The sequence below is a fragment of the Bacillus sp. SIMBA_074 genome (assembly GCF_046534555.1).
Classification (GTDB): Bacteria; Bacillota; Bacilli; order Bacillales; family Bacillaceae_G; genus Bacillus_A; species Bacillus_A mycoides.
In genome coordinates, this window is the sequence record NZ_JAWRYM010000007.1 from 115,343 (window position 1) to 173,013 (window position 57,671).

General features: G+C 35.5%; 56 protein-coding genes and 1 other annotated feature (2 of these 57 running past the window's edge). Of the genes, 37 read left to right on the forward strand and 19 right to left on the reverse strand.

What is annotated here, in order from left to right; translation table 11 throughout:
- Positions 1-750: the 3' end of an ABC-F family ATP-binding cassette domain-containing protein gene (locus SB773_RS10940; protein ID WP_410589898.1), read on the forward strand. It extends 783 nt beyond the left edge of the window; 750 of the gene's 1,533 nt are visible here — the last part of the coding sequence; its start codon lies beyond the left edge, outside the window; its stop codon occupies positions 748-750.
- 468 nt (positions 751-1,218) lie between these two features.
- Here the strand turns inward: SB773_RS10940 and SB773_RS10945 are convergent, their stop codons facing one another.
- Complete coding sequence (locus SB773_RS10945) at positions 1,219-3,243, reverse strand: glycosyl hydrolase family 18 protein (protein WP_410589900.1); 2,025 nt, start codon at positions 3,241-3,243, stop codon at positions 1,219-1,221.
- A 372-nt stretch (positions 3,244-3,615) separates the two neighbouring features.
- On the opposite strand from SB773_RS10945, the gene SB773_RS10950 reads away from it, so the two are divergent.
- From SB773_RS10950 to SB773_RS10975, 6 genes are all read left to right on the forward strand, one after another.
- Positions 3,616-3,987 (forward strand): DnaJ family domain-containing protein, encoded by a 372-nt coding sequence (locus SB773_RS10950; RefSeq protein WP_131933329.1) that lies wholly within the window; start codon positions 3,616-3,618, stop codon positions 3,985-3,987.
- Positions 3,988-3,997: 10 nt separating this feature from the next.
- Complete coding sequence (locus tag SB773_RS10955; protein WP_048541922.1) at positions 3,998-4,312, forward strand: thioredoxin family protein; 315 nt, start codon at positions 3,998-4,000, stop codon at positions 4,310-4,312.
- Between the two features lie 13 nt (positions 4,313-4,325).
- Complete coding sequence (locus SB773_RS10960; RefSeq protein ID WP_060486913.1) at positions 4,326-4,577, forward strand: hypothetical protein; 252 nt, start codon at positions 4,326-4,328, stop codon at positions 4,575-4,577.
- 247 nt (positions 4,578-4,824) lie between these two features.
- Positions 4,825-5,406, forward strand: a complete 582-nt coding sequence (locus SB773_RS10965) for a TetR/AcrR family transcriptional regulator (RefSeq protein ID WP_002124986.1) — start codon at positions 4,825-4,827, stop codon at positions 5,404-5,406.
- A 66-nt stretch (positions 5,407-5,472) separates the two neighbouring features.
- Positions 5,473-6,690 (forward strand): MFS transporter, encoded by a 1,218-nt coding sequence (locus tag SB773_RS10970; RefSeq protein ID WP_060752195.1) that lies wholly within the window; start codon positions 5,473-5,475, stop codon positions 6,688-6,690.
- Between the two features lie 71 nt (positions 6,691-6,761).
- Entirely contained in the window at positions 6,762-7,013 is a 252-nt protein-coding gene (locus SB773_RS10975) for a helix-turn-helix transcriptional regulator (protein ID WP_113735331.1), read from the forward strand.
- Between the two features lie 75 nt (positions 7,014-7,088).
- Here SB773_RS10975 and SB773_RS10980 read toward each other — a convergent pair whose 3' ends face one another.
- Together SB773_RS10980 and SB773_RS10985 are read right to left on the reverse strand one after the other, a co-directional pair.
- Complete coding sequence (locus SB773_RS10980; protein WP_002010215.1) at positions 7,089-8,372, reverse strand: MFS transporter; 1,284 nt, start codon at positions 8,370-8,372, stop codon at positions 7,089-7,091.
- A 108-nt stretch (positions 8,373-8,480) separates the two neighbouring features.
- Entirely contained in the window at positions 8,481-9,794 is a 1,314-nt protein-coding gene (locus SB773_RS10985; RefSeq protein ID WP_078175997.1) for an alkaline phosphatase family protein, read from the reverse strand.
- Positions 9,795-9,948: 154 nt separating this feature from the next.
- Here SB773_RS10985 and SB773_RS10990 point away from each other — a divergent pair, with 154 nt between their 5' ends.
- Together SB773_RS10990 and proS are read left to right on the forward strand one after the other, a co-directional pair.
- Positions 9,949-10,242 carry a YesK-like family protein gene (locus SB773_RS10990; RefSeq protein ID WP_002124993.1) on the forward strand — a complete coding sequence of 98 codons (294 nt, stop codon included), beginning with the start codon at positions 9,949-9,951 and terminating at the stop codon, positions 10,240-10,242.
- A gap of 93 nt (positions 10,243-10,335) precedes the next feature.
- Positions 10,336-10,543, forward strand: a binding site (T-box leader).
- Between the two features lie 45 nt (positions 10,544-10,588).
- Positions 10,589-12,019, forward strand: a complete 1,431-nt coding sequence (proS, locus tag SB773_RS10995) for a proline--tRNA ligase (protein WP_088294053.1) — start codon at positions 10,589-10,591, stop codon at positions 12,017-12,019.
- Positions 12,020-12,288: 269 nt separating this feature from the next.
- On the opposite strand, the gene SB773_RS11000 is transcribed toward proS, so the two are convergent.
- Positions 12,289-13,458: an LPXTG cell wall anchor domain-containing protein gene (locus tag SB773_RS11000; protein ID WP_410589907.1), complete on the reverse strand. Its 1,170-nt coding sequence runs from the start codon at positions 13,456-13,458 to the stop codon at positions 12,289-12,291.
- A gap of 207 nt (positions 13,459-13,665) precedes the next feature.
- Between SB773_RS11000 and SB773_RS11005 the strand changes: the two genes are divergently transcribed.
- The 7 genes from SB773_RS11005 (at position 13,666) to SB773_RS11035 (ending at position 20,243) form a co-directional block, all read left to right on the forward strand.
- A complete protein-coding gene (locus SB773_RS11005; RefSeq protein ID WP_410589909.1) occupies positions 13,666-14,544 on the forward strand; it encodes an ROK family protein in 879 nt (292 codons plus the stop codon).
- A 128-nt stretch (positions 14,545-14,672) separates the two neighbouring features.
- Positions 14,673-15,269, forward strand: a complete 597-nt coding sequence (locus SB773_RS11010; protein ID WP_002029589.1) for a TerD family protein — start codon at positions 14,673-14,675, stop codon at positions 15,267-15,269.
- 23 nt (positions 15,270-15,292) lie between these two features.
- Entirely contained in the window at positions 15,293-15,877 is a 585-nt protein-coding gene (locus SB773_RS11015; RefSeq protein WP_002029588.1) for a TerD family protein, read from the forward strand.
- A gap of 80 nt (positions 15,878-15,957) precedes the next feature.
- A complete protein-coding gene (locus SB773_RS11020; RefSeq protein WP_002091197.1) occupies positions 15,958-16,536 on the forward strand; it encodes a TerD family protein in 579 nt (192 codons plus the stop codon).
- Positions 16,537-16,608: 72 nt separating this feature from the next.
- Positions 16,609-17,400: a TerC family protein gene (locus SB773_RS11025; protein ID WP_410589912.1), complete on the forward strand. Its 792-nt coding sequence runs from the start codon at positions 16,609-16,611 to the stop codon at positions 17,398-17,400.
- Between the two features lie 110 nt (positions 17,401-17,510).
- Positions 17,511-19,142 (forward strand): YceG family protein, encoded by a 1,632-nt coding sequence (locus SB773_RS11030; protein ID WP_289402971.1) that lies wholly within the window; start codon positions 17,511-17,513, stop codon positions 19,140-19,142.
- A gap of 18 nt (positions 19,143-19,160) precedes the next feature.
- A complete protein-coding gene (locus tag SB773_RS11035; protein WP_002029585.1) occupies positions 19,161-20,243 on the forward strand; it encodes a toxic anion resistance protein in 1,083 nt (360 codons plus the stop codon).
- A 34-nt stretch (positions 20,244-20,277) separates the two neighbouring features.
- Here the strand turns inward: SB773_RS11035 and SB773_RS11040 are convergent, their stop codons facing one another.
- Together SB773_RS11040 and SB773_RS11045 are read right to left on the reverse strand one after the other, a co-directional pair.
- Positions 20,278-22,944, reverse strand: a complete 2,667-nt coding sequence (locus tag SB773_RS11040) for a cation-translocating P-type ATPase (protein WP_410589915.1) — start codon at positions 22,942-22,944, stop codon at positions 20,278-20,280.
- A 191-nt stretch (positions 22,945-23,135) separates the two neighbouring features.
- Entirely contained in the window at positions 23,136-23,360 is a 225-nt protein-coding gene (locus SB773_RS11045) for a DUF1128 domain-containing protein (RefSeq protein ID WP_002010236.1), read from the reverse strand.
- 177 nt (positions 23,361-23,537) lie between these two features.
- Here SB773_RS11045 and SB773_RS11050 point away from each other — a divergent pair, with 177 nt between their 5' ends.
- The 3 genes from SB773_RS11050 to SB773_RS11060 are packed head-to-tail and all read left to right on the forward strand — an operon-like array spanning position 23,538 to position 25,447.
- Positions 23,538-24,002 carry a low molecular weight protein-tyrosine-phosphatase gene (locus SB773_RS11050; RefSeq protein WP_113734843.1) on the forward strand — a complete coding sequence of 155 codons (465 nt, stop codon included), beginning with the start codon at positions 23,538-23,540 and terminating at the stop codon, positions 24,000-24,002.
- 53 nt (positions 24,003-24,055) lie between these two features.
- The gene (locus SB773_RS11055; protein WP_088031671.1) at positions 24,056-24,571 is read left to right on the forward strand and encodes a DUF4075 domain-containing protein; all 516 of its coding nucleotides are present in this window, start codon (positions 24,056-24,058) and stop codon (positions 24,569-24,571) included.
- Between the two features lie 6 nt (positions 24,572-24,577).
- The gene (locus tag SB773_RS11060) at positions 24,578-25,447 is read left to right on the forward strand and encodes a YihY/virulence factor BrkB family protein (protein ID WP_060749399.1); all 870 of its coding nucleotides are present in this window, start codon (positions 24,578-24,580) and stop codon (positions 25,445-25,447) included.
- 182 nt (positions 25,448-25,629) lie between these two features.
- Here the strand turns inward: SB773_RS11060 and SB773_RS11065 are convergent, their stop codons facing one another.
- Positions 25,630-27,555, reverse strand: coding sequence for a heavy metal translocating P-type ATPase (locus tag SB773_RS11065; RefSeq protein WP_410589919.1), 1,926 nt, complete (start codon positions 27,553-27,555; stop codon positions 25,630-25,632).
- Positions 27,556-27,920: 365 nt separating this feature from the next.
- Between SB773_RS11065 and SB773_RS11070 the strand changes: the two genes are divergently transcribed.
- From SB773_RS11070 to lepB, 3 genes are all read left to right on the forward strand, one after another.
- The gene (locus SB773_RS11070) at positions 27,921-28,871 is read left to right on the forward strand and encodes a DMT family transporter (RefSeq protein ID WP_002125011.1); all 951 of its coding nucleotides are present in this window, start codon (positions 27,921-27,923) and stop codon (positions 28,869-28,871) included.
- Positions 28,872-28,994: 123 nt separating this feature from the next.
- Complete coding sequence (locus SB773_RS11075; protein WP_002029577.1) at positions 28,995-29,675, forward strand: lysoplasmalogenase; 681 nt, start codon at positions 28,995-28,997, stop codon at positions 29,673-29,675.
- A 287-nt stretch (positions 29,676-29,962) separates the two neighbouring features.
- Positions 29,963-30,499, forward strand: a complete 537-nt coding sequence (lepB, locus tag SB773_RS11080) for a signal peptidase I (protein WP_002029576.1) — start codon at positions 29,963-29,965, stop codon at positions 30,497-30,499.
- A gap of 213 nt (positions 30,500-30,712) precedes the next feature.
- Here the strand turns inward: lepB and SB773_RS11085 are convergent, their stop codons facing one another.
- On the reverse strand, positions 30,713-33,481 hold the full coding sequence (locus SB773_RS11085; RefSeq protein WP_289402977.1) for a tetratricopeptide repeat protein: 2,769 nt from the start codon (positions 33,479-33,481) through the stop codon (positions 30,713-30,715).
- 476 nt (positions 33,482-33,957) lie between these two features.
- Here SB773_RS11085 and SB773_RS11090 point away from each other — a divergent pair, with 476 nt between their 5' ends.
- Positions 33,958-34,551, forward strand: coding sequence for a DedA family protein (locus SB773_RS11090; RefSeq protein ID WP_002029574.1), 594 nt, complete (start codon positions 33,958-33,960; stop codon positions 34,549-34,551).
- A gap of 14 nt (positions 34,552-34,565) precedes the next feature.
- On the opposite strand, the gene SB773_RS11095 is transcribed toward SB773_RS11090, so the two are convergent.
- The 3 genes from SB773_RS11095 to SB773_RS11105 form a co-directional block, all read right to left on the reverse strand.
- Complete coding sequence (locus SB773_RS11095) at positions 34,566-34,994, reverse strand: EamA family transporter (RefSeq protein ID WP_002029573.1); 429 nt, start codon at positions 34,992-34,994, stop codon at positions 34,566-34,568.
- A gap of 107 nt (positions 34,995-35,101) precedes the next feature.
- Entirely contained in the window at positions 35,102-35,248 is a 147-nt protein-coding gene (locus SB773_RS11100; protein ID WP_000817786.1) for a BH0509 family protein, read from the reverse strand.
- Positions 35,249-35,403: 155 nt separating this feature from the next.
- A complete protein-coding gene (locus SB773_RS11105) occupies positions 35,404-35,820 on the reverse strand; it encodes a pyridoxamine 5'-phosphate oxidase family protein (protein WP_410589923.1) in 417 nt (138 codons plus the stop codon).
- A 179-nt stretch (positions 35,821-35,999) separates the two neighbouring features.
- Here SB773_RS11105 and cax point away from each other — a divergent pair, with 179 nt between their 5' ends.
- Positions 36,000-37,055 carry a calcium/proton exchanger gene (gene cax / locus SB773_RS11110; RefSeq protein ID WP_002125016.1) on the forward strand — a complete coding sequence of 352 codons (1,056 nt, stop codon included), beginning with the start codon at positions 36,000-36,002 and terminating at the stop codon, positions 37,053-37,055.
- A gap of 81 nt (positions 37,056-37,136) precedes the next feature.
- Positions 37,137-37,934: a YfkD famly protein gene (locus tag SB773_RS11115; protein WP_193663515.1), complete on the forward strand. Its 798-nt coding sequence runs from the start codon at positions 37,137-37,139 to the stop codon at positions 37,932-37,934.
- A 192-nt stretch (positions 37,935-38,126) separates the two neighbouring features.
- Here the strand turns inward: SB773_RS11115 and yfkAB are convergent, their stop codons facing one another.
- Positions 38,127-39,254 carry a radical SAM/CxCxxxxC motif protein YfkAB gene (yfkAB, locus tag SB773_RS11120; RefSeq protein WP_002125019.1) on the reverse strand — a complete coding sequence of 376 codons (1,128 nt, stop codon included), beginning with the start codon at positions 39,252-39,254 and terminating at the stop codon, positions 38,127-38,129.
- 213 nt (positions 39,255-39,467) lie between these two features.
- On the opposite strand from yfkAB, the gene SB773_RS11125 reads away from it, so the two are divergent.
- The 6 genes from SB773_RS11125 (at position 39,468) to truA (ending at position 45,423) form a co-directional block, all read left to right on the forward strand.
- Positions 39,468-39,650, forward strand: coding sequence for an SE1561 family protein (locus tag SB773_RS11125; protein ID WP_002010264.1), 183 nt, complete (start codon positions 39,468-39,470; stop codon positions 39,648-39,650).
- 206 nt (positions 39,651-39,856) lie between these two features.
- The gene (fumA, locus tag SB773_RS11130) at positions 39,857-41,380 is read left to right on the forward strand and encodes a class I fumarate hydratase (protein ID WP_410589927.1); all 1,524 of its coding nucleotides are present in this window, start codon (positions 39,857-39,859) and stop codon (positions 41,378-41,380) included.
- 126 nt (positions 41,381-41,506) lie between these two features.
- A complete protein-coding gene (pdaA, locus tag SB773_RS11135) occupies positions 41,507-42,289 on the forward strand; it encodes a delta-lactam-biosynthetic de-N-acetylase (RefSeq protein ID WP_002029593.1) in 783 nt (260 codons plus the stop codon).
- A 59-nt stretch (positions 42,290-42,348) separates the two neighbouring features.
- A complete protein-coding gene (locus tag SB773_RS11140) occupies positions 42,349-43,212 on the forward strand; it encodes a DNA-3-methyladenine glycosylase family protein (protein ID WP_002125025.1) in 864 nt (287 codons plus the stop codon).
- 10 nt (positions 43,213-43,222) lie between these two features.
- On the forward strand, positions 43,223-44,602 hold the full coding sequence (gene rlmD, locus SB773_RS11145) for a 23S rRNA (uracil(1939)-C(5))-methyltransferase RlmD (RefSeq protein ID WP_002029595.1): 1,380 nt from the start codon (positions 43,223-43,225) through the stop codon (positions 44,600-44,602).
- 83 nt (positions 44,603-44,685) lie between these two features.
- Positions 44,686-45,423 (forward strand): tRNA pseudouridine(38-40) synthase TruA, encoded by a 738-nt coding sequence (gene truA / locus SB773_RS11150; RefSeq protein WP_016097028.1) that lies wholly within the window; start codon positions 44,686-44,688, stop codon positions 45,421-45,423.
- A gap of 46 nt (positions 45,424-45,469) precedes the next feature.
- On the opposite strand, the gene SB773_RS11155 is transcribed toward truA, so the two are convergent.
- The 4 genes from SB773_RS11155 to SB773_RS11170 form a co-directional block, all read right to left on the reverse strand.
- Complete coding sequence (locus SB773_RS11155; protein WP_410589931.1) at positions 45,470-45,814, reverse strand: DUF4064 domain-containing protein; 345 nt, start codon at positions 45,812-45,814, stop codon at positions 45,470-45,472.
- Positions 45,815-45,838: 24 nt separating this feature from the next.
- Positions 45,839-46,480, reverse strand: a complete 642-nt coding sequence (locus tag SB773_RS11160) for a hypothetical protein (RefSeq protein WP_410589933.1) — start codon at positions 46,478-46,480, stop codon at positions 45,839-45,841.
- Positions 46,481-46,701: 221 nt separating this feature from the next.
- Positions 46,702-46,899: a hypothetical protein gene (locus SB773_RS11165; protein ID WP_410589935.1), complete on the reverse strand. Its 198-nt coding sequence runs from the start codon at positions 46,897-46,899 to the stop codon at positions 46,702-46,704.
- 81 nt (positions 46,900-46,980) lie between these two features.
- Positions 46,981-48,384: a sigma-54 interaction domain-containing protein gene (locus SB773_RS11170; protein WP_002191842.1), complete on the reverse strand. Its 1,404-nt coding sequence runs from the start codon at positions 48,382-48,384 to the stop codon at positions 46,981-46,983.
- Positions 48,385-48,685: 301 nt separating this feature from the next.
- Between SB773_RS11170 and SB773_RS11175 the strand changes: the two genes are divergently transcribed.
- The 3 genes from SB773_RS11175 to SB773_RS11185 all read left to right on the forward strand — a co-directional run bounded on the left by SB773_RS11175 (position 48,686) and on the right by SB773_RS11185 (position 51,857).
- Positions 48,686-48,940, forward strand: coding sequence for a biotin/lipoyl attachment domain-containing protein (locus SB773_RS11175; RefSeq protein WP_002010281.1), 255 nt, complete (start codon positions 48,686-48,688; stop codon positions 48,938-48,940).
- 106 nt (positions 48,941-49,046) lie between these two features.
- Entirely contained in the window at positions 49,047-50,468 is a 1,422-nt protein-coding gene (locus SB773_RS11180; RefSeq protein WP_002139532.1) for an amino acid permease, read from the forward strand.
- A 114-nt stretch (positions 50,469-50,582) separates the two neighbouring features.
- Positions 50,583-51,857: an acetylornithine deacetylase gene (locus tag SB773_RS11185; protein ID WP_410589936.1), complete on the forward strand. Its 1,275-nt coding sequence runs from the start codon at positions 50,583-50,585 to the stop codon at positions 51,855-51,857.
- A 97-nt stretch (positions 51,858-51,954) separates the two neighbouring features.
- Here SB773_RS11185 and SB773_RS11190 read toward each other — a convergent pair whose 3' ends face one another.
- The gene (locus SB773_RS11190) at positions 51,955-52,608 is read right to left on the reverse strand and encodes a helix-turn-helix domain-containing protein (protein ID WP_060749411.1); all 654 of its coding nucleotides are present in this window, start codon (positions 52,606-52,608) and stop codon (positions 51,955-51,957) included.
- Between the two features lie 137 nt (positions 52,609-52,745).
- Here SB773_RS11190 and ytaF point away from each other — a divergent pair, with 137 nt between their 5' ends.
- Positions 52,746-53,357, forward strand: coding sequence for a sporulation membrane protein YtaF (ytaF, locus tag SB773_RS11195; RefSeq protein ID WP_002191844.1), 612 nt, complete (start codon positions 52,746-52,748; stop codon positions 53,355-53,357).
- A 162-nt stretch (positions 53,358-53,519) separates the two neighbouring features.
- Here ytaF and SB773_RS11200 read toward each other — a convergent pair whose 3' ends face one another.
- Both SB773_RS11200 and glsA read right to left on the reverse strand, forming a co-directional pair.
- Positions 53,520-53,864, reverse strand: coding sequence for a DUF3969 family protein (locus SB773_RS11200; protein WP_002125038.1), 345 nt, complete (start codon positions 53,862-53,864; stop codon positions 53,520-53,522).
- Between the two features lie 174 nt (positions 53,865-54,038).
- On the reverse strand, positions 54,039-54,968 hold the full coding sequence (gene glsA, locus SB773_RS11205) for a glutaminase A (RefSeq protein WP_060749412.1): 930 nt from the start codon (positions 54,966-54,968) through the stop codon (positions 54,039-54,041).
- Between the two features lie 324 nt (positions 54,969-55,292).
- Here glsA and nagE point away from each other — a divergent pair, with 324 nt between their 5' ends.
- Positions 55,293-56,792 (forward strand): N-acetylglucosamine-specific PTS transporter subunit IIBC, encoded by a 1,500-nt coding sequence (gene nagE / locus SB773_RS11210; protein ID WP_410589939.1) that lies wholly within the window; start codon positions 55,293-55,295, stop codon positions 56,790-56,792.
- Positions 56,793-57,055: 263 nt separating this feature from the next.
- On the forward strand, positions 57,056-57,671 hold the 5' end (the start) of the coding sequence (locus tag SB773_RS11215; RefSeq protein ID WP_044444339.1) for a serine hydrolase domain-containing protein. 635 nt of this gene lie beyond the right edge of the window; only the first 616 of its 1,251 coding nucleotides appear in the window; its start codon is at positions 57,056-57,058; the stop codon falls past the right edge of the window.

Below are 57,671 nucleotides of genomic sequence, written 5' to 3' on the forward strand. Positions count from 1 at the left end.
AAACAACAAAAAGAAATTGCACATTTAGAGGGTTTTATTCAAAAAAATAAAATTCGTAAAGCGAAACAAGCGAAAAGTCGTGAAAAAGTATTAGAGAAAATGAAAAAGGTTGAAAAGGTTAACGATGTACCTCGCGCCCGTTTTGATTTTAATGTTTATACTGAGCCAGTGAGTCGTATATTACAGGTAGAGAAACTGAAAATTGGTTATGGTGAACCGTTATTTCCAGAATTGGATTTTCAAGTGAAAAAAGGGGAAAAGATTGCGATTATTGGTCATAATGGGATTGGAAAAACAACAATGTTAAAAACATTACTAGGACAAATAAAACCGTTAGGCGGCTCAGTTTCTGTTGGGGAACGAGTAAAACCCGCTTATTTTGCACAAGAGGAATTTTCCTCAGAAATAACTGCACTAGAAAGAGTATGGGCAGGGAGACCAGATATGACAAGAAAAGAAATCCGACAAGCATTAGCAAAGTGCGGATTGAAAGAAGAACATGTATTAAAACCTATCCAGTTATTAAGTGGAGGAGAACAAACAAAAGTACGATTATGCGAACTTATCGTAACTAAAAGCAATGTTTTAATTTTAGATGAACCAACTAACCATTTGGATACAGAGACTAAGACGGATTTACAGGAAGCGTTAAAACAATATAAAGGTACAGTTTTAATTGTTTCACATGAGCCCTCTTTCTATGAAGCATGGATAACGAAAATATGGAATATCGAAAAATGGAACGTTTAACAATAATCACAAAGAAAAGGCATTAGCTTTTATGAGCTAATGCCTTTTCTTTGTGATTAACATGATTTTCGAGAACTCTCAAATGAGAATTGTATGAAAAAGAACTCTTATAGTGCGCTTATAAGCGCACCATAAGAGTTCTTTTTCTTTGGTTATATTTATAATAATACTAGATGCCTTTCCCTAATAGGCTACTATCTTTTTATATATATATAGATAGTTTGAAATGGAAATGATTCCTATATGTAAAGGATAATGTGATTAGTATGGGAAGACAATAGAACTTAAAGGAAATTCATGTAAAATTCAGATGAACTTCACGCTAACTTCATATTAGAAACTAAATATAATTATAATAGGTTATTATAATATGAATTGTGATTTTTCATAAAATTAAAAGTTTGAATTTAGGATAGAGCACTCAAACCTAAATTCAAACTTTAGTGAAATAATTAATGGAGGTTACGTTTAGTTTTCGTTAATGGATGCATTTACAAGTTCGGCGGGATTGCCTGTTCCTGCCCCTCCGATTGTAACTGATCCACCAGGAGGAATTTCACCATTCCATCCTGCATTCGTAATTACGTAATGATTATTTATTTTACTACTAATTTTAGAATCCCAAACTTGTGTTAAATTGCCGTTATAATCAAATTCTAATTTCCAGTTTTTAATAGGGGGCGTTCCGCTATTTTTAATTATAATTGAGAAGTTGTAACCACTTCCCCAATTTGAAGTGACTGAAAAGGTAGCATTGCCATTTCCACCAGGAGGTGTTGTGTTAGCATCATCTGTTTTTATAAGAATAGAAGTAGGTTGTGATTTGTTACCAGCAGCATCTTTTGCTAATACTGAAAATGTGTATTCTGTATTAGGTTTCAAGTTTTTAATTGTAATGCTATTTGTTGTTGTACTCCATTTCTCTTCTCTGGCAGTAATTTCATATTCAGTAACGCCTACGTTATCAGTAGATGCAGTCCAGTTTAATTGAACTGAGTTTGAATTTTTATTTGTAACAGCAATATTTTTTACGTTTGTTGGTGGTTCAGTATCTTTTTGAGTAATAGGTCCACCAAGTAATTCTTTTACTAGCGTATCAAGTAATTTTGGTCCACTACAACTATATTTTGGACTTGTACGGCAATCCCCGCTTAGTTCCCAAAACATTGCGCCACTTAAACCCTTTGTCTTTATATAGTCTGTTTTATATTTCATAGATTCATTGTCATCATAGCTAATAAAGGTTCCTGTAGTCGCATTATATAAATAAGGTACTTTCGCTACATCGTTCCATCCGCGAACAAAACCATTTTTATTCACATAATTAGCTGCTAAATCACCATAATCGTACACACCTGTGTCACCGGTAGAATAATCATCCCAAGTACCTTTAGAAGCGAGCTTTCCGTCACTACCTGGTTTACAAGGTTGGTATTGCCCATTATTTTCTTTTCCGCAACTTTTCCATCCACGTCCGTAAAAAGGTACACCTAATACGAGTTTATCCGCTGGAACCCCTTCATTTGTATAAATGTCTATCGCACCATCTACGTAAAATTTTGTATCCGCTGCGGGGTCATTTGGATCTTTGTATAGTGCAGCATTATGGTTAGAAGTAGCTTCCCATCCACCGTGGAAATCGTATGTCATAATATTAATCCAATCCAGTATTTGAGAAATCTTCTTTAGCTCTGTATGATCCGCATAACGTTGGCTTGCACCTGACGCGATTGTTAGTAAATATTGTTTACCATCTTCTGCACCAGCTTTCGTTAATGCATTTCGAACATCTTGAAGCAGAAGGGTGAAGTTTTGTTTATCTTCAGGACGATAACTACCACCAGGAATCGTTTCAACACCCGGGTATTCCCAGTCTAAATCAACGCCGTCAAATCCATATTCGCGAAGAAAAGCTACTGTAGATTCAGCGAATACTTTTCTTGTTTTTTCATCAGCGGCCATATCAGAAAAGCGGTTAGACCAAGTCCAGCCACCAACTGAAATAATTGTTTTTAAGTGAGGATACTTAGCTTTTAATCGTTTCAGTTCTCCGAAATTTCCACAGCGGGCATATTTATCACAATCTTCCCAAGTTGTACCCGATCCCGGATAAGATTTTGTGACATCAGCCCATGGTTCACCGAGTACGAGAGTGCCATTAGGGACCTCTTTATTTTGCAGTGGTACACCAGATTCTTTACAGTTCCACGTTTGTTTATTTGGATTATCGGGGTGAGTAGAAGGGTTTCCATGTTTTCCATTCCAGCAAATATCAGCGAAAGCATAGTTTAAATGAGTTAGCTTTGATGCATCAATGTCTGCAACTTGATAATTACGTCCGTAAACGCCCCATGAAGGAAAATACCCAACAATTTTTTGACCTTGCTTTGGTGAATCTGCTAATGCGAAATTTGGAGTAATAAAGTTTGTGAGAAAAAGAGGTAAGAAAAGTAGTAGGGATAGTAATAGCAGCGTGAATTTTTTTGATCTCATAGTCAGTTCTCCTTTCAAAATAAAAGATATATTTAAAGGCATGCGCCAATAAACCAAAGTGAATCTAGACGTATGAAACGTCTAGATAAAAATGATCAGACATCACGAGGTCTATACAAGGGAGCTGGGGGTGATTAAATCGTAGCAAATGTAAGATTTAGTGTAAACGCTTTATTTGATTCGAAAAGATTTTCTCAATATGAAATGGCTCTAATACAGACTACACATGAAAATAAAATATTGATTAGGGAGGAAAAGGCTCCTTGTAATTAAATTTGAGAAAAAATTGTATAAAGGCAATTTGTAATAGCGTAGCAAGATGAGAAAATATCATGTAAAATAATAGTAAAAATATGTAAAGGAGCGAATGGTGTGGATGTCTTTTTGAACATTGCTGAAGAAAAAATTCGACAAGCAATACGGAATGGAGACCTTGATCATATTCCGGGAAAAGGAAAACCACTACAATTAGAAGACCTTTCAATGGTACCTCCAGAACTTAGAATGAGTTATAAAATATTAAAAAATGCAGGTATGATTCCACCAGAAATGGAACTACAAAAAGATATATTAAAAATAGAAGACTTAATTGCGTGCTGTTATGATGAAGCAGAGAGAAAAAAATTACAAGAAGAGTTAACGGCAAAGACGCTGCGTTTTCAGCAAGTAATGGAAAAAAGGAAAATTAAAGATAATTCAGCTTTTCGTATGTATCAGGATAAAGTATTTCGTAAATTACGCTAAGAGGGATAAGATGAATACATTTGAAACGATAGAAGAATTAGCGACATATATTGAAGGACAACAATTAGTACTGCTGTTTATTAAAACGGAAAATTGTGGTGTTTGTGATGTTATGTTAAGAAAAGTAAATGGTCTATTAGAGAATTATGATTACGTAGAGAAAGTAGAAATATTACTACAAGACATGCAAGAGATCGCGGGGCGATATGCAGTATTTACAGGACCAACAGTTTTATTATTTTATAATGGAAAAGAGATCCTTCGTGAATCGCGCTTCATTTCACTTGAAAATTTAGAGAGAACCATTCAATTATTCGAAGATTAAGGGAGGCTTTTATATGGAATTTATTATTGTCATACTATTATTTGTTGTAGTTGGAACGATCGTAACGGCAGTTCGATCAAACAAAAAGAAGGTAAATCTTACGAAACAAAATAACATTCATAATTCATCTAACAGTTCGTCACCATTATTTTTCTTTGCTGGATCTGATAATGATAGCTCACATGGAGGTTCACATGATTGTGGAGGATCTTTTGGTGGAGATAGCGGAGGCAGCTGCGATGGTGGCGGAGGTGGCGGTGATTGATGGAAATGCGCCTTATATAGGCATATTTCTTTTTAAACAAACGTTTGATTAAATATTTTTAACATGCTAGGGGAAATGAAAAGGGAACCGTATTTCTTACTAAATGAGGATTTAAATTTGGAATAATACATATGATTCGAATGTGGTTTGAAAGTACGTTTTCTTAAATAAGGAGTATAGCCTCTTGCGATAGAGGTTTTTTATTTGTTATTATTAGACTGAACGGTCGGTTTAAAGAGGTGTGAATATGAGAAGAAGCGCAGAAGAGATAAAGAAAGAAATTGCCTATAAAGCAGAAAGTCTGTTTTCACAGAAGGGCTATGCAGCTACATCTATGGAAGAGATTTGTGAAATTACAGAGAGAAGTAAAGGAAGCATTTATTATCACTTTAAAAGTAAAGAAGAATTATTTTTATTTGTAGTGAAACAGCATACGTATGATTGGCTTGAAAAATGGAATGAAAAAGAGAAGTTGTATAGTACTAGTACTGAAAAACTATATGGTCTCGCGGAATATTATGTAGAGGACATACAGCAACCCATTTCAAATGCAATAGAGGAATTCTCTATGAGCCAAGTTGTAAGTAAAGAAATTCTGGATGAACTGTTAGCTTTAACTAGAGAATCATATGTTATGGTTGAGAAATTAATTGAAGCAGGTATACAGTCTGGAGAGTTTCAAGAAGATGATACGCGTGATCTTATGTATATTGTGAATGGATTATTATCGGGGCTTGGAGTACTTTACTACGAGTTAGATTATAAAGAGCTGAAACGTATTTATAAAAAGGCAATAGATGTATTGTTAAAAGGAATGGCAGCTGAATAATAGGTCAGTTGCTTTTCTTACAAAATAAATTAGACCGAACGGTCGGTTTATGAAAGGGGAATGAAAATGAACGCTTTATTTAAAAACCGAGCATTTATGCTCGTTATGGCATCTGATATTTTACAACAATTTGCAATTTGGATCAGAAATATGGCTCTTTTGTATTTCATAATGGAGCGAACGAATAATGATCCAGTTTCAGTTTCTTTGTTATCGGTTATGGAATATGCACCTATTTTTATTTTCTCGTTTATCGGTGGGGCGCTAGCTGATCGCTGGAATCCGAAAAGAACGATGGTTGCTGGAGATGTATTAAGCGTACTATCTATTATAGGAATTGTCTTGTTGCTAAAGCTGGATTATTGGCAGGCTATATTTTTTGCAACACTCATTTCCGCGATTGTAGGTCAGTTTTCTCAGCCATCATCTTCGCGTATATTTAAACGCTATGTAAAAGAAGAACAGGTAGCAAATGCGATTGCATTTAATCAAACATTACAGTCGCTATTTATGATTTTTGGACCAGTGGTAGGATCGCTTGTGTACACACAACTTGGTTTATTTACGTCACTATATAGCTTAATTATTTTATTTTTGTTATCTGCTATCGCTCTTTCATTTTTACCAAAATGGGTGGAACAAGAGCAAGTGGCGAGAGGTTCATTAAAAAATGATATAAAAGAAGGTTGGAAATACGTTCTTCATACGAAAAATTTACGTATGATTACGATCACTTTCACCATTATGGGATTAGCAGTTGGACTAACAAATCCATTAGAGGTGTTTCTTGTAATAGAACGGCTTGGAATGGAAAAAGAAGCAGTTCAATATTTAGCCGCAGCTGATGGAATAGGTATGTTAATCGGTGGTATTGTTGCTGCAGTTTTCGCTTCAAAAGTGAATCCGAAAAAGATGTTTGTATTCGGTATGAGCATATTAGCGATGTCATTTTTAGTAGAAGGGCTATCTACATCATTTTGGATTACTAGTTTCATGAGGTTTGGAACAGGTATTTGTTTAGCTTGTGTTAATATCGTTGTCGGTACGCTTATGATTCAGCTTGTACCAGAAAACATGATTGGAAGAGTAAATGGAACAATTTTACCATTATTTATGGGTGCTATGTTAATCGGAACATCGCTAGCTGGAGGATTGAAGGAGATGACCTCACTAGTTACTGTATTTTGTATAGCAATGGCACTTATTTTATTTGCGATAGGTCCGGTTTTACGTATGCAAATAAAGAAAGAAGATATTGTGAATCGAGAGGAAATGACGAATTGATTAGTTTCGAAATAGCTATTGTAAGGGAGCAGAATTGCTCCCTTTTCTTGTGGTAATCTTTTGACAATGACATGCCCCAACTATATACTGATGATGTAAAAATGACTTTACAGGTTAGGAGAAACGGTGTGAAAAATCAAATCTATGAATTGCGCACTGCAAATAATATTTCACAAGGTGCATTAGCGGATAAGTGTAACGTATCAAGACAGACGATAAATGCAATTGAGAATAATAAATATGATCCAAGCTTAGCACTAGCATTCCGGTTAGCAGAAGTATTAGGAACAACTGTCGATAAACTATTTTTGTACAAGCTTTAGAGTTTTTAATTGTGGGGCGTTATCGTTAAAAATATAAGAAAAAGATCCCCTTCTTGTGTGAAGGGGATCTTTCTCTTATATTGTTTTAGTTTTCGGATTAGGTGGTGTAACGGACGTATCATTTTCGGGTACTCTAGTTAATAAGAATCCACCGATAATAAATAAGACAATAATACTAAGGACACCAGCGTTTGTTTTTCCTGTTAATTGTGTTGTGACACCAACTAATACCGGACCCATAATTGCCGCGAATTTACCAAAGATATTATAAAATCCGAAGAATTCATTTGCAGATTCTTTCGGTACTAGTTTTGCGAAATAAGAACGGCTAAGTGCTTGAATCCCGCCCTGAGAAGTAGCAACTAACATTGCTAAAATCCAGAAATCAAACGTCGTTTTTAAGAAATAAGCATATGTGCAAATAATGATATAAATGATAATGCCGACATATAGCATTTTTTTACCGGTAAATGTTTCCGATAGTTTTCCATATAATAAAGCAAATGGACAAGCGACAATTTGTGTTACAAATAAGATGATTAATAGATTGGTTGCACTAATACCGAGATCTGTTCCGTAAGCAGTAGACATAGTGATAATTGTATCTACCCCATCAATGTAGAAAAAGTAAGCTATTAGGAACATAAATACAGTTTTATATTCTTTAATATTTTTAAACGTATTAGCAAGGCGCTTGAAGCTCATTGCAATTGGTCTTGGATGACGTTCAATATAGTGTGTTTGCTCTACATTTTTTAGCATTGGTATCGTAAATAGTCCCCACCAAAGAGCTGTTATTGCAAAGGAAATTTGACTAGCAATTCCGACTGATAAGGGGATAGTTCCTTTTTGAGCAAGAATAATAAGAGCGATACAACCGATAAAAGGAATTGTGCTCCCAATGTAACCTAATGCAAAACCTCGCGTAGAAATTCGGTCCATTCTATCTCCAGAGGTAACATCTACTAGGAATGCATCATAAAAAATATTTGCTCCAGCAAAGCCAACTAATGCGAGCATATAGCATCCTAGTAATAAGTACCACTGAGATGTTGGAACAATTGCTAGCATACTTGTAAATACGATACCGAGTCCAAAGAAGAATGTGAAAAATCGTTTTTTAAATCCCTTATAATCAGCAACTGTGCCGAGAATAGGAGCGAGTATAGAAATTAAAAGTGTAGCGAACGAGTTTGCATATCCCCAATAGGCTGTTGAAGTTGCGCCAGATAGTCCAGCTTCTTTTGCAGCTGCTTTAAAGTAAATTGGAAATAATGCAGTTGTAATGACGAGCGAATATACCGAGTTCGCCCAATCGTACAATATCCAGCTTTTTTCTTGTCTGGACATTTTTTTCATATAATGTTCCCCCTTAAATTTGTTCTACTAACAGTGTACAAAAATAAAAATTAGAAAAAGAGAAACAGTGATGATTTTTACATAACTTTTACATATATACACAGTTCTTTACAATTGAAGTAAATCCTCTACAATTGCGCCGTCTGTTTCACCTAAGTGCAAACCGAGTAACCTAGCGATAGTCGGACCTTCATCAATCAGTCTCATATACGGAATTGTAACGCCGCTTTGAATGCCTTTCCCAGCAGCCATAAAAATTGTTTCATAGTTAGGTTTTGTTGGGGAATATCCATGTGTTCCAAATGTATATTTCTTACTAGAATTAACATCTTCTTTATTAATTTCTTTTATGAAATCACCTGTATAATTTTCAATGAAGTAATAACCTTCCATGGCCTCTAGCATAAATAAGCAATTACCATCAGCGCCACGTTCTTTTGCATCTTCATCGTGCAGAATAAATTCAATTCCATTTTGTTTATCCTGAAGAAGCTCTTCAAGAAGAAGTTGAATCTCTTTAATCGTTTCAGTATCATTTTTATCCTTTACATGTACGTAGGCAGATCCATCACAGCTTTGGCAATAAGCTTTCCAATCGTGTATTTTTCCACGTTTATTTACGGATATAAGCCCTTTTTGACAGAATAGGACATTTAATTGGATTGCTTTGTTTTCACTTAAAGCGCTATGGTCACCAAGTGCAATAATTGTACTTTCTTCGTATATACCACTTTCTTTTAATGTATGGATAATTTTTCCGAGGCGTTCGTCGTGTCTGTGGATTGCAGCTACTGTTTCCTCAGACTCGAAGCCATGGTAATGTCTTTGAGTATCTAAATCAGTAAAATGTACAAACATAACGTTAGGCTTTTTCGTCTGAATTGTATGTACGGCAGAAGCAAGGACGAAATTATCAAGCTCAGGCTGTGACAATCCATTTCGTATATGGCCGAAACGACGATTTAAATCTAATTGATATAGCGGGCTACCGCTAAATAATGAAACTAAAATTTGATTTTTCCACGGTCTATTTGGAAAAATTTCTGGTAAATTGTAATCGATATTTGCTCTTCCAGTAACAGGCCATAGAAGGGCTGCTGTCGTTAAATTTGCTTTGCGTGCTTCATCATATAAAGTTGTCCCGTTAATGGACTTTCGGTACCAATGCCAATCTGGTGACTCACGTCCTGGTTGAAGTAATGTATTGCTGACAACGCCATGCTTATTAGGATAATTACCGGTTACGATTGTTGAGTGGCTTGGATATGTTACAGAAGGATAAATTGGCTCCACTTTTTTCGCAATCGCGCCCCTTTTTATTAAAGTTTGGAAATTAGGTAGTTTTTGTAATATAGGAAAATCTAAAGCTGATAAGCAGTCAAAAGATAAAATAATGACGCGATTTGTTAATGCTTTATCCATAAAGTTTCCCTCCTGATTATATAAAACCTATTCTTATATATTACTATTAATACCTGGTAATAAAAATATATTTTTGAATAAAATTTCGTTATTTATTTTCAGAAAAATTAAACATATAATAAGTATAAGGGAATGAATGGAAGGAGGGAATACTATGGATTGGCTAGATGGATTTGGTATCTTTTACATCATTGGTGGAGTCACCGTTCTCCTTGTATTTTTTATGTCATATTTACTAAAGAAACGTTTTCCAGACAAACAGTTTGATATTATATTTGCACTTAGTTTAGTACTTCTTTGTTTAGCTTTCTTTCCTGTAACAATGATCGCTATTGGTGGTTGGGAAGGAATGGGATACGGATTTATTTGTTTCTTCGTTTTAATTGGTACACTAATTGGTATGGTTGCTCATCAACTTGTAAAAATAGTTCGGAAAAGTTACGTATAAAACAGTGATAATTGAAAATAATGTATAAAAATAAGAAAATTGGCTCTTGTTTTGAAATAAAATTTATATTATGATATTCAACAAATTTATTTTGTTATAACGATGAAAAAGGAATAGTACATGTCTTACCTTTTTGCAGAGAGAGAATCCTTTTGGCTGGAAGATTCTTAAAGAGGCGATATGGAACCTACCTTTGAGTTCTGCATATGCAGCGGGAAATTCCCGTTATCAAAAAGAGAGCATACTCAATTTTTTTGTGTATGAATCAGGGTGGTAACGCCGACAAAGCTCGGTCCCTATTTGGGGACGCGGGCTTTTTCTATTTTCTAAAGGAGGAAGAATAACTATGGTAAAAGAACAAGTACAAGCCATTACGAAAATGGAAGAAGACTTTGCTCAGTGGTATACCGATATTGTAAAAAAAGCGGAGCTTGTTGATTATTCAAGTGTGAAAGGTTGTATGATTTTACGTCCATACGGTTATGCATTATGGGAAAATATGCAGAAAGTGATGGATGAAAAATTAAAAGAATCTGGTCATGAAAATGTGTACATGCCAATGTTTATTCCAGAGAGTTTATTACAAAAAGAGAAAGATCATGTTGAAGGATTTGCTCCTGAAGTAGCATGGGTTACTCATGGCGGAGATGAGAAATTGGCGGAAAGACTTTGTATACGTCCTACATCTGAAACTCTATTCTGTGAGCATTTTTCAAAAATTGTTCAATCATATAATGATTTACCAAAGTTATATAACCAGTGGTGTTCAGTAGTTCGTTGGGAGAAGACGACGAGACCATTCCTTCGTACAACTGAATTTTTATGGCAAGAAGGTCATACGATTCATGAAACGGCAGAAGAATCTCAAATTGAAACATTAAATATTTTAAATCTATATGCTGCTTTTTGTGAAGAGTATTTAGCGATTCCGGTTATTAAAGGGCAAAAAACAGAAAAAGAAAAGTTTGCAGGAGCGAAGGCAACTTATACGATTGAAAGTTTAATGCATGATGGAAAAGCACTTCAAACAGGAACATCTCATAACTTTGGAACGAATTTCTCTGAAGCATTTGATATTAAGTTTTTAGACCGTAACGGTAAATGGCAATACGTACATCAAACATCTTGGGGTGTATCAACAAGAATGATAGGTGGACTTATTATGGTTCATAGCGATAATAACGGACTTGTAATGCCACCGAAAGTCGCTCCAGTACAAGTTGTTATCGTTCCTATTGCTCAGCACAAAGAAGGTGTGTTAGAAAAAGCAACAGAGTTGCAAGGACGTATTCAGAAGGTTGCACGTGTAAAAATAGATGCTAGCAATAAAACACCTGGCTGGAAATTTAATGAGTATGAAATGAAGGGTGTTCCAATTAGATTAGAAGTTGGTCCAAAGGATATTGAAAAGAATCAAGTTGTACTTGTAAGGCGAGATACGAAAGAAAAAGAGTTTATATCAATGGATCAATTAGAAGAACGCATTCCAGCACTACTTGAGGAAATTCACCATTCCTTATTTAGCAAAGCAAAAGTATTTCGCGATGAGAATACGTATAGTGTGACGAATTTCGAAGAGATGAAAAAAGCGGCTGATGAAAAGCTAGGATTTATTAAAGCGATGTGGTGCGGAGAACTAGCTTGTGAAGAAAAATTAAAAGAAGAAGTTGGAGTATCTTCACGTTGTATTCCGTTCGAACAAGAAAGTTTAGCTGACGAATGTATTTGCTGTAGTAAAAAAGCGAAGCAGATGGTGTATTGGGGAAAAGCGTATTAATACTCTTTCTACTAGATGACAAAAAGGACCTTTGATTGCATAATAAAATGCAATCAAAGTCCTTTTTAGTTTTATCCCGCTATTTGCCAGGCAGTAAAACTCCCACTTCAAAATTCGGCTGGAGCAAAGAAGTTAGGTGGGAGCCCTGCTACCCGTAAACACCCGATTGGTGAAGGCTAATAATCAGTGGGGGATGAACAAAATCCCCACTGATTAAAGTTTCACTTTATAATCTGTTTTATGTATTTTTAGATGGAAGGATGATTTTTTTATTTTGCGTTTTTACGACGAATAAATAGTAACACACCAATTAGGAATGTCGAAAGACCAATTAAAATAGATGCAGGATAATGCGTTGCAGTATTAGGCAACTTATTGCCTTGTTTTGTTGCATTATCTTTTGCGTTACCGCTTTGAGAGCCGCTATCGCCTTTAACACGGTTGCCGCCCTGAGAGCCATTACCACCTTGAGAACTGCTGTCGCCTTTAACACGGTTGCCGCCCTGAGAGCCACTGCCACCAGAGCCACTGCCACCAGAACCACTGCCACCAGAACCATTGCCACCAGAACCATTGCTACCAGAGCCATTGCCACCGGAGCCACTACCACCAGAACCATTGCTACCAGAGCCACTGCCGCCAGAACCGTTGCCACCAGGGCCATTGCCACCAGAGCCATTGTCACCAGAACCACTGCCACCAGAGCCGTTACCGCCAGAACCACTGCCACCAGAACCGTTGCCGCCAGAACCGTTACCACCAGAACCACTGCCACCAGAGCCGTTACCGCCAGAACCACTGCCACCAGAACCATTGCCACCAGAACCATTGCCGCCAGAACCATTGCCGCCAGAACCACTGCCACCAGAACCACTGCCGTCAGAACCACTGCCACCAGAACCATTGCCGCCAGAACCATTTCCACCAGAACCACTGCCGTCAGAACCACTGCCGTCAGAACCACTGCCGCCAGAACCGTTGCCACCAGAACCGTTGCCACCAGAACCATTGCCACCAGAGCCGTTGCCGTCAGAACCACTGCCGCCAGAACCATTGCCGCCAGAACCGTTACCGTCAGAACCGTTTCCACCAGAACCGTTTCCACCAGAACCATTGTCACCAGAGCCGTTGCCGTCAGAACCACTGCCGCCAGAACCACTGCCGCCAGAACCGTTTCCACCAGAACCGTTTCCACCAGAACCATTGCCACCAGAGCCGTTGCCGTCAGAACCACTGCCGCCAGAACCACTATCGTCCTGAGAACCATTGTTTCCTGGAGGTTTATTATTATCTTTTGAATTACCTTCTGCTAAAGTATCGTTATTTTGTACAATAGCGTTTGTTATTGGATGGAAGTTTTCAGTTGCAGCATTACCAATATTTAAGCCGCTAAAAAAGGATAAAGAAAGTGTTGATGCTAAAATGAAGATTTTTGTCATTATTTTCCTCCTGAAGAAAAAATTATTGTTCCATCTAAAATACACCCCTTTGTAATATTTCATAGGAAAAAGAGTTTTATGCAAAAAAAACTATATATAGAAAAAGGTGGTGTATTTCTAAAGGGAGAAAAGAGTTAATGTGAATTTCTCGCAAATAGTAGAGTGATGGAGAATTTACACTCATACCAGTAGAGGAAGTGGCAACGGATGAAAGAATATATTGCATTTGATATTGGTGGTACGCAAATTAAATATGGAATTGTTTCAGAAATAGGGGTAGTACTAATACATAAAAAGGTCCCAACAGAAATTCACTTGGGCGGGGAACAAATTGTTCAAAAGCTTATATATTTATCAAAAAAGTTAATGACTGAACATACTATTTCCGGAATTGGTATTAGTACAGCGGGAATTGTTGATATTGATAAAGGAGTTATAACGGGAGGTGTGGATCATATTCCGCGGTATGCTAATATTTCTATTGTTGAGAGATTACAAGAAATATTAAAAGTTCCTGTATCTATTGAAAATGATGTTAATTGTGCAGCCTTAGGCGAGAAATGGAAAGGTACAGGGAGGGGAGAAAGCGATTTTATTATGCTTACGCTTGGAACGGGCATTGGTGGAGCAATTGTTATAAATGGAGAGTTATACCGTGGACATTCGTTTGGCGCTGGGGAATGGGGGAACATGTTAATAGAAGGGAAAACTTTTGAGGAGGTTGCCTCAATTTCGGGATTAATTCATCTTGTACGAAGATATAAAGGTGAAAAGGATTGGGATGGTAAAACAATTTTCGAATTATATGATAAGGGTGATAGCGGTGTTACTCAAGCCGTGAAGATTTTCTTTAAACATTTGGCGATTGGAATTAGTAACCTTGCTTATATTTTTAATCCAAAAATGATTATTATTGGTGGGGGAATTACTGAAAGAGGAGATGATTTCTTAAATGAAGTGAAGGAAGAGATAAGAACATACTTAAATCAAGATATTTATAGTAATTGTGAGATTAAACTTGCGCAAAGCGGCAATTGTGCAGGAATGATTGGTTCTATTTACCACTTATTACATCAGTATAAATAAATATAGTATCTGTTTTCATATAATTGAGAATTTATCCTTTTTCTCATTAGATAAATAATGCTACAATATAAGAGGAGAATACAATGTTTTCCGATTTGGAAAATGCTTTGTAGAAAGGAAGAAACTTCATGCCTATTATTTTAGAAAAAGGACAAAAGATTGATTTAACGAAAGGACAACCGAGAGTAGCGAAACTGCAGGTTGGCTTAGGCTGGGATCCAATTGGGCAATCAGGTGGGTTTCTGTCTTCTTTATTTGGAAGTAAACCAAGTGTAGATTGTGATGCATCTGTTGTTATGTTAGAAGGGGATCGTTTTTTAAATAAAAATGATTTAGTTTACTTCGGCAACAAACTTTCTACTTGTGGTAGTATCATTCATTCAGGAGATAATTTAACAGGTGAAGGCGCTGGTGACGACGAAACAATTTTCGTAGAATTACATAAAGTTCCGAGCCGTATTAATCGTTTAGTATTCGTTGTAAATATTTATGACTGTGTAAATCGTCGTCAAGATTTTGGGATGATTCGCAATGCATATATTCGTATTCAAAACCCACAAACAGGTGAAGAATTAGCACGTTATAACTTGTCAGATAATTACGCTGGCAAAATGACTTTAATTGCAGGGGAAATGTATCGAGACGGAAACGAATGGAAGTTTTCAGCAGTTGGAGAAGGAACACAAGATAAAAACTTAAGTGAGATTGTATCACGTTACCAATAAAATAAACCAAGGAGGAATCGTATATGGCATCAATTTCATTGAAAAAAGGACAAAAGGTAGACTTAACAAAAACAAATCCAGGTCTTTCGAAAGTTCTTGTAGGACTTGGTTGGGATACGAATCGTTATGACGGACAAAACGATTTCGATTTAGATGTTAGTATCTTCTTAGTAGGTGCTAACGGTAAAGTTTCAGGAGCAGAAGATTTCGTCTTTTATAATAATCCAAAAGGTGCGAATGGTGCTGTAGAGCATTTAGGGGATAACCGTACAGGTGAAGGTGAAGGCGACGATGAAACAATTAAAATAGACTTAAAAAATGTTCCTGCACATATCGAACGTATTTGCTTCACAATCACAATTTATGATGGAGAAGGCCGTAGCCAAAACTTCGGACAAGTTTCTAACTCTTTCGTACGCATTCTGGATGAAGAAAAGAATGCAGAATTAATTCGTTACGATTTAGGAGAAGATTTCTCTATTGAAACAGCTGTAGTAGTAAGCGAATTATACCGTCATGCAGGTGAATGGAAATTCAATGCAATCGGAAGTGGATTCCAAGGTGGATTAGGTTCTCTATGTAATAACTTTGGTTTAGATGTAGAGTAATAGATTTATATATCCATCAGTGAAACGCGTATTTACTGATGGATATATTTTTTGAAATTAAAATATAGAGGTGAATATATATGGTTATTCAATTGCAAAAAGGACAGAAAATTGATTTAGCTAAAACAAGCCCAGGTTTATCAAGAGCAGTAATTGGTCTTGGATGGGATATTAAATCTTATGATGGTGGATCTGATTTCGATTTAGATGCATCTGCCTTTTTATTAGATGCGAACGGGAAATGTACGAAGGAAACTGATTTTATTTTTTATAATAATTTACAGTCTCCTTGTGAATCAGTTTTACATACAGGAGATAACCGTACAGGTGCAGGTGACGGTGATGATGAGCAACTTGTTGTCGATTTGAAAAAGGTTCCAGCAGATGTTCATAAAATTGCTATTACAGTTACAATTTATGATGGAGAAGGCCGTAATCAAAACTTTGGACAGGTTGCAAATGCATTCGTTCGTTTAGCAAATGAAGAAACAAACGAAGAAGTTCTTCGTTTTGATTTAGGGGAAGATTTCTCCATTGAAACAGCAGTTGTCTTTTGTGAGTTATATCGTCATAATGGACAGTGGAAGTTTAGTGCAGTAGGAAGTGGATTCCAAGGTGGATTAGGTGCGCTTGTAAAAGCGTATGGCTTGGATGCATAAGAAGGGAAACGACATTCGTTTCCTTTTTTGACCTTTCTATAAATCTAGCAAAGAATAGGGGATAAAGGTAAGATGAGTATTTTGCAAGGAATCCTTGATACGTATGCTCAGTTTTTCGACTTGGACATGTGGATTAAAGTGTTACAAGATCCAGTATCTTGGGGGTTAATAGGTACACTTGTTGTACTTGAAGGGTTATTATCTGCTGACAATGCACTTGTGTTAGCGGTAATGGTAAAACATCTTCCAGAAGAAAAACGAAAAAAAGCATTATTCTATGGACTGATTGGAGCTTATGTATTCCGTTTTATTGCAATTGGAATCGGAATGTTCTTAATTAAATTGGCGTGGGTAAAAGTGTTAGGTGCGCTTTACTTAGCTTGGCTGTCAATTAAATATTTCATTGATAAAAGAAAAGGCACTTCAGAAGAAGAAGAAGCCCATGGTATGAACCAAAATAGTATTCTCTTCAGAATGTTCGGTGTTTTCTGGGGAACGGTTGCGATGGTTGAATTAATGGATATCGCATTCTCTGTAGATAGTGTACTTGCTGCGTTTGGTGTATCGAATGAAGTTTGGATTTTACTATTAGGTGGAATGCTCGGTATTTTAATGATGCGCGGTATCGCTGGCGTATTCTTAAAATTGTTAGAACGTATTCCAGAACTGGAAACGACAGCATATATTTTAATCTTAATTATTGCAGCAAAAATGCTACTGTCTGTTATTCATATTGAAGTAAGTCATACGCTGTTCTTTATTATTTTAGTGGTAGCGTTTGGAGCAACATTTATACTTCACTACATGAAGAATTCTGGACAAGCTAAAGAAGAAGTTGCAGCTACTAAAAGTGAACATAAATAATTGAAATGGGTTTGCTCGTTATGCGAGCGCCCATTTTTTATAACTAAAAATAGTTTATAATAGAAGAGAGACTTTATAAAAAACGTAAATGTTTTTGGAGGTGAACTGTTGTGTTTTCACGTTTTACACTTCAACCATGTGCATTAAAAGAAGAATCAGATTTAAAGCAATTTGAAGCGCTTTTAGAAAAACGTCCACAATATGAACTGACAGAGAATGAGATGAAATTTAGTTATATAGCAAGTCGCATTCTTGGTGTTCCGAATGATGTAGATGAATATTTCAATGAACTATTTGATTATAGTGAAGCAAAAGGGATCGAAGTTTTGCATGAACAAAATTTAAATAAGGTGATTGATCCCGAAAAACTGCGCCATATTCAAGAAGTTTTTGCATTACATCAAGAAGCGCCGAATGGACTTACAGTAAATAGGCTTGTAGCACATTTGTCTGGAAAACAACTATTACCGCAAGTAGACAATCCTGATTTACAGCATTATATACATACGACGTTTATTTCTGTATTGAAATTGTATGAGAAACAACATAATCAATCTTTAAAAACAGAAGGATTCCGGCGTTTCTTAATCGATATGATTAAATTAAGTGAAAATTACGTAGCGAAGTGGTTCTCTACGATCAATTATAAGAAACAAATGCCGCGTATCGTTTGGTATGGTGATGCGACAGAGAGTCGTATATATTTCTTATACTTTCTTATTATGCTCGGCTGTGATGTACTTTATTATCACCCAGAAGGAAAAGATGGATTTGAGAGTGTAGATGAGGAAGGAAAGACCTTTGTCGTATCTCATTCAGGCCGTATTTCATTGGAACCATTTCCTGATCGGCGTCGTGAACGCGTCGCAACGGTAGCTTATCAAGCTTCAAAAGAAATCGAGCAAGTACTTCACCACGATAATTCATTATTATACAAACCGTGGCAATTCCGTTCGTATACACCTGTAGCCCGTACGCTCAAAACGACGTACGATGAACTCTTTTTAATTACGAAAGAAAAGGCATTTGTACGCCCAACATTCTTTGTTGAAAATAAGCATATTTATATTCCTTCTTTATTTGCAAAAATATCCGGCGTTTCAAAGAATGATAAAGAATATTTTCAGCGATTAAAGGCTGTTACATCATTTGATAACAGTTTATTAATTAATACATTCCCGTTTACGAAAGAACAAAAAGCGAATTTCCAATATCATTATCGAGATGCATTGGACCGCGGGGGAAAGTTACATCCGGATTTAATTATGAACAGCCATTGGTGGCCGCATAAGCGTTTACCAGAAGGATTACAACATGGTATTGCAGAAGCAATGATCCATACGTGTGAAAGTGAAATGTGTAAACCAATTGCGAAAGAGACGAAACAAGATGTAGCGCTGTATGTTTTCGCACAACTCTCTCAAATACCACCGAACATTTTAGAGCAGCTTGAGAAATTTGATTATTCGCAAGAAGTACCGAAAATTGTTATATTTAATAATGAGAAGAGCGGAGAATTAAGTCGTTCTGATGCTGTGTTATTACTATTTTTAAATCAAATTGGAGTAGATGTATTCCACTTTAATCCAACGGGGAGAAACGATATTGAACCGTATATTGAATCAGGAGCATTTGATTCACATTGGCTTGAAGAAGTTAATTTCGATCTTGAATTTCATGGTTCATCAGCCTATAAAAATTTATCACAAACAATAAAAGGACTATTTCGTCCATTTTTATAAGGAAAGGGAGAATACCATATGAATAACCCAGTCGTACTAGATTCGAAAACAGAATTGAATGAGCAAACCGCACAAGATGTTCGCTTGCAACTTAGACAAGATGCAGAAGTGCAACGTATTTATAACGCAGTAGATATTAAAGATCAATTAGAATTAATAGAACTCGGAAAAGAACCTTCTATGGAAATTTCACGTTTCGCTGATCAAATTTTACATACAATGTCTTTATCGAAAGTAGAAGACTCTGGTGAATTATTAAAACAGCTTGGTAAAATTATGGACAGATTTGATAGTAAAGACTTTGCGGAAGAGAAAAGTGGTTTCTTCTCACGTATGTTCAAAAAAGCAGATAAAATGATTGAACAAATCTTTAGTAAGTATCAGACGATGGGTCGCGAAATGGATAAAGTATACGTAGAAATTACGAAGTATCAAGATGAAATGAAAAAATCAATTGGTACGTTAGATGGTTTATATGAGCAAAACTTAAAGTATTATTTAGACTTAGAAAAATACGTAGTAGCAGGGGAAATGTTATTAGAGCGTTTAAATACAGAGTTAGTTCCGATGTACGAAGAGCGCATACGTAATAATGATCAGTTAGCGGGTATTGAATTAGAATCGCTTAAAAACTCTGTTGAAATTTTAGAACAACGTATTGATGATTTAGAAAAAGCACGTATGGTTGCTCTATTAACAGCACCACAAATTCGTATGATTCAACGCGGTAACAATAAATTAATCGGTAAAATCAATACGGCATTTATTACAACGATTCCTATCTTTAAAAATGGTATCATTCAAGCGGTAAATGCGAAACGTCAAAAGCTTGTTGCGGACTCTATGGCTGAACTTGATCGCCGTACAAATGAATTACTTAAGAAAAATGCACAAAATATCGCAACTCAAAGTGTGGAAGTAGCGAGATTATCAGGTTCTTCTAGTATTAAGATGGAAACACTTGAGGAAACTTGGAACATTATTTCAAGAGGTATGCAAGAAACACAACAAATTGAAGAGCAAAATAAACGTGAGCGTGAAGAAAGCCGCAAGCGCATGGCTACATTAACAGAGAACATCAAAAAAGAATTACAAGGATAAAGAAAAGGCAATGAGGAACAGTCCTCATTGCCTTTTAGTTTCTCTTAACTAATTTAATGATTTCATTCACAACAAGCGGAATGATACTTAACAAGAGAACAAATCCCCAATCTCGCATTGTTAATGCATGCACACCAAATATATTGGCAAGAGGTGGGATGGAGATAATACACACTTGCATAAGAACACCGATTAGAAGTGAGAAGACTAAATATTTATTTGTAAATATCCCAATTGAAAAAATTGATTTCGTTCTTGAACGTAAGTTAAATGAATGAACGAGTTGAGAGAAACTAAGAACGACAAATGCCATCGTTTGAGCGTGTAATAGCGCGTCTTCATCAATTTGCTCTGGGAAGAGAGGAAATAAATTTGTATCTCCTGTATAGAGCTTTGCCCCAACGATAAAGGCTGTTAAAGTAAGAAGTCCAATTACAACCCCATTGAAAATAAGAAAAGGAACGCTGCCGCTAAATAAGCTTTCTTTCGCATGTCGTGGTTTTTCCTTCATCACATCTGGATCTTCAGGATCAACACCGAGTGATAATGCAGGCAGTGTATCTGTAATTAAATTTACCCACAAAATGTGAATAGGGCGTAGTGGTGTTGCCCAGCCAAGTAAAATAGCTAAAAAGAGAGCTATAATTTCGCCGAAGTTACAAGAAAGTAGGAAGAGAATAGACTTTTTAATATTACGATAAATATTTCTTCCTTCTTCAACAGCTTTCACAATAGATGAGAAGTTATCATCTGTTAAAACTACATCTGCTGCGCCTTTTGCGACATCTGTTCCTGTAATTCCCATTGCTACTCCAACATCTGCTTGTTTTAAAGATGGAGCATCATTTACACCGTCACCAGTCATGGAAACGATATTTCCTTTAGCACGTAATGCTTTTATAATCTTCACTTTATGTTCTGGAGAGACCCTAGCGAATACATTTAAGTGATTAATTTTACTTGCTAGTTCTGTATCTGAAATGGTATCTAATTCAGTTCCAATCATAATTTCAGATATTTCTTCAGCAATGCCAAGTTCTTTGGCAATTGCAAAGGCGGTATCCTTATGATCACCCGTAATCATAACTGTGCGAATACCAGCCTTTTTACATTCTGTAATTGAATCTTTTACTTCTGTACGTGGTGGATCAATCATACCGACAAGACCGATAAAGATGAGATTTTCTTCGAGATGATTTATATCCATATCGTTTAAATCGTATCGTTTATATGCGAATGAGAGTACTCTTAAGGCTTCTTGCGACATTGACCTGGCAGCTTCTAATATTTGATTTTTATCAGAATCTTTTAGGACCTCAAGTTTATTATTTATAAAGATATGGGTACAGTGAGGTAAAAGTTTATCAATAGCACCTTTCGTCATGCTATAGTAGCCTTCATCGTACGTATGTACAGTTGACATCATTTTACGATCAGAATCGAAAGGCAATTCGTTAACACGTTCATGTTTATTTTCTAAATGATCTTTTTGAATGTTAAAAGAGCTTCCGGCAACAAGAAGGGCAATTTCTGTAGGATCACCTGTTTGTGAGTCGGTACCGTAAGAGGCATCGTTGCATAAAACCATATTTTCTAATAATAGACGGTGTGCATCATTATTTACATTCAAATTTTTTAGTTGGTCGTATGTGCGATCACTATAAAAGTGAGTAACGGTCATTTTATTTTGAGTTAATGTACCTGTTTTATCTGAACAAATAATTGTGACAGAACCGAGAGCTTCAACAGCTGGTAGTTTACGAATGATAACGTTTTGTTTAATCATACGCTGAACACCAATTGCAAGAACGATGGAAACGATAGCTGGTAAGCCTTCTGGAATGGCTGCAACAGCTAAACTAATTGCGGTCATAAACATTTCTAACGTATCCCGGCCCTGTAAAAAACCGATGAGAAACATAGTAGTGCAAATAGCTACAGCGACAAATCCTAAATATTTTCCTACTTGTGCTAAGCTTTTTTGAAGTGGTGTCATATCATCGTCTGCTTCATGTAAAAGGGTAGCGATCTTGCCAATTTGTGAATGCATCCCAGTTTCAACAGCAACACCGACGCCACGTCCGTATGTTACTAACGTCGACATAAAGGCCATGTTTTTTTGATCACCTAATGGTACTTGCTCATCACTTTGCATGGAAGGGTGGTAGACTGCATCTTTATCGACAGGGACAGATTCACCAGTTAGAGCAGATTCTTCAATTTTTAAATTCGCAGTTTCGATAAGGCGTAAATCGCAGGGGATATACCGCCCGGCATCGAGCATAACGATATCACCTGGAACGACATGCTCAGATGGAATTTCCTTTAGTTCATCATCTCGCTTTACGATAGCTTTAGGTGTTGCCATCTTTTTCAATGCTTCTAAAGCCTGTTCTGCTTTTGATTCTTGGATGACACCGATAACAGCATTTAAAACTACAACGAGCGCGATAATACTTGCATCGGCCCATTCACCTACAAAGGCGGAAATAAGGGCAGCAATAATAAGGACATATACGAGGACGTCATTAATTTGGGCGAAAACGCGCTGCCATAAAGTACGTTTTTGTTTGGTAGCTAATTCATTATAACCATATTGCTTTAAACGTTCATTTACGATTTTATCTGTTAAACCGTGTTGTTCATTTGTTTCTAGGTCGATTAATGTTTGATTTTTCGTCTTACTGTACCAATTGCTCATAAGTAAGCACCTCCAGTAAAAACAGTTAGCAATGGTAGTGTGGCAATTTTTTTAGAGTAGTATGTATGGAGAAAAAATCTAAGGTGAGGTTCTACTTTCATTGTACAGTATTTTAGAATGTGATGAGGAAAAGAGGGGAGTTGTCATGAATTTGTTGAAATTAAAAGAGCCTCTATTTATGAGGCTCTTGGTTATTTTTTAATTAATGTACCTAACTCTTCTGTAATAGCTTGCATTTCACTAATACTGAATGTTTCACGTTTCATAACGTGCTCATAAATGTCACGTAAGTCCTCGTACATCTCTTCGTTAAAACTAGCAGCTCTCATTGCTCCAGCATTAACCATGCGTAATTTTTCTTTAATAGCTTCTACCATATATTCAACGTTTGCTTCTGATTTTACGGATAAATCCACCGAAGTGTCCCCCTTTAAAATAACATAAGGTTATCTTAACATTTTTTTATCATTTTCGTTAATGAAACTTTTCAATCCTATTAAATTAGTAGGGATTTCCTTTATAATTAATAATTGGTTGTTTATACTATATAAGTATATGGTAAGAAATGCACCAAGAAGGGAAGAAACAAAAATATGGTCCGAGTATTGTTTGTTTGTCTTGGGAACATTTGTCGTTCTCCAATGGCAGAAGCGATTTTTCAAGACCTTGTCGTAAAAGAGGGACTCGAAGAGAAAATTGTCATTGATTCTGCAGGAACTGGAGATTGGCATATTGGTCATCCACCACATAAAGGAACACAAAAAATTTTAAAAGAAAATGAAGTCGCTTTTGAAGGAATTAAAGCAAGGAAAGTAGAAAAAGAAGACTTAACAAAGTTTGATTATATTATTGCCATGGACAACAAGAATATAGCAGATTTAAAAAGTTTTGGTAAAACTGGAGGCTATATTGGTAGGCTGTCCGATTTTGTTCCAGACGGTGGCTGGACAGACGTTCCTGACCCTTACTATACAGGGAACTTTCAAGAAGTGTATGACCTTGTAACAGAAGGGTGTGCAAAGCTATTAGCTTTCATTCGAAATGAACAAGGAATATGAGGAAACTTAGAAAGTAATACTTTCTAATATAAGAAATGAAAGGGTGAAGGAATATGGCAAAGAAAAATAATATTGCTCGAAACATTGCGATTGGTGTAGCTGCAGGTGTAGCTGTATCTATGTTAAAGAAAGAAAACCGTGAAAAAGTAAAAAATACGGCAGAAAAAGCAAAAACAAAGATGATTGAAATTGGTGAAAATGCGAAGATAAAAGAAAGAGTGCAAACTGTTACAGATAAAGGACGCGAACTTGCTGATTTAAATGTAGTGAAAGCGAAAGTAGCAGAAATCAAAAAATTGACACCGTCTGTTGTAGAGACGTTAAAAGAAACGAAAGAAATTTTTAGTAAGAAAAAAGTTGAGCGAGAAGAAAAGCCAGAAACGATTGAAATTCAAGCTGTATCTCCAAAGGTAGATGAGCTTAAAGCAGAAGAAGAGCCGGTAGTTGCTGAAGATGGCGGTATGAAAGAAGCACGTGAATTATTTATGAAAGACTCAAATGCAGAGGAAAAAAAAACTGAAGCGTACATTGAGTTAAAGCAAGATAAAGAAGAGAAGAAAAGCGTTTAAACATATATGAGAAAAATTTTAGAAAAAGTGAGAAGAAATCGTACGTTTTCGTTTGGGAAAGATTTATATGACCGGACGATGCGCGATGATGTAGCGGGCTTGGCAGCACAGCTCGCTTATTTCTTCTTGCTTGCGATTTTTCCTGGGCTTGTTTTCTTAATTACGCTTCTTGGCTTTATCGACCTTCAAACAGAAAGTGTGCTCAATTTATTAGAACCGTACGTACCGGAAGATGCAATGAACTTAATTGAAGTAAACGTAGATAAAGTTGTAAACGAACAAAATGGTGGTTTATTATCATTCGGTTTACTATCGATGTTATGGTTTGCTTCAAACGGGGTGAATGCGGTTATGAACGCTTTTAACCGTGCTTATGATGTAACAGAAACACGTTCTTTTATTAAAACAAGAGCGTTATCAATTGTGTTTACATTAGCTATTATTTTTATGATTGTGTTTGCACTAATTGTTCCAGTGTTCGGACAAGTGATTGGAGCAGCTGTGTTTAAAGCAATTGGTTTATCGGATAGTTTTTCTTACGTGTGGAGTATTACACGGTTAGTCGCGAGTTTCTTCGTACTATTTGCCTTGTTTAGTTTTTTATATACGTTTGCACCAGATCGCAAGTTAAAAAGAAGAGAAGTTATTTCAGGAGCAGTATTTGCTACTGTAGGATGGATTGTGGTATCGTACTCATTTGCTTATTATGTAGATAAGTTTGCGAATTACGCTAATACATATGGTGGTCTCGGTGGTATCATTATTTTAATGTTATGGTTTTACTTAACTGGGTGGGTAATTTTACTTGGCGGTGAAATTAATGGCTTACTCCATCATTATAGAACGGGTGACAATAATTCCCGTAATGAAAAATGAGCTCTTGTTCCATAATAAAAGGGAACAGGGGGGATATTTCATGAGTAATAATAAAAAGAACCACAATAATAAAAGTAATAATAAACAAAAGAGCAGTTCGCATCCAAAGCATAAAACGAGCAGTAGTGCGAACGGTCACAATAGCTACCATTAAAAAAAACGGGTCCTTTATCAGGGACCCGTTACTTATTTCCTTTTAATAATCGTAAGCCATTCAAGATTACAAGAATGGTACTTCCTTCATGTCCAATAACACCGAATGGAAGAGCTAAAAACTGCAAGAAATTAGAACAAATCAGCATTGCAATGACAGCTAAAGAGAAGATAACGTTTTGCTTCACAATACGGTTCATTCGTTTTGATAAACGGATTGCTTGAGAGAGACGAGATAATTCGTTTTTCATAAGAACAACGTCTGCAGTCTCTAATGCTACGTCTGTTCCTTCACCCATTGCAACACCAATACTAGAAGTAGCGAGTGCAGGTGCATCGTTTATACCATCTCCAACCATGGCGACTATGCCGTACTTTTCTTTTAACTGCTTTATCGTTTCAACTTTTGTTTCCGGTAAACATGATGCGTAATATTCTTTTATATTACTTTCATTGGCAATTGCTTTTGCTGTTTCTTCATTATCACCAGTAATCATGATTGCTTCGACACCAATGCTTTGCAAATCAAAAATAGCCGCTATCGTTTCTTGGCGAAGGGTATCTTTTAAAGCGATCAGTCCAAGAATACCATCCTCATCACTAATATAAACGACAGTTTTCCCCTCTTTTTCAAGTGAAGCAGAAATGCCATTATGAAACGTCTTTGTTTCTTCTCCAATAAAATCAGCTTTACCAATTTTATAAGATTTGTTTTCTAATATTCCTTTTAATCCAAAACCAGTTACATCTTCAACGTTTTCTGGTTTTTTTATCGTAATGTCGTAAGCATGTTTTGCATATTTAACAATCGCTTCTGCTAAAGGATGTGTAGAGTGACTTTCAATCGCTGCTGTAATAGAAAGTACTTCACTTTCTGCTATGCCTTCTCGAACATATACATCTGTTACAGTAGGTTTTCCTTGTGTTAATGTTCCTGTTTTATCAAAGGCAATCGCCTTTACTGAAGCTAGACGTTCTAAATGAATACCACCTTTAAAGAGAATACCGTTTCTCGCTCCGTTTGAAATTGCTGATAAAGTTGCCGGTGTAATGGCTGCAACTAGAGCACAAGGAGAAGCGACTACAAGTAAAATCATCGCGCGATAAAACGTTTCATTCCAACTCCAATCAAGTAAGAAATGAGGAACAAACATCATAAGCGCAACAACAAGTAGTACACCTTTTACGTATGTTCCTTCAAATTTTTCGATGAATAGTTGTGATGGGGATTTTTCGCTTTGTGCACTTTGAACGAGACGAATAATCTTTTGGAATAATGTTTGATCGCTCGGCTTCGTAATTTTAACTTCAATAGCACCACGTAAATTTACAGTGCCGGCAAATACTTCATCGCCGAATTTTTTCTCATTCGGAATAGGTTCTCCTGTAATAGCAGCTTCATCAATATTTGTTTCACCAGTATGAATTGTGCCATCAGCAGGAACACGCTCACCTGGCTTAATTAAAATAATATCGTTAATTTGTAATTTTCCAACTGGAACACGTTCCTCAATTCCGTTTGAAATACGTAATGCTTCTTCAGGTTGTAGATCAAGAAGCGCTGAAATTTCTTTTTGGCTTTTACTTAATGTATAAGATTCCATTGCTCCGCTTAATGCAAAGATGAAGATTAAAATAGCACCCTCTGCCCAGTAACCAATAACTGCGGCACCGATAGCTGCAAAAATCATGAGCATTTCAACATTTAGCTCTTTCTCTTCAATTGTGTCTTCAATACCTTCTTTCGCTTTTGCAAATCCTCCAATTACATAAGCAAGGATATATAAAGTAATACCTGCACTTATTGCATTATTTTTTGTGAATAACCAACCAGCTAAAATAAAAATACCAGATGCGATTGCAAATATAAGTTCATAATGTTTCTTTAATGTATCCCATAAAGAGGGATTAGAAATATCTTTTTGTGCTTGTAATGTTTTTACTTCTGCGTTCATTAATACTCGCTCCTTCCGAATTCTTATTGAGAAAAAGAATCAAAATCGAAACCCCTATAAAACGACGAAAGCTGCCATCCATAATGGATAGCAGCATTTCTGTTGAATCTGATTTTAATAGTTATTATATTGTAATTATTCTATAGTATAGCATATGTTTTTCTTAGATGATATGTTTTTGTTTTAGTATAAAGTGAAACTTTAATTAGTGGGGGTTTTGTTCATCCCACGCTGATTATTAGCCCTCGCCAATCGGGCTTTTACTGCCCGGCGAATAGCGGGATAAACTGAAAACTTGTGTTTTCGCATTTCCTTTGGTATATATGAATATTGTTCATAAAAAGGTCGGAAAGGAAGACATCAAGTTGAAGACAGAGAAATTTTTTACCCATCCGATTGGCGTGTTTATTGCTGCAATAGTAGCAACATTTTTATGGGGAAGCGCATTTCCCTTTATTAAATTAAGCTATGCTGAACTTGGAATTCAGCCACAAGAAGTCGGGGAACAAATATTATTTGCTGGCTATCGCTTTTTCTTATCTGGTGTAATGCTCTTATTATTTTTTAAAGCGTTAGGAAAAGATATGAAGTTCAAAAAAGGAACAGGAAAGCAGTTAGTTCAAATTGGCTTGTTTCAAACTTTTCTTCAATATATATGTTTTTATATTGGAATGAGTTACAGCTCAGGAATTGAAGGAGCGATTATTTCAGGAACATCATCATTCTTTCAAATTTTACTCGCACACTTTTTATATAAAGATGATGCTCTAAATAGGCGAAAAGTAATTGGAGTAGCTATCGGTTTTTGCGGTGTGATTTTAGTGAATGTACCGAGTGATGGAAGTTTATCATTTCATTTTGGAATAGGTAGCTTATTACTTCTTGGGGCAGCCATGATGTATTCGTATGGAAACATATTAGCGAAAGAAGGTAGTAAAACATTAGATATTGGGTATATGACAGCATATCAGATGATTTTCGGATCAATTGGGTTGCTATGTATAGGTGCATTTCAAGTTGGAATGATGCCATTCACATTTAATCTACATGCAATACTTATGCTCATATATTTATCGTTCTTATCAGCAGCCGGATTCTGTATATGGAATACAATTATGAAGTATAACAAAGTAGGGAAAGTCTCGATGTATATGTTCTTTATACCAGTGTTTGGTGTGCTACTATCAAGTCTAATTTTAGGGGAAGCAATCCATTCCTTTGTACTATTTGGTTTAGCATGTGTCGCAGCGGGAATTATTGTAGTAAATCGTAACCCGGTTAAAAAGAAAGTTGAGCAAGAAAAACAAGTAGCATAGAGAACAGAAAAACGATTAAAATGGAAGAACAGTATTGTTCTTCTTTTTTTACATAGAAAAAGGAGAACGTGATATATGTAACGAAAAAAGATAGAATAAAGCATTTATTGAGGAGAACATATTATGAATGTACTTTACATTGTGTTAGTCGGGCAAATTATTCTTTTTTTAATGGGAGCAATTTATGCAATAGGACAGACGAAGAGAACGAGAAATAATATGCCGTTACCTTTAGCAGTTCGTCTTATTCTTAGTTTTTCTTTAACAGGAAGTGCAATTTGGATATGGTTACAAGATCCATCGGCTGAGTACAGTACGTGGGTTGCACTCGGTATGACTTTATCAACTGTAGGGGATTTATTTATGGCAGGATTAATTCCAATTGGTCATCGATTAATTGGAGGAATGGTTACTTTCGCTCTTGCACATTGTTTCTATGTGAAAGCATTTTTACAAACAGGTATTTCATGGAATGGTTTTTGGATCGGTTTATTCGTATACGGACTCTTTCTAATTATAGGGTGGTTTTTCTTTATTCGAAATGAAAAACAAGACAAACTTTTTACAATAGGCGCTCTAATTTACGGTTTGTGGGTTGGAGGAATGGCATGTTTTGCATTCGCCTTATATTACGAGAATATAGGAATATGGTGGATACCAGCACTTGGTGGTTTACTGTTTGTGATTTCTGATTTTATTATCGGCGTGACAGATATCGGAGGGCGCAAACTGAAGTATGAACCGCTTTGGATTTGGTTTACATATGTCGCAGCGCAGATGTGTATTGTATATGTAGGATTATAAAAAGATACTCTCAAAAATAGTTGATAGACTATTTTGAGAGTATCTTTTTTATTGCTATGCTATTATATTTGTTTGTTTAATTTGTGCAGTATCTTATACTTTCTAAGCATAAATTTCATAGGAAAAGTCCTGTTTGATAGATGGAAAACATAGTATATAAAAATAGTGAATTTATAGGGATTATTATTTTTATATTTGTAATATTCTAATGTTATAATTCGGAATTTTGTGGAAATTAACCATCCGGAGTACTTATAATAAAAATAAAAAGATGATGAGATGGTGGAATGATGCAAAAGAAAAAATGTTTGCGTGAATTCTTTGAAATAATTGCAATTGCATGTCTATTAGTGTTTTTGGCAAAAATCTTTTTGTTTTTCCCTACGACTGTAAAAGGAGCATCGATGAGGCCGACGTTACAAGATGGAGATAAAGTAATTATTAATAAACTTGCAAAGAGATTTGAAAGTTATGAGAGAGAGGATATTATTGTCGTGAAGACAGATAATTTCTATGTGAAGAGAGTTATTGGATTACCAGGAGATGTAATTGAGATGAAGAATGATCAATTATATGTTAATCATCAAGTGAAAAATGAAGAGTATTTAAAGAATAATAAAAAACAGGCAGAAAAATTACTTATCAATTTAACTGAAGATTTTGGACCGATTACAATTCCTAAAAATAAAATTTTTGTGATGGGAGATAATCGTTTAGTTAGTAGGGATAGTAGGAACGGCTTAGGGCTCATTGATAGAACAGAAGTATTAGGAAAGTTCATGGCGATATATTATCCATTTGAACATGTGAAAATTGTAGATTAAAAATAAGAAAAACCAAGCGAATTAGTTGCTTGGTTTTTCTTATTTAAACAGTTGGTGTTTTATTTATCCCGCTATTTGTGGGCAGTAAAACTCCCACCTCAAAATTCAGGTGGAGCAAAGAAGCTAGGTGGGAGATCAACTGCCCGTAAACGCCCGATTGGTGCGGGCTAATAATCAGTGGGGGATGAACAAAAACCCCCACTGATTAAAGTTTCACTTTATTGTTTCTTGTGAAGCAATATTTTCATTGTTTTGATCGATATTTAACATGAATTTTCGTTGTAACAATTGCAATTTAAAGAGTGTTAAAGGATCATGATAAGTTTCTGGGTTCGTTCTTAGCTTTGTTAATGTTTGCTCATCTTCTTGTATTTCAAGTTGGGCCGCTTCTACGGTTTGTTTCAATATGCTAAGAGGGTCTTTAAAGAACATCATGATATCCCGTTCTAGCGCACCTTCAAATACTTCAAATTGAAGGAAGAATTGTTTTGAAATCATCTGAGCAACTTCTGTATAATCTTCTGTTTCAATATATTGTTTATATTTATTTGATAGCATAGATTGATTTTTTTGCATATTACCGAATAATTTCCCTGCACTCTTTAAGAAAAATTGTGTCGGTGTAAAGCGTAATAAAATATTGATGTTAGCTACTGTAATTCTATTCGTCATTCTTGCAACATCTCTATCCCAGTCATCTAGTAATTTGAAATCACAAGGAAGTTTAATACGCTCTTCCTCATAGAGCTTATTAAAGGTATCGCTCATTTCATCTAAATAAGCTTGAGCTTGAATGAATTCATTATGAGCAGTTTCAATCCATTCTTGAATAGACCCAGTAAATTTAGGAAGAAGCACTTGCTGTACATGTTTTTGAATTCTTTCATTCATTGCTACATTGAGTTCTTCATGGACCAGTTTGAAATCACTATCTTCTTGAACGAGGTCAGAGCAACTCTGCAACAATTCAGGAATTTGAGAATGTATATCCTGCGTAATCTCTTCTTTCGTTAAGAGATAAGATTCTGTAATAGAACGAATTTTATCTTTTTGAATGGCAGTAAGATTATTAATAAAACCATCAAGTTTTACTAAAATATGTTTATTCCAGCGAACGGATTTCACTAACGTATTTTCTAATTCCACACGTTCATTTACAAGGTATGCAATTGTTTTTTGGATAAACCATAATAATTTTTCAATGCGTTCTTTTTCCACGTTACGCTTAGTAAGGTTAGAAAGAATAGAGTCTGTTACGTTACCTAGCTGTTCACTACTCTCTTGTGAAGGAGAGTAAGGGAAAAAGTGTGCTTCTGGGAAATGTACGAGTATTTTCTTTTTAATGCTGTTCGTGATATTTTCACTAGTATTCGTATCAATTGTTTGTAAGACGAATTTAATTTGTAAATTTGGTACTTGCTCACGAATATATAATAATGTATCGAGCTCTTCATCATGTAATGGTGAAGCTGAATTTAGGACATAGATGAGACTATCTGCTGCCTGTAAGTATTCAAAGTGAGAGCTGTTTTTGTCAAGTTGTCCATGCACAGTAGGTGTGACAAGGAATGAAAACTTATTTTTTCGTAAAAATCTACTTGGTAATTTAACTTCAATACATTTTCTTTCTAGTTTTGACTGAGAAGGTACCGCTAGTATGTTATGAAGTTCGTCAAAGTTTGGTATATTTCGTATATCTAGTTCTGTAAGCTCAGTTATTTCAGTTTGACTATCATCTTTAAATGTAATTGAAGTTGTTATAGCCTCATTTAATATATTTTCTCCTAGTATAGAGTTAATAAAGGCTGATTTATCATAATCGCTAGCTCCTGCTACTAGAAGTTGTGTAACAGTTAAATCGTATAACTCACGAACAAGTAGTGTGAATTGATGACCTAAATCTACATCATTCTTCTCAGCCCATACAGCAATCGTTTCAAATAATGCTGATACGTCTGCCATATCAACATTTGCATGAGCTGATGTATTTGAAAGTAAGGCACCTGCGCTTTTTACGAGTAATGATTCTAGAGTTGTCGGTGAAACTTCATTCCATGCTAATACTGCTGCGGAGACAAGTAAAGAATCTTCCGCTCTCATTAAACTAAACCAATTTGTTAATAAATCTGGTACAAGTCCTTGTAATTCGTGCATGAAATGTTGTCCAGTAATCAATTCGAAGTACGTTTCTTGATAGCGAGTAGAAATTTCATTCCAATCGTCATGAGCATCTACTTCAACATGTAAGAATAGGTGATTTATTGTTTGAATCCAAGGGAGATGGAATGATTCATTTTCATAGCTGTTCCAAAGTGAGATAACAAGCTCTTTAAATTGAACTTGATCAATTGTATATAAGGCTTTTAAAGATTCATAGAAATACTCAGGTTTAATTTTTTTAGTAAAGCCTCTGTTCACATAATTGATTAAAGTATCGAACCAGTGTAATGATTTTGTTCGAATTCCTTCTTGAACAGCGAGTTCAATAGCATTATTCCAATCTTCTTGTTTTTCATAGAACGATCGAGCGATTGCAGTAATATTTGGATAGTCTGGTTGAAATGCAACAGCCTCGCTAATCGTCTTAAATGCTAGTCCTAAACGATTTTGCTCTATATAAAGGGAAAGAAGTTGTAGGGAAACTTCCATTGTAAGAGTTGTATCTTCTGTTTGGATAGATGTATAAATTTCTTCTGCTTTTGGCAAGAAATCTAATTCGAAATAAGCATCTGCAATATTCTTCATAGCCCAGAGAGCAAGTTCATTATTTACTTTCTCCCATTTGAATATAGCGGCTTCAAAGTCGTTAGTTTGAAAATAAACTTCACCTTGTGCAAAGCGAATATTAGATATATTGGAGAATTCATTTTTTGATTCATTTATATATGCTTCACCGAGTACTTCCGCTACCGGAATGGAAGAGTCTTCTGTTAAAAATGTTTTATAGTAAATCTTTTGGATAAATTGTTTTTCAATGGTCATGTTCGTTCCCCCTGTATAATTTAGAAAAATGATGTTGTATGTAAAAGGGTGCATGTTACTCTAATAGGTAGAAGTTGCATTATATAGACCAAACTATGTTTTTGCTAGATATATCATTTTTCTTGAGAGTTAAACCGTTGCAAAAAGTAACTTCCCTTTATTGTAACAAAAAAATAAGCCTATGAATTTTTATTTTTTTATCTCGCTATTTATAGGCAGTAGGACTCCTACTCCAAAATTGAGCGAATGCAAGGAAGTTAAGTGGGAGACCTGCTGCCCGTAAAATCCCGATTGGTTCAGGCTAATAATCAGTAGGGATGGATAAAAAACCACCGATTAAATCTCTATTTAAGGAATGGAATAGAAGTAGAGTTCATTATAAAAACAATGTATAGTGAATATGTATACCATGTTTGTCTTAAAGATAGAATGGGCACAATATGGGATAACGATCGTGTATAGGATGTGTCTTCCGAATGGAACAACATATTGGCGAGTTAATCGCACATTATGGATATTTTGGAATTATTATAGCTTTAGCTGGCGGGATTGTTGGATTACCTATACCGGATGAGTTTTTATTGACTTTTATTGGATATAACATTTCAAAAGGAGTTATGTCAGGAACAGCTGCTTTTTTAAGTGGAATGGCAGGTGCAATGCTTGGCATTACATTAAGTTACATATTAGGTTTAAAACTTGGGCTCCCTGTTTTAAAAAAATATGGTCCGAAAGTTAGAATTAAGGAACATCATATTGAAAAAACACATATTTTATTTGAAAAATACGGTCCATTTCTTTTAATGATTGGCTACTTTATACCGGGAGTACGTCATTTAACAGCATATTTTGCTGGAGTTTCAAATTTAACATTGTGGCGATTTTGTTTGTATGCTTACGGTGGTGCACTAATTTGGATAAGTGTTTTTATTGGCTTAGGTTGGAAACTGGGAGAGAAGTGGCGCTTTGTTGAATATAGTTTACATCATTATGGAATATGGATTTTATTAGTTTCGGCAATTGTAATATTGATTGTGTGGATTTACATAAGGAAAAGAAAAAACCGCTAATAATAGCGGTTTTTTTAGCTGAAAGCAATAAATAATACACCAGCTGTAATAAAGACTACACCAATACCGGTCATAAAGTTTAACTTTTCACCTAATATAATCATCGCGAGAATAATGGAAAATACTACACTTAATTTATCGATAGGTGCTACTTGTGAAACTTTTCCTGTTTTTAACGCAAGAAAATAAAATAGCCATGACGAAGCACCAGCGATTCCACTTAATGTGATAAATAGCAGTGCTTTTTTATTTAGGAGGACATCACCGATATTTTGAAATTTACCTTGTATAATAATAACTCCTACCATAAATAATGCCATAATAATAGAGCGAACCGTTGTTGCGACGTTGGCATCGATTCCATCTAAGCCAATCTTTCCGAAAATAGATACGAGGGCAGCAGCAATTGCTGATAATAGTGCGAATAATAGCCATGAACTCATAGTGAAACTCCTCCAATCTTACATTATTATACATGAAAATCATTCTCATGTATAAAAACGAAATAAACCCCCGCCCTATATTTTTAATAAGGTGGGGGTTTATTATACTACTCTGCTATTTCTTCATATAAAAAGTACGTTACATTATAAATATGCTCTACTTCATCATCCGTCATAAATAATAATTCGTCACGTTCAATCCCTTTTTTCTTTTCAATAAACTCAATCATGTTTTTTCGTTCTTCTCTTTTCATCAATTTTAATTTCTCCCCTCAATCTGTTTTAATACAGTTTATTTAAGTTACTGCTATTATATAACAGAATCTTTAGAAAGTTCCACCTATTTTATTGTTTTTTTCAGAAGAACCTTTCGACAAAACAAGCCCACCTAAGGGGGCTTGTTTTTATTTTATAGTCGTAAAAACTCGGGCTCGGTCGTACCAGCACTATCGATGTAATAAATTGTATCGGGATTGATTTTTATTAGTACGTAATTAGGGTCTTCCGCACCGAGTAACCAGCGTTTTAAGCTATTAGTCCAAAATTTGTTTTTTAATGTTTGATCTTCTTCGATGGAAGCGATACCTTCAATTTCAATGTAATCTTCATCTAATTTCTTTCCTTCACGTCCAAGTAGTACATGTACATTGGGATTTTTTTCGATATCTGTTATCTTTTTTGAATTTCGATCTGTTGCAACATATAGTACAAAATCTTCGTGGAAAAACATCATAAAGGCGCTATGTGGCTTATCGTTACGTACAGTAGATAATACACCAGTGCGTTGACCTTGAATAATAGTTGCGATTTTTTCTTTTAAGTGCATATTTTTAGCCTCTTTTCATAATTCATAATTTTTTCTGTCTGAACAAGATAATTTAAATATCTTTCATACTGTTTTCTTCAATCCGATTTTTTAAACGTAATTGTGATGAAATCGGACAAGTTAGGAGATGAATAATAATAATATCGAGGAGAAATACATACGATGGAAGGATGGAAAGCATGTTTAATAAAATATTTCTTATAGTAGCGCTTATAGGTGTACCACTTTCTGTAATCGGAAAAACACTTCATTGGCCACAAACTATTATGTTTGCTGTATACTGCATTACTATTATTGCATTAGCTGGTTTTATGGGGAGGGCGACAGAAAGTTTAGCAATTGTTTCTGGGCCTCGGATAGGTGGTTTATTAAATGCAACTTTCGGTAATGCCGTGGAACTTATCATTTCAATTTTTGCACTCCAGGCAGGATTAACAGAAGTTGTTTTAGCTTCCTTAACTGGTTCTGTACTTGGAAACTTATTACTGGTAGGAGGGTTATCCTTCTTTATAGGTGGCCTTAAGTATAAAAGACAAAGTTTCAATGTTTATGATGCAAGACATAATTCAGCTTTATTAATATTTGCTGTTGTCGTAGCCTTTGTTATTCCAGAGATTTTTTCAATGAAGATGGATGCTGGAAAGACGTATCAATTAAGTATTGGTGTTTCTATTATCATGATCATTATGTATCTTGCTGCATTGCTATTTAAGTTAGTTACGCACCGTGGTGTATATCAACATAAAAGTGATGAAGTAGCGCATGAGGAAGAGCCAGAGTGGTCGAAAGGTAAAGCACTACTCATTTTAGCGATAGCAACACTTGCAGTTGCTTATGTGTCAGAGGCACTCGTACATACTTTTGAAACGGTCGCAAAGTCGTTTGGCTGGTCAGAGTTATTTATAGGGGTTATTATCGTTGCAATTGTTGGTAATGCAGCAGAACATGCATCTGCGATTATTATGGCATATAAAAATAAAGTAAATATCGCAGTAGAAATTGCAGTAGGTTCTACATTACAAATCGCCATGTTTGTTGCTCCTGTGTTAGTACTTCTTTCGATGCTTTTTGCACAAAAGATGCCTCTAGTATTTACAATACCAGAACTTGTTTCTATGATTACAGCTGTTTTCTTAACTATCGCCATTTCAAATGATGGGGATACAAACTGGTTTGAAGGAGGCACTTTATTAGCTGCGTATGTCATTATGGGAATTGGTTTTTATTTATTATGAAAAATAGGGATAACAATGCTTCAGAGGGAAAACACTAAATACAGTAATTTATATACCTTTACATAGGAAGGAGCCAGACAGGTGAAACGAGTGTACAGCATATGTCTTTCAACCATGGTCTCGTTTATTTTATTATTTCCTAACAGTAGTTTTGCAAAGACAACGGTAGAAGTAAAAATGCCTTCATCTGTTTTAAATATTTCAAAGGATAATACATTTCCAAATGATGCACAAGATTTACCGCGTTTACAGCCAAGTAAGTTTGCTCAAGAACTATTGAAAACAGCAAATATCAAAATTGAAAATCCTGATTTAATTCGAATGTTTAATGAAACAACAATTTCGAATGCACCGCTTGCGGTAGGGTACCGGGCGAAAATCTATTTAGGTCAATGGGCATTAAATTATGAGTCGATAGATACATCGATTAATTGGGAATATAAGCAAGTAAATCGAAATGTATATGATAATCGCGGAGGGGATCGCTTATACCCACTTCGCTATAAGCAAGAAACCCAAAAGACAATCGAAGGTGATTTAACAGCAGATATGAAGGATACTACAGATGTGAAAAAAATGATGCTTCTAAAAGCGCTTGAAAAAGTACAATTGCCACTTTCATTTAAAACAACCATTGGTTATGGTACCGGACATGAGCGTGTTTATAATATTAGTCCAAGTCAACTTGGATATTTATATGCGTATACACCAGCAGTAAATGAAAAAGGAAAAGTAACATTTGGAGAAGTCTACCTTGTGTTAAAAGGGAATCAAAAAAAGCTTGTCGTGAAAAATATTACATCTCAAGGAATCGGAGCTGCTATTCCAATTCATGATCATTTATTTTTTAAATTTGTTTCTTCATCGCATTCACAATGAAATAAAAAACGTCAGCCTATAAGCTGACGTTTTTTATTTATCCCGCTATTTGCGGGCAGTAAAACTCTCACCTCAAAATTCGGCTGGAGCAAAGAAGTTAGGTGGGAGGCCCTGCTGCCCGTAAACTCCCGATTGGTGTGGGCTAATAATTAGTGGGGGATGAACAAAACCCCCACTGATTAAAGTTTCACTTTATAACATAATGTTTGATGTTTTTGATAAGAAATCTTCTTTTGGATAGTAGCTATTTTTTACAAGAACATTCGGTCCAAGGCATTTCACGGCAGGACAATGGCAACTTAATGATTTTGCTGTTTTTGAGTCACACCATTTGTCGTAAGCTTCTTGTAGTGTATTTGTTTGTACATTACCTAGAAGCGGGACATCACCGAAGTCGGTCACGATAATATTTCCATCGAAAATATTTACGTTCAAACGAGAACGACCATCTGGATCATTGCGGACAGTTACATTTTTACTTTCATGTAATTTCTTTAGTGTAGCTAAATCGTGTTCATTATCACTACATGCATAGAAAGGTAATGTTCCGAATAACATCCACACATTTTCATCACGGATCTCTAATAAATGTTCAACTGCATTTCGAATTTCTTCTTTTGTTAAAATTTCAAGTGTGCTAGCGAAGTCACTCGGATACATCGGGTGAACTTCATGACGTTTACAGCCCATTTCTTCAACGATTTGACGGTGAATATGTTCAATATGTGGTAGAGTTCGTTTGTTTAACATAGTTTCGGCTGATACGAGTACACCTGCCTCTGATAGAGCTTTACTATTTGTAATCATTCTTTCAAATAATTTAGCGCGCTGTTCATAAGTAGGCTTACGCTCCATCATTGCAAATCCGCCTTCAACGAAGTCATCGATTGTTCCCCAGTTATGTGAAATGTGCAATACATCTAAGTAGGGAATAATTTGTTCGTAACGTGCTAAATCTATAGTTAAGTTTGAGTTAATTTGAGTGCGAACGCCTCGTTCATGGGCGTATTTTAAGAGTGGTGTTACATAGTTGTCGACGGATTTTTTTGAAAGCATAGGTTCTCCGCCTGTAATACTTAAAGAACGTAAATGAGGAATCTCATCTAATCGTTTTAATAAAAGCTCCATCGGAAGCGGGTTTGGATCTTTCGGCTGTAATGTGTAACCAACAGCGCAATGCTCGCAACGCATATTGCATAACGTCGTCGTTGTAAACTCAACGTTTGTTAATAGTAGTTTGCCGTACTCTTCAAGGTCCATATACGCTTCCCATGGATCGTAAGAAGGAGTAATCGGCTTCATTATTTGTGATATCGTCATATGAAATACTCCTTTGACTATTGAAATAACAATTTGTCCATTCTCTATAATAGAAGAATATGAGCTTTTTATAAAGTGAAACTTTTTTGTGAAAAAAGAGAGAGGGCTTACATTATAATGAATTACTGTGACGAAATTGATGAAATTACATGCCCATAGCAATCATTTTTGCGGTATAATAAAAGCAACTCGAATTAAAAGGAGAGTGCCTTCATGGGAAAAGCAATTCAAGGTAAAGATTCACAGCTAGTATATTTGAAAGAACGTTTAAATATGTTCATTGAAGTAATTGATACGATTGAACCAGAAGAGGTAGAATTAGAAGATGTAGATCGTCTTCTTGCAATGTTAGATGAATTAGAACTGAAATGTGAGCAATTTAAAAAAGACGAATAATATATTAAAAAGGCTGCCACTACAAAATTGGCAGCCTTTTTCTGTACGGATAATAGAAGGAATATAGAAAAAAAGGTATAATCAAGTTGTGAAAAATTTCATTTAACCTTTAATGGCGTGAAATAAATAAACAGCTGAAGAGTATAACAATGGAATTTTCATTTCATAACGTTTTGGTAGCGTTCACAATTGAGGGGGAAGTAACAATGGAAAAGCTTCAAGAAAGCATGTATCAACTAATTGTTGAAACGTCAACGAACTTACCGAAAGATGTTCGTCGCGCAATTCAACAAGCGAAAGAACGAGAAAATGCAGGAACTCGTTCGGCGATGGCACTTGGCACAATTACGAATAACATTAAAATGGCAGATGATAATATCTCGCCAATTTGCCAAGATACAGGGATGCCAACGTTTAAAATTTATACACCAGTTGGTGTGAATCAATTAAAACTGAAGGAAGCTATCTATAGTGCGCTTGAGCGGGCGACAAAAGATGGTAAACTTCGTCCAAACTCTGTCGATTCTCTTTTTGGAGACAATAGCGGAAATAATTTAGGACCAGGTACACCTGTTATTAAGTTTGAACAATGGGAAAAAGATTACATTGATGCACGTTTAATTTTAAAGGGCGGCGGTTGTGAAAATAAAAATATTCAATATAGCCTGCCTTGTGAAATAGAAGGACTTGGACGAGCTGGGCGTGATTTAGAAGGAATTCGTAAATGCCTTCTTCATGCAGTATATCAAGCGCAAGGTCAAGGGTGTAGCGCAGGAGTAATCGGCGTCGGTATCGGGGGAGACCGCACATCAGGTTACGAATTAGCAAAAAATCAATTATTCCGTACATTAGATGATGTAAATCCAGTTCCAGAATTACACAAGCTTGAAGAGTATGTATTAGAGAATGCGAATAAGCTTGGCATTGGTACGATGGGATTTGGCGGAGAAACAACTTTATTAGGTTGCAAAATTGGAGTATATAATCGTTTGCCAGCGAGCTTCTACGTATCTGTTGCGTATAATTGTTGGGCATATCGTCGTCTTGGCGTAACAATTCATCCTGAAACAGGTGAAATTATGGATTGGTTATACCAAGAAGGTGAAGATACACTTCAACAAGACGCTGCGCAAGAACAAACAGAGCAGCGTGAAATCGTATTACAAGCTCCAATTACAGAAGAGCAAATTCGTGAACTTCGTGTTGGTGACGTTGTTACAATTAACGGCATGATGTATACAGGGCGTGATGCGATTCATAAACATTTAATGGATAACGATTGTCCAGTAGATTTAAAGGGACAAATTATTTATCACTGTGGTCCAGTTGTAGTGAAAGATGAAAATGACAATTGGAAAATTAAAGCGGCAGGCCCAACGACAAGCATTCGTGAAGAGCCATATCAAGGCGATATTATGAAAAAGTTCGGTATTCGTGCTGTAATTGGTAAAGGCGGTATGGGTGCTAAAACATTAGCAGCTTTAGAAGAACACGGTGGTGTGTACTTAAATGCAATTGGTGGTGCAGCGCAATATTATGCTGAATGTATTAAAGAAGTGAAAGATGTTGATTTCTTACAATTCGGTATCCCAGAGGCAATGTGGCATTTACGTATCGATGGTTTTAAAGCAGTTGTAACGATGGATTCTCATGGTAAAAGTCTACATGCTGATGTTGATAAAACATCACTTGAAAAATTGGCGAGCTTTAAAGAACCTGTATTTAAGTAAAGAGAAGTGCATCTCGAATTATTCGAGGTGCATTTTTTTGGTATATATAGAAAAACATGTTCAGCATGAAAGAAAGCAGGGAAACAGAAACTACAGGTACGATTATATATGGAAAGGAGACTATTTATGAAATATAAATGGTTATATATAGGTCTCATTTTTTCAATTATGATGGCACTTGTTCCAGTTTCAACATTTGCTTATACGAATACACCACATAACTGGGGAATCCCACGTCCTAAAAATGAAACGGTGCCAGATGCAGGGAAACTATATACAGAATTACTACAAAAAAATGGTGGGTTTTATTTAGGAGATACGAAGAAAAAAGATATTTATTTAACATTTGATAATGGATACGAAAATGGATATACAGGAAAGATTTTAGATGTACTGAAGGAGAAAAAAGTACCAGCAACTTTCTTTGTGACGGGACATTATATAAAAACACAAAAAGATTTATTATTAAGAATGAAAAATGAAGGACATATTATTGGTAATCATTCTTGGAGTCATCCAGATTTTACAACAGTAAATGATGCAAAACTTCGTGAAGAATTAACGAGCGTAACGGAAGAGATTAAAAAAGTTACTGGGCAAAAAGAAGTGAAATATGTACGCCCTCCGCGAGGCGTGTTTAGTGAAAGAACGCTAGCGCTTACGAAAGACATGGGATATTATAACGTGTTTTGGTCGCTTGCATTTCTTGATTGGAAAGTAGATCAGCAAAGAGGATGGCAATACGCTCATAATAATGTAATGACTATGATTCATCCAGGATCTGTTTTGTTACTTCATGCAATATCAAAAGATAATGCAGAAGCACTTGCGAAAATCATTGATGATTTGCGCGAGAAAGGGTATCATTTTAAAAGCCTAGATGATTTAGTAAAAAGCAATCAACCGTAAGCATGTATGCTTGCGGTTTTCTCATGCTATAATGATGTGTAAAAAGGATGGGGAAACGTATGTGGAGCGAACATGTTACGTTAGAATATCCGTACCATTTTGAGGAAGTACTAAAGCGTTTATCTTTCGACCCGTTAAACGTTATTCAATTAGACGAGAAAGTAATTTATGTCCCGCTTTTTATAGACGAAGAACAGATTGTTGTTCGTTTGCAAGGGATTGGTACTGTTCAAAATCCACAGTTTTGGATCTCTAGTCAGGCAGGAGATCAAGAGAAAGTAATGAAACGAATGAGATCCATTTTTCACTGGAATGAACCGTTTCAAAATATACAAAATCATTTTTTAAACACATCATTACGTCCACTATTTGAAACATATGCTTATACTCCAATTATTTTAGAATTTGATTATTTCGCTTGTCTTCTTCGCTGTATTATTCATCAACAAATAAATTTGAAATTTGCTACTGTGCTAACAGATCAATTTGTAAAACGATATGGGACAGAGAAGAACGGCGTTTTCTTTTTCCCAACACCAGAAAGAGTAGCAAACATTTCAATAGAAGAATTGAGAGAGCAGAAGTTTAGTCAGCGAAAAGCCGAATATATAGTAGGATTAGCAAAACATATTGTAGGCGGTAAATTAGATTTAGCAAGGATACAAAACGAAACAGAAGAAGAAGTATCGGCACAATTGTTACCAATAAGGGGTATTGGAGCATGGACAGTGCAAAACTTTTTAATGTTTGGGCTTGGTCGGAAAAATATGTTTCCAAAAGCAGACATTGGAATTCAGCGCGCAGTGCAAGGTGTATTTCAATTAGATAATAAGCCTGATGATGCATTTTTAGAAAAAGTGAAACAAGAGTGTGAACCATATTGCAGTTATGCAGCGTTATATTTATGGAAAAGTATAGAGTAGAGGTGTAATAATGATACAAAAGCAACAAGAGAGTAAGTTGGAAGTTGGTCAAACGTTTCCTGTGACAATTAAACGTCTTGGGATTAACGGAGAAGGCGTTGGTTATTTTAAGAGACAAGTTGTTTTCATTCCAGGGGCATTACCAGGAGAAGAAGTTGTTGCTGAAGCAACGAAAATTCAGCGTGGCTTCGCTGAAGCGAAAGTGAAAAAAGTTCGTAAATCCTCACCACATCGTGTGAAAGCACCATGTTCAGTGTATGAGGAGTGTGGTGGCTGTCAATTGCAGCATTTGGATTATAAAGAACAATTAAATCAAAAGCGTGATATCGTTGTACAAGCATTTGAGAAGTACATGAATAACAGTCTGGAAGAGAAAATTCGTCCGACGCTTGGTATGGAAAATCCATGGCATTATCGTAATAAAAGTCAATTGCAAGTGGGGCGTAAAGACGAAAAGGTTATTACAGGGTTATATAAGCAAAACTCACATCAGTTAATTGATATTTCTCATTGCATGATTCAACATAAAGCAACGAATGAAGCGACAAAAGTTGTAAGACGTATATTAGAAAAATTAAATGTTTCTATTTACAATGAGAAAAAACAAAAAGGTTTAGTACGCACAATTGTGACACGTACTGCAGTTCAAACAGGGGAAGTGCAAGTCACACTTATTACAACAAAAGAAGAATTACCAAATAAAGATCAATTTATCGCAGAAGTGCAAAAACAAATGCCAAGTGTTAAATCAATTATGCAAAACGTAAACTGGCGTAAAACATCTGTTATTTTCGGTGATAAAACATTTAAATTAGCTGGAAAAGAAGTAATTCAAGAAACACTAGGTGATTTATCATTTGAATTATCAGCACGCGCATTCTTCCAATTAAATCCAGAACAAACAGTTGTTTTATACGATGAAGCGAAAAAAGCAGCTGCTTTAACAGGAAACGAGAAGATTGTGGATGCGTATTGTGGTGTCGGTACGATTGGACTTTGGCTTGCGAATGATGCAGCGGAAGTACGTGGTATGGATGTAATTCCAGAAGCGATTGAAGATGCAAAGAAAAATGCAAAACGCCACGGATTCACAAATGCAAAGTATGAAGCTGGTAAAGCGGAACAATGGTTACCAAAGTGGGTAAAAGAAGGCTGGCGTCCAGATGTCATTGTTGTCGACCCACCGCGTACAGGTTGTGATGATAAATTACTTGAAACGATTTTAAAAGTGAAACCGAAACAAGTTGTTTACGTGTCTTGTAACCCTTCCTCATTAGCACGTGATGTGGAAACATTAATGGAGAGCTATGAAGTGGAGTATGTACAACCAGTTGATATGTTCCCGCATACAGCTCATGTAGAAAATGTAGTGAAACTTGTTAGAAAGTAACATTCAATAAGGATATGTCCCTCACAAAGCAAGAGCTATGTGAGGGTATATTTTATTTAGCGAATGGAAGTAAGGAGAATATAATGAACAATTATAAATTGACGATTCAATATGATGGTGCGCGTTATAAAGGGTGGCAACGTCTTGGTAATAATGACAATACGATTCAGGGGAAAATCGAAAGTATAATATCTGAAATGGTCGGAAAAGAAATTGAAATTATCGGCTGTAGTAGAACGGATGCTGGTGTACACGCTTTGAATCAAGTAGCTAACTTTCAAAGTGATGAGAAGTTAGTAGAACATAAAGTGAAAAAGTATTTAAATCAATATTTACCAAATGATATTAGTATTACGAGTGTAGAAGAAGTACCAGATCGTTTCCATGCTCGTTACAATTCTAAAGCAAAAACATATCTTTATAAAATTTGGAATGAAGAGCATACGAACCCATTTATGCGTAAATACAGCATGCACGTGAATAAACAATTAAATGTGAAAAGCATGAAAGAAGCTGCGAAACATTTAGTTGGTTCACATGACTTCACTGCCTTTTCAAATGCAAAGTCTAAGAAAAAATCTATGGTTCGAGAAGTGTATACACTTGATGTTTCCGAAGAATCAGGATTTGTACAAATTAGAGTAAGTGGTAACGGATTCCTTCATAACATGGTGCGGAAAATTGTTGGAGCATTAATTGAAGTTGGATTAGGGCAATTAGAGGTGGACGCAATTCCAAACATTTTAGAGGAAAAACAACGTAATCAAATTAATTGTCTTGCTGAGGCGAGTGGATTGTATTTGGAGAAGATTGAGTTTTAGAAAAGATATGGATAAGAAAAAAGCACTCATTTGAGTGCTTTTTCTTTTATGCTGATGCAGTAGTTTTATCTTTTCGGAAAATCCCCATTAATCCTCCGATTAATAATAAAACACCTGGCAATAAGTAAACAATAGAAATACAAATAAATCCACCAATGGCAGCGATAGTCATCATAATGCCACCTGCTTTAGCTTTGCTCTTAACCATAACGCATCCAACAATTCCTAAAATAGAAAGAGCTACAGCAGCCCAGCCTAATCCAATAATTTGATTAGCGCCGTCAGCTTCAACTGCTGCTCCTACGCCTCCGATAAATAAAGCGATGAATGCACATAAAATCCCGAATATACCACCGATTAATCCTAATACAAATTCTGCTGTTCTTTTCATAGTAACCACCCTTTAGACTATATTTTATTTAGAGTTAAAGAAAACTTTTTTACTTTCGTGAGTTTCGTATTGAATTTTAAAATCGTCACCAGTGTTAACCAATTGAGAGATGTAACCTTCTCCTTCGGCTCCTTTATAAAGTTTCTGTTGTAGTTCATTTGGTGTTACTGCGTACTGGTCATTATTGTAAACATGTCCATCATTTGAAACAAGTTTGAAACTCGATCCGAATAAGTCATATTCGTGATCTTGTGTTTCAGCATCAGTAACTTTACCTTTAATTTTTACTAGAACCCATTCTTTTCCTTCTGGAGCAGCTTCGTTAAATTGATTTTCCTTTTTTAATATTTCAAAGGCTTGATCGCCACGAATTACTTCTAAAATAGATAATTCAACCTTTGCCTTGAATTTTTCAAATTTGCCGTCTTCGCTATTGAAGATAACATCATTAACAGTAGCAGTTTCATTAAAGTTAATTGGATTAGAACGATTTCCTTTAGCTGATTCTGTTTTTGATTCCTTTTGTTTTTCTTTTGTCGTATCTTGTGGAGCTTGTTCTTTTTCTTTTGTTTGTACACTATTATTTGTTTGTTCATTTGATCCGCAAGCCGCTAATCCGAAAATTAATGAACTACATGTTAATGTAAGTAAAAGTTTTTTATACATAAATGCTTCCTCCTAGATATTGAAATGTCAGATTTAGAACTTACATGATAACAAACATAATGAATACTGAATGTCGAAATTTGTCGGTGTAATTAAAGAGCATTTATTCTGTATATAATCAATTTTAAATTAAATTTTAAAGTTTTGAGGTAGAGGAAATATAAAAAAACACGAGAGCGGTAAACATCCCGTGTTTGAGTATGATCATTAACTTTGTCGGTTTAAGATGATTTTTCGTTTTTCATACGTAGCTTCAAATTCCAAAAAGCAGCAAGCATAATAGCTGCAAAGGAGCCGCTAATTGTGCCTAAGAGCTTTGCATGAGGAAAGCTGCTCATATCAATGAATAGCATTATACATAGAATGGTAGGGAAAAGACCTAAGTAGTGTAATAACTTCAACTTCTTATCATTACTCATATACATTGCCCCTTTCTAGCATATTATACGTTTGTTATAATATATTTTACCAGTTTCTTTACACTTGGAGAAAGATTCATTTCATATGTGTAAGTGCAATTTTTTAATTCGATATTGTAAGTTTTGTCTACTCAATCCTAAAAATTTTGCGGCTTGTGAGATATTACCTTTATTTTCTTTAAGAATTTGATGGATATATTTCTTTTCCATTTCTTCGATTATACGTTTTAAAGTTTGTGGCGTATCAGTATTGTGACTAGTTAGCGGAGTCTGCATATTCAGTTCCTTTTTTGCTAGTTCGCGAAAGTGCGTTGGCATATGGAACGCTGTAATGATATCTTCATCTTCTATTAAGTTCATGGAGCCTTCAATTATATGTTCTAGTTCTCTCACATTACCAGGCCAATCGTATTTATAGAAGAAGTTATTTACGTTTAAATCTACATCTTTTACGCTAAGATCAAATTGGATATTGTATTTTTCAATAAAGTGTTGAACAAGATATGCAATATCTTCTTTTCGTTCCCGTAAAGGTGGAAGACATAAAGTAACAACGCTTAATCGGTAATATAAGTCTTGTCTTAATCGATTGTGTGCTATGGCTTCAAGAGGATCTTCATTAATAGTTGCTATAATACGAACATCAATTTCTTTTTCTTGCGCCCCCCCAATTCTCCGTATTGTTTTCTCTTGTATAGCACGCAATAATTTAGCTTGAAGTGCTGGGCTTAATGAGTTGATTTCATCTAATAACAAAGTTCCCCCATTTGCCTCTTCAAATAAACCAGGTTTATCTATTGCTCCTGTAAAAGCACCTCGATTTGTACCAAATAGTAAACTTTCCATTAAGGTTTCTGGTATAGCGGCACAGTTTTGCGAAATAAATGGTTTTGTTGAACGCTGGCTTTCATTATGGATGCTTTGCGCAAATAGCTCTTTACCGGTCCCTGTTTCCCCGATGATAAGTATGGAGGATGGCGTACGTATCACTCTCTTTGCTTCTGTAATGACCGATTGAATAGCTCTAGAATCACCAATTATGTGATCAAAGGTAAACTTAGTATTTTGTTTTCGAGAAAGGTTCGTTTTCATTGTTTGCTTTAAATGACTAATCTCTTTTGAAATTTCAATAGCGCCTTTAATTTTTCCATTTTCTATTATAGGAAAAGTATCGTTAATCGTCGTAATCTCTTGTCCTTTATTGTTAAAATACGTTTGTTTTATATTTTTGTTTGTTTTTCCAAGTTTTAAAGCCTCTATAAGAGTACTATTTTTATTTTCTTCAAATGCAAATACTTCTAAAGGATTTTTATCTAGCACATCTAAGCGATCCATTGATTCAATTTCCATCATTTTGCGGTTATAGATAATCGTTTTACTTTCCTCATTAATAATATGGATCCCGATATCAAGTTCATTGAGTAAAGTTTCGTATAGCACATTCATTTCAATAATCTTTTTAAAATTGATTTCTTCTGTATGCATGTATTATCTTCTCCTCGTTATACCCTATGAAGACTGACTTTTTATAATTTTATTAAAATTCTTATAAAATCGCAAAATTTTTTTGCTATTTTCTCTTAAAAATTTTCAAATGATAGAAAAATTTTGCGGTTATGCAGATTTTTTTCATAAGAAATACTAATTTTACATAGGTATTGAGGTTGGTACGTATTTTGCATGAATAGTAGTTAAGATCTCTAAATTTAAAGAGTAGGGGGATTATGAATCTTTATAGTGTATGCAACGTTTCAGTTTCAATTAATAAGAGGGAGGAATTTATAAAGTGAAGACGGTTATAGAAGGCGTGTATAGTCCTTGTTACGGGAAAGTAGAGAAATTATTTGTTACTGAAAGTTCTTACGTATATGAGTGGGAAAAATTAGCGTTAATTGAAACAATAGATAAGCAGCAGGTGGAAATTAAAGTGGGAATCAGTGGTTATATCGAATCATTAGAAGTGGTAGAAGGACAAGCTATCGCTGATCAAAAACTATTAATAACAGTGAGGGATGACCTTTTAATAACAGGTAGTGATTAATATAAGTAGTATGTATTTTTGCTCTTTTAAATAATTATTTTTACTATGAAGAATTTTAAAAACGCTTACATTAAATGGGTTTGCAAAGTGAAAAGGGGGGATTTATATGATGGATCAAAACCAGGGATTAAAAAGAGAATTGAAAAGTCGGCACATATTTATGATTGCACTCGGAGGGGTTATTGGTACTGGGCTTTTTTTAGGATCCAGTTATACAATTCATGAAGCTGGACCTGGAGGAGCGATTGTAGCGTATCTTGTCGGTGGATTTGTTATGTATTTAACGATGCTCTGTCTTGGAGAGTTAGCGGTTGCGATGCCTGATGCAGGGTCGTATCAAACATATGCTACAAAACATATTTCACCTGCAGCGGGTTATGTAGTGGGATGGATGTCGTGGCTAAACTGGACGGCTACGATAGGCATTGAATTAATTGCAGTTAGTATATTAATGAAACGTTGGTTTCCAGATGTATCATCATGGATTTGGTGCGTAGTGTTTGCCGTATTGCTCTTTGTTATTAATGCGTTATCTTCAAGAAGTTTTGCGGAGGTTGAATTCTGGTTTGCAAGTATTAAAGTAATTACAATTATTGCATTTATCATTTTGGGCGGGGCAGCAATGTTTGGTTTTCTAGATATGAAAGGAAATGAACCAGCGCCGATGTTTTCTAGCTTTACTGATTATGGTGGATTGTTCCCAAATGGATTATCAGCCATTTTAATTACGATGATTGCAGTTAATTTTTCCTTCCAAGGAACAGAACTAGTTGGTATTGCAGCTGGTGAGAGTGAAAATCCAGAGAAAACTATCCCGAAGGCAATTAATAATACAGTTTGGCGCATACTTATTTTCTTTGTACTATCTATTTTTATTCTTGCGGGACTATTCCCTTGGCAGCAAGCAGGCGTGATAGAAAGTCCATTCGTAGTTGTATTTGATAAAATTGGTATCCCTTATGCGGCTGATATTATAAATTTCGTTATTATTACAGCTGTACTATCAGTTGCGAATTCAGGATTATATGCAACTTCCCGTATGCTATGGTCTATGTCTAATCAAGGAATGATTAGTCCGATTTTTGGTAAGTTATCTAAAAACGGTGTTCCTATTTATGCATTGATTGTAAGTACGTTTGTAGGGTGTCTCTCATTACTATCAGGTATTTATGCGGAAGATACAGTTTATTTATGGCTTCTTTCTATTGCTGGGTTTGGAGCGATATTAGTTTGGGCATCTATTGCTTTATCTAACCTATTAGCTAGAAGGACATACGTGAAGCAAGGGGGAGATATTAAGGATTTGAAATTTAAAACACCACTGTATCCATTTGTTCCAATTCTTGCTTTAGTATTAAATTTAACAGTAATTGTAGCTATGGCTTTTATTCCAGAACAAAGAATGGCATTATATTGTGGTATTCCATTTATGATCGTTTGTTTACTGTTTTACCGTGCTACAAGAAGTAAGAAAAGTAAAATAGAACATATCGAAAAGATGAATACAACAGAATTAGAAAGTTTATAGTTGAAATTGAATTTATAATAACAAGGAATTTAGAGACTGTAGAATTGTAAACAGTCTCTTTTTTTGTAAAAATAAAGCTGGAAACATACTACGTATGCAAAGGGGGAATTAGCAATGAATCAAGAAGTTTCACAGCTATTAAAACAGATTGATTTACGAAAAGACGAGCTACTAGAACTTACAAAAGCTTTAATTCGCTTTGAAACACCAGCACCACCAGCAAGAAATACAAATGAGGCGCAAGAATTTGTGGCAGAGTTTCTAAAAAAACGAAATTTTAGTATTGATAAGTGGGATGTATATCCGAATGATCCGAATGTTGTTGGAGTGAAAAAGGGGACAGCAAGTGAGTCACATAAAAGTCTCATTATTAATGGACATATAGATGTTGCAGAAGTATCAAAGGACGAACCGTGGGAAACAAAGCCGTTTGAGCCGTTTATAAAAGATGGTTGGTTAGTTGGGAGAGGCGCGGCAGATATGAAAGGTGGACTAGCTGGAGCCTTATTTGCTATTCAACTTTTAGAAGAAGCGGGGATTGAATTACCTGGGGATTTAATTTTTCAATCGGTAATTGGCGAAGAAGTAGGAGAAGCAGGGACACTTCAATGCTGTAAACGTGATTACGATGCTGATTTTGCAGTAGTAGTTGATACAAGTAATTTACATATGCAAGGGCAGGGCGGCGTAATTACTGGATGGATTACAGTGAAAAGCCCACAAACGTTTCATGATGCAACACGTAGACAAATGATCCATGCTGGAGGACGTCTATTTGGAGCGAGTGCGATTGAGAAAATGATGAAGATTGTCCAAAGCTTACAAGAATTAGAGCGTCATTGGGCAGTCATGAAAACATATGAAGGCTATCCATCTGGAACAACAACAATTAATCCAGCTGTTATTGAAGGAGGACGTCATGCGGCATTTATTGCGGATGAGTGCCAATTGTGGATAACCGTACATTTTTATCCAAATGAAACGCATGAACAAATAATAGAAGAAATAGAAGAGTATTTAGGAAAAGTGGCAGCAGCAGATCCATGGTTAAGAGAGAACCCACCACAATTTAAGTGGGGCGGAGAATCAATGATTGTGGATCGTGGCGAAATTTTTCCTTCTTTAGAAGTAGATAGCGAACATGTTGCTGTCAAAACGCTAAGTTCAGTACATGAATCTATTTTATCTAAAAATGCAATTTTAGATATGTCAGCAACGGTAACTGATGGCGGATGGTTTAGTGAGTTTAACATTCCAGCTGTTATTTACGGACCAGGTACATTAGAAGAAGCTCATTCAATAAATGAGAAAGTTGAAGTTGAGCAGTTAATTGAATTTACAAAAGTAATAACAGCGTTCATATATGAATGGTGTCATACAAAAAAATAGATTAGTATATTGAAATTGTGCAGGTATGTACTTGTACGCTTTTTTAGTGAACTATTTCAGAGTTGAACATAAACAACTGAAATAGTTCTTTATTTTTCTATGTTTTTCGTTTTATTTCAATTAATTTCTCTTTAGCTAATTCAACGGCAATCGCATCATCTAAATAGCCGATTGGAAAAAGATAATCGGGGATAATGTCTGTTGATAAAATGAAATATAGTAAGGCACCCCCAATAATTGCACGCTCTTCGGTTGAAATGGTTTCTGTACAAAATTGTTGGTACATATTTGTTAATTGCTCAATGAAAGGACCAGCACTATCAATTTGTTCTATTTTACTTTTGAAACTCTCGTGAATACGTTTTTCGCCTTCAGTAGTTTGAGCATAGCGCTCGTAATTTTCAAGTTCTTGTTTTACACGAGTTGTTGTGTATTCGAAGTCGAATAGGTTAGAGGATTGTAATGTTTGTTGAATTGTATCGAGAGATGTGTACATATCTGCTTTTTCCTTATTTATGTGTGGAGAGTTAGGGTACATTTCATCAAGTAATAATTGCGGTGGAACTTGTAGACAGTTTGCGAATTTTTGTAAATGGTTTTGCTTCGGTTGTTGTTTGCCATTAATTATTCTTGAAATTGTTGCAGGATCAACATTTGTAAGTGTTCCTAGTTGGCGCATAGATAGAGCGCGCTCCTTTAACAGTTTCTTTATTAATTTACCGAGCCGCTCATTTGGATTTTCATTGGGCATAATGTAGGCACTCCTTTTCTATTGTCTATCGTTGAAAAAATGTTGAGCATTTATTACAAGTATATGAAACAGACAGGCACAGTTGCTCAACATTTTCATAATATGCAACGAAAAGTGAGAAAAGGGGTGACTGTACGATGAGTACGGCAGGTTTATTTTCAATTTTTTTAATCGGGATTGCGTCTAATTTAGATAATGCAGGTGTTGGGATTGCATATGGCATTCGTAAAATTCGAATTTCGTGGCTTAACAATTTTATCATCGCATTTTTTGGATTTTTATTTACTTTACTAGCTGGATTTTTTGGGAATTGGATCGCATTATTTATTTCAGAGTTCACAGCAAACATTATTGGAGCAATCGTTTTAGGAATAATCGGGGTGTTTATTTTATGTCAGCCTTTCTTGAGTCAAAAAGATACCGTAGAATCTAAAGATAGTAGTGTACTTATGGGGGTTTTACGTAATCCAGAAAAAGCAGATTTTGATGGTTCTAAAACAATTAGTTTTTCTGAAGCAATTGTTTTAGGAGTTGCATTGTCCATAAACAATATTGCAGGTGGATTTGATGCTGGAGTAACAAATTTAAATCTTTGGCTTACGGCATGTATTTCTGGAGTTTTTAGTTTTATTTGTATTAGTGGTTTTACGTATGTTGGTAAAAGATTTTTAGCTGAATACTTAGGGAAATGGGCAACTGTAATTGCAGGTGTGTTATTAATTCTTATTGGAATTGATCAATTGTTGTAAGAAGGGTAGGGAAAACAGTATTCGAGTATTTCCTTGGAAATACACTAAAAAATTGCATATATCGACGTGAAATCTTTTCACGGTAATGAAAGATTGTAAGTATTATACAAATCTTTGGTGTAAAAAGGTTTAAAAAAGTAAAAGCACCTGTATAGGTGCTTTTTAGCGTATATCTTCAATTAGTTGTGCACATTCTTCATCATGCATACTGTACTCACTTAAAACTTGAATACAAAGCCATTTCAGTTCTTCAATACTATGCTCAAGTTCTTCGGGAAGTACATGGTAAATGTCTTCAAGTCCCATTCCGAAATGAATAAGTTCTAATACTTGATCATCGATGTTCCGATCCATTAATAGTTCAAGCACTTCTAAATTGAATATGTATCGGTGAGATTCATCGAGTGAAACAACTTTTAGTTTCAAACTTTCTACAATACTCAATATAAAAAGAAGAATTGTTTTTTCGAGAACAGGTTGTTTCTCCATTTGAAATATGAGTTTCATCTTTTACACCTCCACATACAGCGCTAGGTTGTACTATATTATTCAGGAGGGGGGAGCGAATATGCATAATAAAGAGAACTTTTATTACTGTTTTTTTGAATTGTGTTGATGCCTAGTAGAACGGATTTTTTGTGAAATAAAAAATCCTGCCAATATAGCAGGATAACTTCTAAATTAAAACATACTCCAACCTTCTTGGGCAGAAAGTAATTCAAGAATTTTAAAACCAGCGATACTATTTCCGTTTGCATCTAAAGCTGGTCCGAAAATACCGATTCCCATTTCGCCTTTTACGCAGCCGAAAATGCCGCCCGCTACACCACTTTTTGCAGGGATTCCAACACGAATTGCAAATTCACCAGATTCATTATACATCCCGCAAGTAACCATAAATGTTTTACAAATTTTCGTAATATGTTTAGGGATGATCTGTTTCTTTTTATAAGGATCATATCCATCCATTGCAAAGATTAAACCAATACGTGCTAGGTCGATACAGTTAACCTCAATTGCACATTGACGCGTATATAAATCCATAAGTTCTTCAATATCGTTATCGATGATGCCATTTTGTTTCATATAGTAACAAAGTGAACGGTTTAAGTAAGCTGTTTCTAATTCAGAAGTGGCAACTTTAGAAGAATAACTAATAGTAGGATTGTCTGTTATATCACGCACAAATTGAAGAATGCGTTCCATCTTCTCCTCGTTATCATTACCAGCTAGCATACTTGTAATAGCTAATGCACCCGCATTAATCATTGGATTAAGAGGCTTGGAAGAACTTGTCGTTTCAAGCTTAATAATAGAATTAAATGGGTCACCAGTTGGTTCCATTCCAACTTTAGAAAATACATATTCTTCACCACGGTCTAAAAGGGAAAGAGCAAGTGTAATTACTTTAGAAATACTTTGAAGAGTAAATAGTGTTTGTGAGTTACCAGCATGGATATATTCTGTTTCTTTATGGAAAATGGCAATCCCTAGATCATTTGGATTTGCATTTCCTAGTTCGGGGATATAAGTAGCAAGTTTTCCTTTTTTCGTATATGGTTTTACTTGTTCTAACAACTGCTGTAAGTTGTTTGTTTCAATGCACTGCATAGTACCAACGCTCCTATTTCGAATTAACTAAGTTTACTTTTCCCGATATGCTCGGAAATAAATAATAACATGAAAAAGTGGAATGATAAAACGAAAGTTGAATGTTCTATAGTGAGTCTTCAGTTTCGATTATTCCGTTATATAAAAGGAAAATTTTCCTTTTATATAACAGTTTGGAAATAGGAGATTTATCCATAAAAAGTTCGGAAATAAAAACTACACATCTATACAACTATATGTTATTATGGTTATGTAAATAGAAAGCGTTTTCTAAAGCGTACTTATAATGATAACGATTTCATAAATTTGATAGGGGGAATTAAAATGTTGCAGTTTTTACAACGTATTGGTAAAGCGTTAATGCTTCCAATCGCAGTGCTACCAGCAGCAGGATTATTGCTTCGTTTAGGACAAGAAGATGTATTTAATATTCCTGTTATGGCACAGGCCGGTGCAGCAATTTTTGATAATTTAGCACTTATTTTTGCAATTGGTGTTGCAATAGGTTTGTCTATTGATGGTAGTGGAGCAGCAGGACTTGCTGGGGCAATTGGATATCTTGTTTTACAAAATACAACGAACGCTCTAAGTAAGGCATATTCAGCAGCAGAGCTGAATGATAAATTAAAAAGTGTCCAAGATTTAGTCGGTTCAGCAGATCCAACTAAATTAGCAGATACAATGACAAAAGTTTCAAAAGCAGCGGCGTTAACGCCAAAAATAAATATGGCCATACTCGGTGGTATTATTGCTGGGGTTGTTGCTGGATTACTATACAACAAATTCCATAAGATTAAACTACCAGAATGGTTAGGATTCTTTGCTGGAAAACGTTTCGTACCAATCATTACTTCAATTGTAATGCTTCTTTTAGGATTAGTATTCGGTCAAATTTGGCCAACAATTCAAAGTGGTATTGATTCAGTAGCACACGGTATCGTAAACTTAGGTTCAGTTGGTGCTGGTTTATTCGGATTATTAAACCGTTTATTAATTCCAATCGGTTTACACCACGTAATGAATACATACTTCTGGTTTGTACTTGGTGACTTTACAAACGCAGCTGGTGATATCGTTCATGGTGATATTGCACGCTTCTTCGCAAAAGATCCATCAGCAGGTATGTTTATGACTGGTTTCTTCCCAATCATGATGTTCGGTTTACCGGCAGCATGTTTCGCAATGATTGCGGCTGCTAAACCAGAAAACCGTAAAATGGTTACAGGTATGTTAGGTGGCCTAGCATTAACTTCATTCTTAACTGGTATTACAGAACCTATTGAATTCTCATTCATGTTCTTATCACCATTATTATATGGTATTCATGCCGTGTTAACAGGTATATCTTTATTCGTAACAACATCACTTGGCATTCACGATGGTTTCACATTTAGTGCCGGTGCAATTGATTACTTCTTAAACTTTGGTATTGCAACAAAACCAGTGTTACTAGCAGGAATCGGTTTAATTTACGCAGCAATTTACTTTGTAGTATTCTACTTCTTAATTAAGAAGTTCGACTTGAAAACTCCTGGTCGTGAAGATGAAGATGAAGATGAGTTAGCTGAAGAGGGTGATGCACCAGTTGCAGGTTCAATTGGTGAAACTTACGTAGCAGCTTTAGGCGGAAAAGAAAACTTAACAGTTATTGATAACTGTGCAACGCGTTTACGCTTACAAGTGAAAGATGCAGGTTTAGTAAATGAACCAGCATTAAAACGCGCAGGTGCAAAAGGCGTTATGAAATTAAGTAACACAAGTGTACAAGTTATCGTAGGTACAAATGTTGAATCTGTTGCCGATGATATGAAAAAACACGTGTAAATAGTTAGATAAGAGGATATCCAAAAAGATTGATAACAACAGTCTTTTACAGGATATCCTCTTTTTTTGTTAATTTTTTAAAGGGAATCTTACTTTTATAAATTTTCTTTTTCTTTTTTGAACATATAGGTTGGTAATATGTTCGGTGCGTGATACAGTAGTGATGACATAAAATGGAGTGTCCATAATCTGCGGAAATGATTTGAAATAAGTCTTGTGTAGATGAATTAAATTATCGGTAAATAAGGGGAAAAAAGGTAATCATGGATCAGGAAAAAAATACTGTTAATGGGAAAGCAAATCGGTCGATTGTATACATAAAAAGAACAATCATTCTAGCCCTACTACTGTCACTTGTATATTTCATGTATACAAAAATTGTTGCGCATAATAAAAAAGAGGAAACTTTAAAAGCAGCAGCAGAAATGAAGAAGCAAGAAGAGATAAAAAAGATAGAAGAAGTGAAAAGGCAAGAAGCTGAAAAACAAAGAAAACAAAAAGAACAGGAAGAACAGATAAAACAGGCGCAAGTTATAGAGAAACCTGCTGAGGGACCGCCTCAAGAAATTAATGAAAACGCTCAATTGGATCAATATTTACAGAGCATGGGATTTAGTGGGACAGCTGTTATTGTGAAGAATGGGAAAGTTCTTGTGAATAAAGGATACGGCATGGCTAATAAAGAGAAGCAAGTGCCGAATAATTCAGAGACGACCTTTTATATTGGTTCTATTTCAAAAGCATTTGTGGCGACTGCTATTATGCAACTCAAAGATCAAAATAAGTTACAAGTAGAGGATACAGTTGCAAAGTATATTCCAGACTTTCCTCAAGGTAATAGCATTCAGTTAAAACATCTATTAACACATACATCAGGCA

Excerpts from the sequence above, each read along its gene's own strand:
- SB773_RS11140 (WP_002125025.1), top strand. The coding sequence starts at position 42,349 with ATGTGGAGCGAACATGTTACGTTAGAATATCCGTACCATTTTGAGGAA.
- SB773_RS10990 (WP_002124993.1), top strand. The coding sequence starts at position 9,949 with ATGGATTGGCTAGATGGATTTGGTATCTTTTACATCATTGGTGGAGTC.
- SB773_RS11050 (WP_113734843.1), top strand. The coding sequence starts at position 23,538 with ATGGTCCGAGTATTGTTTGTTTGTCTTGGGAACATTTGTCGTTCTCCA.
- SB773_RS11020 (WP_002091197.1), top strand. The coding sequence starts at position 15,958 with ATGGTTATTCAATTGCAAAAAGGACAGAAAATTGATTTAGCTAAAACA.
- SB773_RS11005 (WP_410589909.1), top strand. The coding sequence starts at position 13,666 with ATGAAAGAATATATTGCATTTGATATTGGTGGTACGCAAATTAAATAT.
- SB773_RS11040 (WP_410589915.1), bottom strand. The coding sequence starts at position 22,944 with ATGAGCAATTGGTACAGTAAGACGAAAAATCAAACATTAATCGACCTA.
- SB773_RS11085 (WP_289402977.1), bottom strand. The coding sequence starts at position 33,481 with ATGACCATTGAAAAACAATTTATCCAAAAGATTTACTATAAAACATTT.
- SB773_RS10965 (WP_002124986.1), top strand. The coding sequence starts at position 4,825 with ATGAGAAGAAGCGCAGAAGAGATAAAGAAAGAAATTGCCTATAAAGCA.
- SB773_RS11185 (WP_410589936.1), top strand. The coding sequence starts at position 50,583 with ATGAATCAAGAAGTTTCACAGCTATTAAAACAGATTGATTTACGAAAA.
- glsA (WP_060749412.1), bottom strand. The coding sequence starts at position 54,968 with ATGCAGTGCATTGAAACAAACAACTTACAGCAGTTGTTAGAACAAGTA.
- SB773_RS10970 (WP_060752195.1), top strand. The coding sequence starts at position 5,473 with ATGAACGCTTTATTTAAAAACCGAGCATTTATGCTCGTTATGGCATCT.
- rlmD (WP_002029595.1), top strand. The coding sequence starts at position 43,223 with ATGATACAAAAGCAACAAGAGAGTAAGTTGGAAGTTGGTCAAACGTTT.
- proS (WP_088294053.1), top strand. The coding sequence starts at position 10,589 with ATGGTAAAAGAACAAGTACAAGCCATTACGAAAATGGAAGAAGACTTT.
- SB773_RS11060 (WP_060749399.1), top strand. The coding sequence starts at position 24,578 with ATGAGAAAAATTTTAGAAAAAGTGAGAAGAAATCGTACGTTTTCGTTT.
- fumA (WP_410589927.1), top strand. The coding sequence starts at position 39,857 with ATGGAAAAGCTTCAAGAAAGCATGTATCAACTAATTGTTGAAACGTCA.
- ytaF (WP_002191844.1), top strand. The coding sequence starts at position 52,746 with ATGAGTACGGCAGGTTTATTTTCAATTTTTTTAATCGGGATTGCGTCT.
- SB773_RS11010 (WP_002029589.1), top strand. The coding sequence starts at position 14,673 with ATGCCTATTATTTTAGAAAAAGGACAAAAGATTGATTTAACGAAAGGA.
- SB773_RS10960 (WP_060486913.1), top strand. The coding sequence starts at position 4,326 with ATGGAATTTATTATTGTCATACTATTATTTGTTGTAGTTGGAACGATC.
- nagE (WP_410589939.1), top strand. The coding sequence starts at position 55,293 with ATGTTGCAGTTTTTACAACGTATTGGTAAAGCGTTAATGCTTCCAATC.
- SB773_RS11000 (WP_410589907.1), bottom strand. The coding sequence starts at position 13,458 with ATGACAAAAATCTTCATTTTAGCATCAACACTTTCTTTATCCTTTTTT.
- SB773_RS10975 (WP_113735331.1), top strand. The coding sequence starts at position 6,762 with ATGCCCCAACTATATACTGATGATGTAAAAATGACTTTACAGGTTAGG.
- SB773_RS10980 (WP_002010215.1), bottom strand. The coding sequence starts at position 8,372 with ATGAAAAAAATGTCCAGACAAGAAAAAAGCTGGATATTGTACGATTGG.
- lepB (WP_002029576.1), top strand. The coding sequence starts at position 29,963 with ATGATGCAAAAGAAAAAATGTTTGCGTGAATTCTTTGAAATAATTGCA.
- SB773_RS11100 (WP_000817786.1), bottom strand. The coding sequence starts at position 35,248 with ATGAAAAGAGAAGAACGAAAAAACATGATTGAGTTTATTGAAAAGAAA.
- SB773_RS11155 (WP_410589931.1), bottom strand. The coding sequence starts at position 45,814 with ATGAAAAGAACAGCAGAATTTGTATTAGGATTAATCGGTGGTATATTC.
- SB773_RS11190 (WP_060749411.1), bottom strand. The coding sequence starts at position 52,608 with ATGCCCAATGAAAATCCAAATGAGCGGCTCGGTAAATTAATAAAGAAA.
- SB773_RS11165 (WP_410589935.1), bottom strand. The coding sequence starts at position 46,899 with ATGAGTAATGATAAGAAGTTGAAGTTATTACACTACTTAGGTCTTTTC.
- SB773_RS11090 (WP_002029574.1), top strand. The coding sequence starts at position 33,958 with ATGGAACAACATATTGGCGAGTTAATCGCACATTATGGATATTTTGGA.
- SB773_RS11180 (WP_002139532.1), top strand. The coding sequence starts at position 49,047 with ATGATGGATCAAAACCAGGGATTAAAAAGAGAATTGAAAAGTCGGCAC.
- SB773_RS10985 (WP_078175997.1), bottom strand. The coding sequence starts at position 9,794 with ATGGATAAAGCATTAACAAATCGCGTCATTATTTTATCTTTTGACTGC.
- SB773_RS11065 (WP_410589919.1), bottom strand. The coding sequence starts at position 27,555 with ATGAACGCAGAAGTAAAAACATTACAAGCACAAAAAGATATTTCTAAT.
- SB773_RS11095 (WP_002029573.1), bottom strand. The coding sequence starts at position 34,994 with ATGAGTTCATGGCTATTATTCGCACTATTATCAGCAATTGCTGCTGCC.
- SB773_RS11170 (WP_002191842.1), bottom strand. The coding sequence starts at position 48,384 with ATGCATACAGAAGAAATCAATTTTAAAAAGATTATTGAAATGAATGTG.
- SB773_RS11055 (WP_088031671.1), top strand. The coding sequence starts at position 24,056 with ATGGCAAAGAAAAATAATATTGCTCGAAACATTGCGATTGGTGTAGCT.
- SB773_RS11035 (WP_002029585.1), top strand. The coding sequence starts at position 19,161 with ATGAATAACCCAGTCGTACTAGATTCGAAAACAGAATTGAATGAGCAA.
- SB773_RS11125 (WP_002010264.1), top strand. The coding sequence starts at position 39,468 with ATGGGAAAAGCAATTCAAGGTAAAGATTCACAGCTAGTATATTTGAAA.
- SB773_RS11160 (WP_410589933.1), bottom strand. The coding sequence starts at position 46,480 with ATGTATAAAAAACTTTTACTTACATTAACATGTAGTTCATTAATTTTC.
- pdaA (WP_002029593.1), top strand. The coding sequence starts at position 41,507 with ATGAAATATAAATGGTTATATATAGGTCTCATTTTTTCAATTATGATG.
- cax (WP_002125016.1), top strand. The coding sequence starts at position 36,000 with ATGTTTAATAAAATATTTCTTATAGTAGCGCTTATAGGTGTACCACTT.
- SB773_RS11200 (WP_002125038.1), bottom strand. The coding sequence starts at position 53,864 with ATGAAACTCATATTTCAAATGGAGAAACAACCTGTTCTCGAAAAAACA.
- SB773_RS11105 (WP_410589923.1), bottom strand. The coding sequence starts at position 35,820 with ATGCACTTAAAAGAAAAAATCGCAACTATTATTCAAGGTCAACGCACT.
- truA (WP_016097028.1), top strand. The coding sequence starts at position 44,686 with ATGAACAATTATAAATTGACGATTCAATATGATGGTGCGCGTTATAAA.
- yfkAB (WP_002125019.1), bottom strand. The coding sequence starts at position 39,254 with ATGACGATATCACAAATAATGAAGCCGATTACTCCTTCTTACGATCCA.
- SB773_RS10945 (WP_410589900.1), bottom strand. The coding sequence starts at position 3,243 with ATGAGATCAAAAAAATTCACGCTGCTATTACTATCCCTACTACTTTTC.
- SB773_RS11015 (WP_002029588.1), top strand. The coding sequence starts at position 15,293 with ATGGCATCAATTTCATTGAAAAAAGGACAAAAGGTAGACTTAACAAAA.
- SB773_RS10955 (WP_048541922.1), top strand. The coding sequence starts at position 3,998 with ATGAATACATTTGAAACGATAGAAGAATTAGCGACATATATTGAAGGA.
- SB773_RS11025 (WP_410589912.1), top strand. The coding sequence starts at position 16,609 with ATGAGTATTTTGCAAGGAATCCTTGATACGTATGCTCAGTTTTTCGAC.
- SB773_RS11075 (WP_002029577.1), top strand. The coding sequence starts at position 28,995 with ATGAATGTACTTTACATTGTGTTAGTCGGGCAAATTATTCTTTTTTTA.